Here is a 50,280-nt window from a genome sequence, read left to right on the forward strand (position 1 = left end):
GGTGGCTACGACGGGATTCGAACCTGTGACCCCATCATTATGAGTGATGTGCTCTAACCAGCTGAGCTACGTAGCCAAAACCATATTTTTTGTTCTCAACGCTTTGTTGCCTTGTCGTTGGGAACGGCGCGCATTATGCGAAGTTGAGTGAGATCCGTCAACAGTTTTTTTTAATAAATTTCGGAAAAAACCTCGTTCGCTTCCTTTTTAAACAAAGAGGCGTGTTTATGATCTAAAACTGGAAATAAATTAGCTTGCAGTTGCGTAATTTATTTTTGTTCATTTACTTAAGGTATTAAAAAAGCCAGCTTAACAGCTGGCTTTTAGTGTAAATGAAGTGTTTAGAATTCATTCATTTAATTAAACATTGAAGCGGAAGTGTACAACATCGCCATCTTTTACGATGTAGTCTTTACCTTCTAGACGCCATTTACCTGCGTCTTTTGCGCCATTTTCACCATTGAATTGGATGAAATCGTCGTAACCGACTACTTCTGCACGAATAAAGCCTTTCTCGAAGTCAGTGTGGATCTTACCTGCCGCCTGAGGCGCAGTTGCACCAACAGGGATTGTCCAAGCACGTACTTCTTTAACACCTGCTGTGAAGTAGGTGTGTAGAGTCAGTAGTTCGTAACCAGAGCGAATTACACGGTTCAGGCCCGGCTCTTCGATCCCCATATCTGCTAGGAATTCTTCGCGATCTTCATCTTCTAGTTCAGATAGTTCAGATTCGATAGCTGCACATACAGGTACAACGACATTGTTTTCTTTTTCTGCGAACTCACGAACCGCATCTAGATATGGGTTATTTTCGAAGCCATCTTCGTTTACGTTTGCAATGTACATAGTTGGCTTCAGTGTTAGGAAGTTTAGGTAGCCGATTGCTGCTAACTCTTCTTTAGATAGCTCAACTGTGCGTGCCATGCCGCCTTCAGTTAGTACTGGTAACAGTTTTTCTAGTACGGTTAGTTCAAATTTTGCGTCTTTATCGCCGCCTTTTGCCTTCTTCGCGTTACGTTGAATCGCTCGCTCACAAGAATCAAGGTCAGCCATTGCAAGTTCAAGGTTGATCACTTCGATATCTTCGATAGGTGAAACTTTACCTGAAACATGAACAATGTTTTCGTTTTCAAAACAACGTACAACGTGGCCAATCGCGTCTGTTTCACGGATGTTAGCTAGGAATTTGTTACCTAAACCTTCACCACGTGATGCACCAGCAACAAGACCAGCGATGTCCACGAACTCCATCGTCGTTGGAAGAACTCTCTGTGGGTTAACGATCTTAGCTAGTGCGTCTAGACGTAGATCTGGCACAGGAACCACACCAGTGTTTGGTTCAATGGTACAGAACGGGAAGTTTGCTGCTTCGATACCCGCTTTAGTTAGTGCGTTGAACAGAGTTGATTTACCTACGTTAGGTAGACCAACGATGCCACATTTAAAACCCATGATAGTAACCTTATTCAGCTTTGAACGTGTGGAGGCGATTTTGTGCTTTAGATAGGCCATCCTTAATCAGGATATCTAGACAACGAACAGCCTCATCAGCTGCTGCATCTAAAAGCTCTTGCTCTTTAGCTGGCGCTTTACCTAATACAAAACCCGCCACTTTATCTTTGTGTCCCGGATGACCAATGCCAATACGAAGACGATAAAAATCTTTGTTATTGCCCAGTTTGCTAATGGTGTCACGCAGACCGTTGTGTCCACCGTGCCCCCCACCTTTTTTAAACTTAGCGACACCTGGCGGTAAGTCTAGCTCGTCATGAGCGACCATGATCTCTTCAGGTTTAATTTGATAAAATTTCGCAAGCGCTGCGATCGATTTACCTGATAGATTCATGAAGGTGGTTGGGATAAGCAAACGGAGATCCTGGCCATTGACCATAATGCGTCCTGTTAGACCAAAAAACTTTGGTTCGTTCTTCAGTGTAACGTTGTGAACGCGTGCTAATTCTTCTACAACCCAAGCGCCCGCATTGTGACGAGTTCTGGCGTATTCTGGTCCTGGGTTAGCAAGACCAACAAGAAGTTTGATTTGTTGACTCAAGGTTAGGATCTCTCTGGAATCTCAAAAAGCGCAGTATGATAGCACAGAAAACTCGCGGTGGGCGACCAAGGGATTTTCTAGTTATCAGTACAAATAAAAAAACACCCCAAAGAGGGGTGCTTTTTAAATCAGTGTAACTGAAATGTTCGTATTAGTTGAACATTGCAGAGATTGACTCTTCATTGCTGATACGACGAATCGCTTCAGCCAGCATGCGAGATAGGCTTAGTGTTGTCACTTTACCTGTTGCAGCCATCTCTTTAGACAGAGAGATAGAGTCAGTTACTATAACTTGGTCAAGAACTGAGTTCTTGATGTTATCCGCAGCGTTGCCTGAGAATACTGCGTGAGTAGCGTAAGCGAATACACGCTTAGCACCGCGCTCTTTTAGTGCTTCAGCTGCTTTACATAGTGTGCCACCTGTGTCGATCATGTCATCAACGATCACACAGTCACGACCTTCAACATCACCGATTAGGTTCATTACTTCAGAAACGTTTGCACGTGGACGACGCTTATCTACGATTGCGATGTCGATGTCGCCTAGTGCTTTTGCTGTTGCACGAGCACGAACAACGCCACCTAGGTCAGGAGATACCACTACAGGGTTATCTAGACCGCGAGCCTGCATATCTTCAAGTAGCACTGGCGTGCCGAAGATGTTGTCTACAGGTACATCGAAGAAGCCTTGAATTTGCTCTGCGTGTAGGTCGATAGTTAGAACGCGGTCAACACCAACGTTAGATAGGAAATCAGCAACAACTTTTGCAGTAATTGGCACACGCGCAGAACGTACACGACGGTCTTGGCGAGCGTAGCCGAAGTAAGGGATAACTGCAGTGATACGGCCTGCTGAAGCACGGCGCATTGCATCAATCATAACAACCAATTCCATTAGGTTGTCGTTAGTCGGTGCACAAGTGGATTGAATGATGAAAACATCGCTACCACGAACATTCTCATTGATTTGAACTGCAACTTCGCCATCAGAAAAGCGAGAAACAGATGCATCACCAAGAGAGATGTAAAGACGATCAGCAATACGTTGGGCTAGTTCAGGTGTTGCGTTACCAGCAAATAGCTTCATATCAGGCACGGTGGAAACCTCGGGTTTGCGTCCAGTTTAAATAGGTCGGTGTGAGGCTGATTGGTATTCAGCCAAAGTCTCTTTTAATGGCGAAATATTGCGCCCTTGAGCGACAAATGCCGAGACTTTATCAGAGAGTTGTGCAAGGATAGTTTCTGCTTCAGATTTGCTCGAAAATTCAGCAAAAACGCAAGATCCTGTCCCCGTCAATCTTGACGGCGCGTATTGTAGCAGCCAAGAAAGTTGCTTATCAACCTCTGGGTAGAGCATTCGTACAATTTTTTCGCAATCGTTTACGCTTGGCGTATTTAAAAGTGTTTCTAGATCTCGTTTTGGGGTGTTTCGCGTTAGATCTGGATGACAAAAAACGTCGACGGTTGCGATAGATACATTCGGTCTGACGACTAAATACCACTTTTCTTCGGGATAAGCAGGAGAGAGTTTTTCACCAACACCTTCAGCAAAAGCTGCAAATCCGCGCACAAATACGGGCACGTCTGCGCCTAGTTTTAAACCTATTTCAGCCAGTTCGTCGTCAGTTAGATTCAGTTGCCATAAGTAATTCAGTGCCACTAATGCTGTAGCTGCATTCGATGAGCCCCCACCAATGCCTCCACCCATAGGCAGCACTTTCTGTAGCTCAATATGCGCGCCAAAAGGGCAGTTTGAGTAAGCTTGAAGCGCGGTTGCTGCTTTCCAAATTAAATTGTCTTGAAGAGGCACACCTTCTATCTCTGGAGAAATCGTAATATCACCAGAATGGTTCGCTTGAATGGTGAGCTCATCGCCGTGATCGACGAATTGGAATAAGGTTTGTAACTCGTGGTAGCCATTCTCTGTACGGCCGTTGATATATAGAAAGAGATTCAATTTCGCTGGTGATGGCCAGCGTGTTGAAAGTTCAATCATTGGGTGATGTTCCATTTTGTGATCACTAGATTTATTTTGACATCAGCTGTGGTGAGTTTCAGCTTATTTGGCAGAGGGAGAGACTGTTCATGCCATTGAACGTCGCCATATCGTTGATAAGCGATACTCCAATCATTTAAACCAATTTGTTTGTTTAACGCTTGCAGTGTATTGGTTGGAGACAGTTGGAATTTGTCGGCATCGGTCGGTAGACCTAATAGCCAGTCAGGCATGTGATCGACGGGCATCATCAACCCTGTAAGACGGTAAATCAGCTGGTTAGCACTGCGAGAAGAAAGGACCTGATCATCGTAAGTTTCTACTGTGGCGCCTTGTGGGGTGATGGTGAGCTTTAATGCCGTTTGTCCGAGAATCGTTGTTAAACGCAACTGGCTTAGTGCTGAAGAATGTTTCCAGTAGAAGTTTAAATTTTGTCTTTGGTCTGGGCCAATATAACCAAGTTTCCCCGTTGCTTGAAAATCTTGGATGGTTTCGAGTCGCTGCTCATGAGCTTGCCATTCAACGCTGGTAACACTTTCAGGAACGGACGAACAACCAGCGAGCAGTAAGCTCGACAAGAAAAAAAGAATAAAGGAGCGTAACGTCATGTTTGATGGCTTATTAATCAGTTTCATCGGGAATCGCTCACAACTATAGCATTGAAAAGTCGCACTTAGGAAAACAAATCCGGCTTACCCTTTCAATAAATGCGTGCTTACAGTAAAATTCTGGACCTATTTTATAACCTATCCCAGAGATACCACGTTAGATGTCCTTGCTTGCTATTGGAATTAATCACAATACAGCGTCTGTCGACTTGCGAGAGAAGGTGGCGTTTGGTCCGGATAAACTCGGCCCTGCACTCGAGCAACTTAGAGAGCACGAAGCGGTTAACGGCAGTGTGATTGTTTCAACCTGTAACCGAACTGAGTTGTACTGCGATGTTAAGCAAGGAGCGCGAAACAAGTTGATCGATTGGCTTGCTCAATTTCATCAAGTGAGCCGCGAAGATTTAATGCCGAGTTTGTATGTTCATGAAGAACAAGCTGCAATAAAGCATTTGATGCGCGTATCGTGCGGTCTTGACTCTCTGGTGTTGGGTGAGCCTCAAATTTTAGGGCAGGTAAAGCAAGCATTTTCTGACTCGCGAGATCATCAAGCCGTCGATGCCTCGATTGATAAACTGTTTCAAAAGACGTTCTCAGTCGCCAAACGGGTGAGAACAGAGACAGATATTGGTGGTAATGCCGTGTCCGTGGCTTATGCGGCATGTACACTGGCAAAACATATTTTTGAGTCGTTATCAGATTCAACCGTGCTTTTAGTTGGTGCGGGTGAGACGATTGAATTGGTCGCGAAGCATTTAGCGTCCAACGGTTGCACAAAAATGATTGTCGCGAACCGCACTAAAGAGCGCGCGCAAGGCTTAGCGGACCAATTTGGCGCAGAAGTGATCAGTTTGAACGAAATTCCTGAACATTTGGCGAAAGCGGATATTGTGATTAGCTCAACGGCGAGCCCATTGCCTATTATTGGCAAAGGTATGGTCGAAACGGCTCTAAAGCAGCGCCGACATCAACCTATCTTGTTAGTCGATATTGCGGTGCCGCGAGATGTAGAGTCGGAAGTCGGTGAACTGAACGACGCATATCTGTATTCTGTTGATGACTTGCAATCTATCATCGACAGCAACATTGAGCAGCGTAAAGTCGAAGCGATTCAAGCTGAAGCGATTGTTAGTGAAGAAAGCGCTGCGTTTATGACATGGTTGCGTTCACTGCAAGCCGTCGATAGTATTCGCGACTATCGCAAATCAGCCAACGAAATTCGTGAAGAGTTACTGAGCAAAAGTTTGCAATCTTTAGCGGCAGGCGCAGATCCGGAGAAAGTGCTGCGCGAGCTGAGTAATAAACTCACCAACAAACTGATTCACGCTCCAACTCGCGCATTGCAAAGTGCAGCAGAGCAAGGCGAACCAGCAAAATTAACGATTATCCGCCAAACACTTGGCTTGGATGATCTATAACTCACGCTTTTTATTAAGAAAACGACACTATGAAAGCCTCTATTCTGACTAAGCTAGAAACGCTAGTAGAACGTTACGAAGAAGTTCAACATCTTCTTGGTGATCCTGATGTAATTGGAAATCAGGACAAATTCCGTGCTCTATCAAGAGAGTACTCTCAGCTAGAAGAAGTAACCAAGTGCTTCCAAGCTTATCAACAAGCACAAGAAGATCTTGTCGCCGCTGAAGAGATGGCAAACGAAGACGATGAAGAAATGCGTGAAATGGCGCAAGAAGAAATCAAAGAAGCGAAAGCGACGATTGAGCGTCTTACTGATGAGTTACAGATTCTTCTTCTGCCAAAAGATCCGAACGATGATCGTAACTGTTTCCTAGAAATTCGTGCAGGTGCGGGTGGCGACGAAGCGGGTATCTTCGCGGGTGATCTATTCCGTATGTACAGCAAGTACGCAGAAAAGCGTGGCTGGCGCATCGAAGTCATGTCTTCAAACGAGGCAGAGCACGGTGGTTACAAAGAGATGATCGCGAAAGTAAGCGGCGACGGTGCGTACGGCGTGTTGAAATTTGAGTCAGGCGGTCACCGTGTACAGCGTGTTCCAGCAACAGAGTCTCAAGGTCGTGTGCATACTTCTGCTTGTACAGTAGCAGTAATGGCGGAAATCCCTGAAGCGGATCTGCCAGAAATCAAAGCAGCAGACCTGAAAATCGATACGTTCCGTGCATCTGGCGCGGGTGGTCAGCACGTTAACACCACGGATTCTGCAATCCGTATTACCCACTTACCAACGGGTACGGTAGTAGAGTGTCAGGATGAGCGTTCACAGCACAAGAACAAAGCGAAAGCAATGGCGGTTCTTGCTGCTCGTATCGTTCAAGCGGAAGAAGAGCGTCGTGCCGCAGAAGTGTCTGATACACGTCGTAACCTTCTAGGTTCTGGTGACCGTAGTGACCGTATTCGTACATACAACTACCCACAAGGTCGTGTGTCTGATCACCGTATCAACCTGACCATCTATCGTTTGAACGAAGTGATGGAAGGTGACCTGCAGAGCTTGATTGATCCTGTGATTCAAGAGCACCAAGCAGACCAACTTGCGGCGCTCGCAGAGAACGGCTAATCGATGAGCCAAGTTCAATCGATTGAGCAAGCACTGAAAAGTGCGACGGCGAAACTGGCAGAAGGCGGCAAAGAGTCGCCTTCTCTCGATGCAGCTGTACTCCTTTGCCATGTCCTTGGCAAACCACGAACTTACCTGCTGACCTGGCCAGAAAAAGCGTTAGAAGCAGAGCAAAAATCTCAGTTTGATGCTCTACTTGAACGACGTTTAACTGGTGAACCCGTCGCTTATATTATTGGTGAGCGAGAGTTTTGGTCTTTACCGTTTAAAGTTTCTCCTTCTACCCTGATACCTAGACCGGATACAGAACGTTTGGTCGAGGTTGCACTCGATAAGACCTACGAGCAAACTGGGCCTATTTTAGATCTTGGAACGGGGACGGGGGCAATTGCTATCGCACTCGCATCTGAAATGCCAAAACGTCAAGTGATGGGCGTAGACCTTAAGCAAGAAGCGAAAGCACTTGCAGAGTACAATGCTGAGCAGCTAAACATCAAAAATGTGACCTTTGCTCAAGGCAGTTGGTTTGAGCCTATTACAGAAGGTACGAAGTTTGCTTTAATTGTCTCCAACCCGCCATATATTGATGAAAAAGATCCACATTTATCCCAAGGTGATGTGCGCTTTGAGCCAAAATCTGCATTAGTTGCTAAAGAGAATGGCTTAGCTGATATTCGTCATATCTCGGATCTTGCTCGTCAGCATCTTGAAGTGGGCGGTTGGCTGGCATTTGAACATGGTTATGATCAAGGTGAGGCGGTGCGTGAGATAATGCGTGGCTTTGGTTACCAACAGGTCGCTACGGAAAAAGATTATGGCGGTAACGATCGAGTAACGCTTGGTTGTCTGGCCAGTTAATCATGGAAGTCAGCAAACACTAACTAAAAAGAGAAGAAAAATGTACGTAGCTCTAAAACACATACACTTAGTGACGATCGCTCTCAGTGCGACGCTACTATCGATCCGATTCGTGTTAATGATGATGAACTCACCGAAGCGAAATAATCGCTTTTTGAAAGTGTTTCCCCACATCGTTGATACTGCATTGCTAGTGTCAGGTATCGCGCTTATTTTCATTACGGGTTTCATCCCGTTTACCGATGCCGCACCGTGGTTAACAAACAAAATCACCTGCGTACTGGCGTACATTGCGCTTGGATTCTTCTCATTGAAACTTGCGAAAAACAACCTACTGAAGATATTTGGCTTTTTCGGCGCATTAGGTTGGTTGGTCATGGCTGCAAACATTGCTGTGTCTAAGAGCCCTACGTTATTTGGATAGACGTCATGTTAGAGTTTTTTGACGAAGATTTTGACAATATACCGTTGGTGGAAGGTGCGCTTGAGCTAAACAAAGCGATTAACCCAGAAACCAAAGTACATTGGGCGAAACAAGAGTTAGAGCGTCTTTACAAAGATGCAGAAGCCACGCTTGTTCATGAAACCGATGAAGAGCAACGATTTGATGCATTCCTACGACTGTTTTTCCACGAGTGGGGATTCAAAGGCGACGAGCAGGAATACTTTATTTCGGACAACAGCTTCATCGATAAAGTGTTGGAGCGCAGAAAAGGTATTCCTGTGAGCTTAGGTTCGATTTTGTTATACCTAGGCAAAAAGCTGGGGTTCCCGTTGAAGGGAGTTACTTTCCCTACTCAGTTCCTGTTAAAAGTCGACTGGATGCATAAGAAGCCAGACTACATCAACCCATTTAATGGTGAGTATGTAGGTGAAAGGATTCTTCAAGCTTGGCTTATTGGCCAGGAAGGACCGCTAGCTCAGCTAAAGCCTGAACATTTTGAGGAAGCTGACAACCCAACAATTATTGGTCGCTGGTTGGCATTGATTAAAAGTGCGATGTTGCGTGAAGAGCATTATACGCTGGCATTACGTTGTACAAATCTTGCTCTAACGTTTGTGCCAGATGACCCATACGAAATTCGTGACCGTGGTTTTATTTTCCAACAGCTAGAGTGCCCTCAAGTAGCGGTATCAGATTTTCAGTACTTTATTGACCAATGCCCTGACGATCCGGCTTCCGAGCTACTAAAATCACAAGTTAATGTGATGAGTGAAACGCACGTCACACTTCACTAATTTTATCGATGTGCCGAACGGTGGCGTATCGTGGACAGAAAAAGAGAATCAAAATGGAACAGAAAATCGTTAATATCGGCGACATTCAGGTTGCTAACGACAAGCCATTCACCCTATTTGCAGGTATGAACGTTCTTGAGTCTCGTGATCTTGCGATGCAGATCTGTGAGCACTACGTAAAAGTAACGGAAAAACTTGGTATTCCTTACGTATTTAAGGCGTCGTTTGACAAAGCAAACCGCAGTTCTGTTCATTCATACCGTGGTCCAGGTCTGGAAGAAGGTATGAAAATCTTTCAGGAGCTGAAAGACACTTTTGGTGTAAAGATCATCACGGACGTTCACACTGAAGCGCAAGCTCAACCTGTCGCTGACGTGGTAGACGTTATTCAGCTTCCTGCATTCCTAGCTCGTCAAACTGACCTTGTTGAAGCTATGGCCAAAACAGGTGCGGTTATCAACGTGAAGAAACCTCAATTTATGAGCCCTGGTCAAGTGGGTAACATCGTTGAGAAGTTCGCAGAATGCGGTAACGACAAGATCATCCTATGTGAGCGCGGTTCTTGCCACGGTTACGATAACCTAGTTGTAGATATGCTTGGTTTTGGTGTGATGAAAAATGCTTCAAAAGGTAGCCCAATCATCTTTGACGTAACGCACTCACTACAAATGCGTGACCCATCAGGCGCAGCATCTGGCGGCCGTCGTGAGCAGACAGTTGAGCTTGCAAAAGCGGGTCTAGCGACAGGCATCGCAGGTCTATTTATCGAAGCGCACCCAAACCCAGACCAAGCGCGTTGTGATGGCCCATCTGCACTGCCTCTAGACAAGTTAGAGCCATTCTTAGCACAAATGAAATCGCTTGATGATCTGATCAAGAGCTTTGCAGATATCGATATCAAGTAAACGCCAGATGACTGGTGGTAACAAATACCATAGCCAACCGAGTGTTGGCTATTTTTTTATCTGAAAAGCCGTGAATTCTCAAACTTGTTACTGATGAATTTGTTATTGCCAAACAATGCATCATAATTATTAAATCAATGTGTTAGGGGGCACGTGGTTTTCAAATAGATCGAATGCTTAAAATGTGCTTCAGTAATCCCAATAAGAAAAAGGTAAATAAATGAATCAGCGTCTGATGATCAAAACTGTTTTGAGTGCCGCTATCTTGGCCTCGTTAGCTGGGTGTGCTACGCAACCTGCACCAGAATGGAATGCCGATACAACCTATAAATTGACCGTGTTGCACACTAACGATCATCATGGTCGCTTTTGGCAAAATCGATACGGTGAATATGGCATGGCGGCGCGTAAAACGTTAATCGATGATTTGCGCGAAGAAATACAGGCTGAGGGGGGCAGCGTGTTACTGCTTTCTGGTGGTGACATCAACACAGGAGTACCTGAGTCTGATTTACAAGATGCCGAGCCGGATTTTAAAGGCATGAGCAAAATTGGTTACGATGCGATGGCTCTAGGTAATCATGAGTTTGATAATCCATTGGACGTGCTATTCAAGCAGCAAGAGTGGGCAAACTTTCCGATGTTGTCTGCCAATATTTACGATAAAAATACTGGCAAGCGTTTATTCCAACCATACGCGATGTTTAACAAGCAGGGCATTAAAATTGCGGTCATTGGTCTTACAACCGAAGACACAGCGAAACTTGGCAACCCTGAATTCATTGAACAAATTGACTTCCGTGACCCAAAAGAAGAAGCCAAGAAGCTGATTGCAGAACTGAAAGAAACAGAGTATCCAGATCTGATTTTTGCTGTCACGCATATGGGACACTATGAAAATGGTAATAGAGGCATCAATGCTCCTGGCGATGTGGCGTTAGCTCGTTATTTGAATGACGGCGATCTCGACATGATCGTTGGAGGACACTCACAAGAACCTGTGTGCATGGAAGGTCCAAACGTTATCAAAAAGAACTTTAAACCAGGTGATGAATGTCAGCCCGATAAACAAAATGGTACCTTTATTGTTCAGGCACATGAGTGGGGGAAATATGTGGGACGCGCCGATTACGAGTTTCGTAATGGCGAACTCTCGATGGTGAGCTACGATCTAATCCCTGTAAACTTGAAAAAGAAAGTTAAAGTTGATGGTCAGTCGCAACGAGTCTTGATCCAAGAAGAGATTAAACAAGACGAAATGATGCTTGAGTTTCTTCGTCCTTATCAAGAAAAAGGTCAGGGCAAACTAAACGTGAAGATTGCAGAATCTAACGGTAAGCTTGAGGGTGACCGCAATGTGGTTCGTTACCAGCAAACAAACTTAGGCCGATTAATTGCAACGGCTCACATGGAACGTGCGAAAGCAGATTTCGCCGTAATGAATTCTGGTGGTGTTCGAGATTCGATTGCTGCGGGTGATATTACTTATAAAGACGTGCTCACTGTTCAGCCATTTGGCAATATGGTTTCTTACGTTGATATGACGGGTAAAGAGGTATTAGATTATCTAAATGTCGTTGCAACTAAGCCTGTTGACTCTGGTGCTTATGCACAGTTTGCCGGCATTGCGATGAGTATCAATAATGGTGAGGTAACCAATGTGTTTATTGGTAATAAGCAACTTCGCTTAGATGGTAATTACCGCTTTACCGTACCAAGCTATAATGCTGCTGGTGGAGATGGTTACCCTAAAATCGACGATCATCCAGGGTATGTAAATACAGGTTTTACCGATGCTGAGGTTTTGAAGGATTATTTAGAAACACATAGCCCTATTGATGTTAATGAGTATGCCCCTTCAGGTGAAATCACGTATTTAGTTGATACGGCGATTGATCAGTAACCCAACAGAGAAAAAGCGATTGACTCAAACTCGCTGATATCATTAACTAAAAGCGCAGATCCAATTCAATCTGCGCTTTTTGTTTTTATGAGGAGAATCTTGATGACTCCGGCCATTAATCTTGCGAAAAAGAAAAAAATTCCACACACGATTCATCAGTATGAGCATGACCCTAGAGCCGATAGTTATGGCTTGGAGGCTGCTGAAGTACTGGGGCAGGATCCGAAAACAGTATTTAAAACCTTGCTGTTCTGCTTGAACGGGGAGCCAAAGAACCTTGCGGTTGCGATTATCCCTGTTGACCAAAAGCTGAACCTAAAACTGGCGGCGAAAGCAGCGAAGGGCAAAAAGGCCGATATGGCTGATCCGGAAATCGCCCAAAAGACCACAGGTTATGTCGTTGGTGGAATTAGCCCACTAGGGCAGAAGAAAGCCTTACCTACTTTTTTGCACGAAAGCGCAGCAGAGCAAGACAAAATCTGTGTGAGTGCTGGTAAACGTGGTTTAGAAATTGAGTTAGCCCCGAGAGATTTGCTGAGCTTAACTCGTGGTCAGTTTGCACCTCTTTGTTTGTAAACTCATGACAAATAAAAAGGACGCTCATGAGCGTCCTTTTTTGATCTTGCCTGTCAGTGAAGCGTTACTTCTTCAGACTCAATGTACCACCAGTGCGTTTAGCTGGTTTGCTTGGTTTCGCGGCATTTGGGTTCATGTAATGCTGCTTAGGCTTACTCAGTGATTGAGGCTTGTTTGCTGAATGCGTATTGCTCGATGCATCTGGTTTACGGTGCGATTTACCATGCTCGCCTTGCGGTCTGCTGCGTTCACCTTGTGATTTCGCTTTGTAATGTTCTTTAGCTGGACGTCCGCCTTCATCATCACGCTGACGACGCTTTTGTTGACCTTTTTTCGAGTTTGGTGCATGACGGAATTCATCAGCATTGTTACCGCGGAAAGTTCGTGTCTTCTGGTTACGACGAGCAGTAGAATCTTGGTTTTCTTCACGGCTATCAAACAGCTTCGCGTCGGTCGCTTTACGAATGTTGCGACCTCTAGGGTCTGTTTTTGATGCTTCTTCTGTACCTACCGAGCCTTCACACATTGCTAGGATCTCTGCCACTTCTTCGTCACTTAGATAACGCCATTTCCCATTGGGAATACCATCAAGAGAGATATTCATGATGCGTACGCGACGCAGCTTGAAGACTTCATAGCCCAGCGCTTCACACATGCGACGGATCTGACGGTTAAGTCCTTGAGTGAGCACAATACGGAAAGAGAATTTAGTTTCTTTCGTTACCTTACAAGGTAGGGTGACTGTGTCGAGAATCTTAACGCCACTCGACATCTGTTTGAGAAACTCGCCTGTAATTGGCTTGTCCACGCGTACGACGTACTCTTTTTCGTGGCTGTTGCCTGCGCGAAGGATTTTGTTCACGATGTCGCCATCGTTGGTCAAAAAGATCAGACCATCAGAGGGTTTGTCTAAGCGGCCGATCGGAAAGATACGTTTTTGGTGGCCGATGAAATCAACGATGTTTCCAGGGACGTCTCTCTCAGTTGTACAGGTGATGCCTGTTGGTTTATTGAGAGCGATATAAATCGGCTTCTCTTTTGCTGCCACTGGCTTACCATCCACACAAACATCATCACCAGGTAGCACTTTTGTCCCCATTTCAGGTTTGTTGCCATTAATGGTGACACGGCCTTGCTCAATCAGTCTGTCTGCTTCACGGCGTGAGCAAAACCCCGTTTCACTGATGAATTTATTTAATCGTTTAGCGTTGTCTTGTGACATTTTTGTCTCCTAACGTTTCACAACGGCGAATGAAGCTCCCTTCCTTTAAGGGGAAGGAAGAATAAGGGCGGGCATTCTAGCATTAGGGTGAAATTTAGCCTAACCGTTTTTGGTGACGTTCGCGGGTTTCTAATTTCTTTTCCGCACTTTTTCTAAGTAGGACGTAAACGGCTCCAGTTCCACCGTGAAAGCGTTGCGCACTATGGACGCATTGGACTTCCTTTATTTGTCGTAGCCAACTGCTAACAAAGCTTTTCATCATTGCAGGTGGATTTGAGCGTTCTCCTCGACCATGGACGATAACGACCGTTCTAATGTCCATTGATAGGCATTGCTTTAAAAACGTCACGACTTCATCACGTGCTTCTTTCAATGTTTTACGGTGCAAATCCAAGCGAGCTTGGATTGGATACTTACCAAGGCGAAGTTTGCGGTAAACCCCGTCCTGTACACCATCACGTTTGAACTCAACAAAGTCCTCTGGCTTGAGCATTTCAGCGTGATCAAGTGATAGGTATTCTGGGTCATCTTCCGTTAACCAGATTGCTGCTTCGCGTTTTGCGAGCTGTGCTTCTGTTACTTGGTGTACTTTTTTGTGTTCGGTGGTGTCTTGAGTGATTGGCTTTACATCGCCCATCATCTGTTGAAATAGATCAAAATCGTCGTCGTGAGACATAGCAGTAATCTCATTAAGAACAGGGAAGAATAATAGGATTATATCAATGAGTGGTGCATTGAGATCAAATAAAAAACCGGAGTAGGCAAGTAACCGACTCCGGTGCAAAGCGTTTCTAGAGCTAAGCGAGATCTAGTGAGGAGATTTGTCGTTCATGATCTTGTATATGAAGAAACCGCCGTAAAATAACATCAGACCAATTGCCCCAAAAATTACTATCATTGACGATAGACCCACTGCATTACCAAATAGGAGATCAAGCCAAAAGTCCATACGTTTCCTCCAAGATGTTCCCGACAGGAATAAACTAAATGGCGGTGTCTTGTTGCACACTGATCTGGATCAATTATGTTGCTAAGGTTAATAAACTGTATTTTGTTGTGAGTTATCAGTCACATTTTACGTGCTAGTGTTCAGTTATTCATCAAACGAATTAAGACCTAAGGTTTTTTTGTAAAAAGCACTTGCGCCACAGTTCAGAATCCGTAATATATGCATTCGTTGACGGGGACAATTCCTCAGTTAAACATCTCGGTGAATAGCGCAGCTTGGTAGCGCATCTGGTTTGGGACCAGAGGGTCGGGGGTTCGAATCCCTCTTCACCGACCACTTTCAGAAAGCCTGCTCAATGAGCAGGCTTTCGTCGTTTTTAGTGCTAGTAATTTTAGACTTCAATAGTATCGAACCAAATGGGGTTCGCTTGAAGTTAGAACATGGCTCTTCACCGACACGTATTGAGAGGAAGGCTCTACAGAAATGTAGGGCCTTTTCATTTTTTAGAGCGAGTAAATTTATTACTTGATGTCACACGAGATAGTATTGATAGGAGTTTCAGAAGTAGTGAAACAGACATAAGCGGTCTTTGGGTGATTTGGCCCAATCTTGACGTAACCCGCTTTTAAATCGTCTTCATCAAACGTTACTGAGTGAGATTTGCTTGTATTTCCATCATAGTAAACCGCTTCAAAGCCTTGGTTCATCATATGTGCAACGCGATTTCGAGTGTGGGCTGTTGAAAACGTGATGTTCGCGCAACGCATCATTGGTTTTTCGGTAATAAGAAATTGACCACTCTCTTTATCTAAAACACCGCCTTTTACTTCCGGAGTTATATCAATAGCTTGAAAAGATTCTACGTTGCATGGCGGTTTAGCATAAGACAACGAAGAAGTGAGCATAATTCCAATCGTGTATAGGAATAAATATTTAAATTTCATATGAGTTGTTTTGTATCCACTTAGCTTAACGGCGTTTTATAAGAAAGTTTGAATGAATTTTAAATGGTTGTATTTAAATAATTATATTTAAATGGCATTTTTCAAACAATCACTAGATATCACAATTTGCTTGGCGCGTCTTACCCAGTGGTTTGATGTTAAATCCCCGATTTTTAAGCAGTTCAATCAGGTTATCTTTACCTACTAAATGCAAGCCACCAACAACAACGGTGTAACGACCCGATTGCTGAGGTAGAACACTGCCAGTGTCGAGTTTTTTAGCCCAATCTCGATTACGCTCGTATAAAAAGGCTTGGTTAAACTCTTCTGTTGTATGATCGGTCAAAGAGGCTTCGACCAACATGCTACCATCACCACTCTTCCAACTCTCTATCAAGCATTGAACCAACTCTTCTCCGCCATCATATTCTTCAATTGATGAGAGAAGTATCTCTTTACCGCCTTCTGATTGACCTGCGATTAAATCGATTTGGAATTGCACGGACTCTAGTGGAATGACCGGGATTTGCTTTTTATCAGCGAGTCCTATTAAGTGCATGTCGACCCCTTTATCAGAGACATACCCCAGTTTGTTGACTAAAGCGAGTTGGATGGTGAATGCGGCCATCCAAGGTGGGGAATTTAGGAGTTGAGTTTCTGGCAAACCTAAATCTTGGGCAATTTCAATTAAGTGGCGACGTTGAGCTCTGTCTAAAACATCTTTAGAAAGAATGGTTGTTTGTGGGTAAACCAAGCCTTCAGAATTCCTGACGTCTGCTTCAATAATCAACCCTGTGCTTTGGCTTAAATGCTGGATGACCGTTCTAGGGAGTGGGTACATCGTTTTATCCCCCACATGTACCGAGCCAATAATCATAAGTTCGGTTTCCCCTTTTTTTGCTAACCAATGCTGTGGCTCTGCATAAGATGAAAAAGGAGTCAAAGTAACAAGTAGAGATGATATGAGCGTCAAGAGACGAAACATAGAATGGTCCTCAGATAAGATACCTTTAAACTTTATACGCAAAATAGCGTGAGGTTAAGTGCAATTTCTCCAGTGGGGTATTCGACAAAATCGTCATTTCTAAAAATATTGACGAGTTTTGACGACGAATAAATGAGAGTCACTTCACGAAAGGTAAATAGGTAATTCGCTTACTAATGGCTCACAAAATAATTAGGCGTGATCCAAATCTTACAAAATCAGTCGTAACTCATGAATATAAGTGACCTAGATCGCAGCAAACTCGTCAAAACAAGTTGTTCGATTTTGACGTGTATTGTAACTCCATGAAAATTAGGTTTTTATTATTTTTTCTGAGTGTCATTTTTTGAACTGGATCACTTCCTATTTCTATTTATTTTACGCTTAGAAATAACAGGTTGTATGTTGAATGTAACGGTTAGGCACCTCGCATTTGAGGGGCCGAGATTTTTATCATTGTCGTTTTGAACCACTGACTTTTTTGGGGAAGTAAGATGTTTAAACCTAGTCTGATTGCTGTTTCTGTTATCACTACATTAGCAGGTTGCTCTGCGCTGCAAAGCTCTGAACAACAAGTTGTAAATTCGTTGGCTAATAATCTTGATATTCAATACCAAGTGTTGACTAACCACGGTGCAAACGAAGGTCTTGCTTGTCAGGACTTAGGGGCTGAGTGGGCGTCTTGTAACAAGGTAAACATGACGCTGGTTAACCAAGGTGAAGCGGTTGACTCAAAAGATTGGGCTATTTACTTCCATAGCATTCGTCTGATTCTGGATGTTGAAAACGAACAGTTTAAAATCTCTCGCGTAACGGGTGATCTACACAAACTAGAACCAACAGATAAGTTTGATGGTTTTGCTGCGGGTGAAGAGGTTGTGCTTCCTCTTGTTGCTGAATACTGGCAGCTATTTGAAACTGACTTCATGCCAGGCGCTTTCGTTGCTGCACCAAATGCAGAGCCTAAGATGATCGCTTCTCTTAACACAGAAGACGTTGCATCTTTCGTGACTGGCCTTGAGGGTAACAACCTAAAACGTACGCCAGATGACAACAACGTATTTGCGAGCGCTGTGTCTCGTTTCGAGAAGAACGAAGATCTAGCAAAACAAGACGTATCAACCACGTTACTACCAACGCCAATGTCTGTTGAAGCAGGTAAAGGTACGGTAGATATCGCGGCGGGTATTGCGCTGCCTAAAGACGCATTCGATGCGGCTCAATACGCAGCAATTCAAGGTCGTGCAGAAGTGGTAGATGTGGATGTTCGTGGTGATCTTCCTGTAAGCATCACTGTTGTTCCTGCAGACTTCACCGGTGAATTGGCAAAATCTGGTGCTTACGAAATGAGCATCAAAGGCGACGGTATTGCGATTAAAGCGTTTGACCAAGCAGGTGCTTTCTACGCAGTACAATCTATCTTTGGCCTGGTAGATAGCCAAAATGCTGATTCTCTACCACAACTGTCTATTAAAGATGCGCCGCGTTTTGATTACCGTGGTGTGATGGTGGACGTGGCTCGTAACTTCCACTCTAAAGACGCGATTCTTGCAACGCTTGACCAAATGGCCGCGTACAAGATGAACAAACTACACCTTCACCTAACGGATGATGAAGGCTGGCGTTTAGAAATCCCGGGTCTGCCAGAGCTGACTGAAGTGGGTGCTAACCGTTGTTTCGATTTGGAAGAGAAAAGCTGTTTACTGCCTCAGCTTGGCTCAGGTGCAACGACAGACAACTTTGGTTCTGGCTTCTTCAGCAAAGCAGACTACGTGGACATCTTGAAGTACGCGAAAGCGCGTAACATCGAAGTGATTCCTGAAATCGATATGCCAGCACACGCTCGTGCAGCAGTGGTATCAATGGAAGCACGTTACGACCGTCTAATGGAAGAAGGTAAAGAAGCAGAAGCGAACGAGTACCGCCTGATGGATCCTCAAGATACATCGAACGTAACGACGGTTCAGTTCTACAACAAGCAAAGCTTCATCAACCCATGTATGGAATCTTCAACTCGCTTTGTTGATAAAGTGATTTCAGAAGTAGCAGCAATGCACCAAGAAGCGGGCACGCCGCTAACAACATGGCACTTTGGTGGTGACGAAGCGAAGAACATCAAGCTAGGCGCTGGTCTGCAAGACATCAACGCAGAAGACAAAGTAAGCTGGAAGGGTAACATTGATTTGTCTAAGCAAGACAAGCCATTCGCACAGTCACCACAATGTCAGACGTTAATTGCAGACGGTACGGTAAGCGATTTTGCTCATCTACCAAGCCACTTTGCAGAAGAAGTGTCGAAGATGGTGGCAGAGAAAGGCATTCCAAACTTCCAAGCTTGGCAAGATGGCCTTAAGTACAGTGAAGGTGAGAAAGCGTTCGCAACAGAAAACACGCGTGTTAACTTCTGGGACGTTCTTTACTGGGGTGGCACATCATCAGTGTACGAATGGTCTAAGAAAGGTTACGACGTTATCGTTTCTAACCCAGACTACGTATACATGGACATGCCGTACGAAGTTGACCCGAAAGAGCGTGGTTACTACTGGGCGACGCGTGCAACAGATACTCGTAAGATGTTTGGTTTTGCACCAGAGAACATGCCTCAGAACGCAGAAACCTCTGTAGACCGCGATGGTAACGGCTTCACTGGTAAAAGTGAAATCAAAGCGAAACCTTTCTATGGTCTATCAGCACAGCTGTGGTCTGAGACAGTACGTAACGACGAGCAATACGAGTACATGGTATTCCCTCGCGTACTGGCAGCCGCTGAACGTGCATGGCACCGTGCTGATTGGGAAAACGACTACAAAGTGGGTGTTGAATACTCGCAAAACTCTAACCTAGTAAACAAAGCTGCGCTAAACCAAGACTACAACCGCTTTGCGAACGTACTTGGCCAACGCGAACTGGCTAAGCTAGAAAAAGCGGGTATCGACTACCGCCTACCTGTACCAGGCGCGAAAGTTGAAGAGGGTAAACTGGCAATGAACGTTCAGTTCCCGGGTGTGAAGCTTCAATACTCTCTAGACGGCAAGAACTGGCTAACTTACGCAGATAGTGCTCGTCCAAATGTGAAAGGTGAAGTGTTTATCCGTTCCGTGTCAGCAACCGGTGAGAAAGCAAGTCGAGTGACCAGCGTGAAATAACTCAATTCTTGTAAGTTAATTTTTTGGCAAAGCCTCAACATCATGTTGGGGCTTTCTTTATTTTTTGAGGAAATTAAGCGTGATCGATGTCTAATTATTTTTCATTGATAAATAAGTTTTTGGTTGCAATGGTCAAGGTTATTGTGAACTGGATCGACTTAATCTGCTAAATATCAATAAACAACCTGTTTATGATCACACTTCTATTTTTTGAATAATTTTATAAAAATACGATAAGTGCCTGTATTTCCCATGTTTTTATCAGGGTTGTTGAGCTTCGGTTTGAACAAGATCACTTTTTAAAATGTTTTATTTTCCATCGCGAATTAATTAAAACAATATTGCGAACGCCAAGGAGGCACATTCCAAAGTTTGCGATAAAAGGGAAGAGATGCCCTCTAAAACTATCGCATAACGTGAATAAATAAAGGCAGTAATTATGAAAAACATTTTTGCACTGAGTGCTCTTTCTCTCGCTTTCGCTTCTAGCGCTTTTGCTGGTTCTTCTTACGTAACAGGTAATGTTCAATTCCACGATGATGGTCGAATTCATGGTTCGGACGTTACGTCTACACTGGAAGCTGGTCATACTTTTGATAACCAATTCGGCGGCTTTACGGTTTACACCGAATTTGATGGTATTCAGTTGGGTAAACTGGAAACAGAAAACGGTGGCGCAGGTAACACAACACCAGCAATCACTGTGGGTGGTGAGCAGTCATTTAATATTACCGATCATTTATGGGTTGCCGCGGGTTACCAACACCTGTTCTCTGCTGGCGAGAATGTACAGTACCGTCCATTGGTTAAGATCGGTTACAACTTCGATAACGGCATCTCCTTAAGTAACCGTACTCGTGCGCACATTGATGCGACAGACGCAGATGCGGATACAGATTACCGCATGGACAACCGCATCGGTTACGTGATGAATGAGGATGTGACGCTAAGCTACAACAACGTCTACATGATTGAAGCGGAAACCATGGACCACGAGCTTCGTGCAACGTGGACTCGTAAAGGTGTTCAACCTTACTTTGAGTTCCGTAGTCAAGCACACGGTGCAGAAAACGCGAGTGGTGACAGCCTAGTGAATAACGCTTTTGTATTTGGTGCCTCTTACGGCTTCTAATTTTATATTTGTCTTAACTGTCCATTAAGAAAAAGCCCAGCGGTTTATCTCGCTGGGCTTTGTTTTTATTGGTCGTTGCCTTCGTGGTGGCTATATTCGAACACTTGGCCTTTTTCGTTAAAGGCGTAAACGGTGTAGCTGTCTTTTTTGTCGCCATATTCCATACCAGGGGAGCCCATTGGCATGCCCGGTACTGATAGGCCTTTTGCGTTACGTGGTGGATTTTTCAAAAACGCTTTAATGTCTTCGGCTGGAATGTGACCTTCGAACAGATAGCCGTTGATCTCTGCCGTGTGGCAAGAGTAAAGCTGTTCGTTCTTGATGCCTAGATCGCGTTTGATGGCGTTCATGTCATCGTGCAATTTTTCTTCGACCGTAAAGCCGTTCTCTTCCATGTGTTTTGTCCATTCTCCACAACAGCCACAGTATGGCGATTTATGGTTAATGACATCGGCTGCCAATACGTTGGCGGACACGGTCGCAAGCATTGCAAAGGTCAATAGTTTCAACTTCATAATACCCTCAAAAAGAAGTGGTTATTTTACTGAAAACAGTCGTAGTCGATTTGCATTACTAACGACAGTAATTGAAGACAGTGCCATTGCCGCTCCTGCGACAACAGGACTGAGCAAAAATCCAAACGCTGGATAAAGCACACCAGCGGCAACTGGAATACCCAACGAGTTGTAAACAAAGGCTCCAAATAGGTTTTGCTTCATGTTCTTAAGTGTAGCGCGAGAGAGTTCAATCGCATGTACTACCGCCATTGGTGACGTGTTCAGGATGGTCATTTGCGAACTTTCAATGGCGACATCACTGCCGCTACCCATAGCAATACCGAGGTTGGATAACGCGAGAGCAGGGGCGTCGTTAATGCCATCCCCCACCATTGCCACGACATGTCCTTGAGATTGAAGTTGCTCAATGTGCTGAGCTTTCTCATCTGGCATTACTTGGGCAATCACTTCATCAATACCAAGTTCTTGGCCGATAGCATTGGCAACGTGTTGGTTATCGCCCGTCAGCATTACCGTTTTGATGCCTTGCGATTTTAATGCAGAGAGCGCTTGTTTCGCATCTGATTTGATCGGGTCGGCAATGGCGATCAGACCGATCAGTTCGCCGTTCAATGCCACAGCTACCGGAGTCCACGCATTTTTTGCGCATTCATCGATGGCAGATTTTAGTGCGCTAGTCTCGACGTTCTCTGCTTGCATAAATTGAAGCGAACCAATGAGCAGCGGTTTATCTTGATACGTCGCCAAAATGCCGCGCCCGCGAACGTTCTCAAACTTGTCTAATGAGACATCCTTTGCGTCGTGTCGTTTGGCGTAATCACATACCGCTTTTGCCAGTGGGTGCTCAGACTGACGCTCTGCTGCATACGCTAAAGCCAATAGATCTTCTTGGCTGGTGGCGTGAGTAAACACTTGCTGAACGCTAGGTTTACCTTGGGTAAGCGTGCCAGTTTTGTCGAATACAATCGTGTCGACTTTGCTTGCCAATTGAAGGGCGTCGGCGTCTTTGATCAGAATGCCGAGCTCTGCGGCTTTACCCACTCCCACCGTGACAGAAAGTGGGGTTGCTAAGCCTAGAGCGCAAGGGCAGGCGATGATCAGGACGGTTGTGGTGACCACCAGCATATAACTCGCTTTTGGCTCTGGGCCAACGGCAAACCAAACGAGTGCGGCCAGTATTGCTATGCCAACAACGACAGGGACAAACACCGATGAAATCTGGTCTGCCAGTTTCGCGATGGCTGGCTTACTGCTTTGCGCTGTGCGCACCATGCGGATGATACGAGCCAGCATGGTATTTGCGCCAATGCCCGTTGCCTCAATGACTAATCCACCATCGGTATTTAATGTCCCAGCAGACACTTGAGCCTCTTGCGCTTTTAACACTGGTACTGGTTCACCAGTGAGCATCGACTCATCAATGTATGATTCACCTTGAATCACAACACCATCAACAGGCACTTTCTCGCCTGGTTTGATACGCAGTTTCATGCCTAGCGTGATTTGCTCAACCGCGATTTGTTGATCGCCTTGTTCCGTGATTACCGTAGCTTGCTGAGGTTGCAGGTTAATCAGAGCTTGCAATGAGCGTGTTGTGTTTGCTTTGGCTTTTGCTTCTATATAGTGACCAAGAGAAATTAAGCCGATGATCATTGCACTCGCTTCAAAGTACACGTGGCGTGAAGCAAGAGGGAACCAGTCTGGGAAAATCACCACAAGCATCGAATAGAACCACGCTGCGCCAGTACCGAGCGCGACTAACGTGTCCATGGTGGCGCGCTTGTGAGTAGCTGCTAACCAAGCGTTACTGAAGAAGTGTTTCCCCGCTGTGGCAAGAAGGAGTAAACATACGATACCGATCGCGCCCCAAGCTAATTGGTCGTTGGTGTTGCGAATCATCATATTGCCGCCAGCAACGCCCCAAATCATTAAAGGGGCACCGACGACAAGGCCAGCAATAGCATCCAGTTTGAAGCGTTTTTGCTGCTGACGTTGTTGCTGAGCTTGCTTTTCTTGCTGGGTTGCGGCGCCTTGTAGGATCTCTGCTTGGTAACCGGCTTGTTTTACCGATTCAACAATTGCGTTAAGGAGGTCATCAGAGTCTTGGCTTGCGAATATTAGTGCGCTTTGTTCTGCAAGGTTGACCTGTGCTTTCTCAACGCCTTCTACGTTAGTAAGTGCTTTCTCTACTGAAGATACGCAACTCGCACACGTCATGCCTTGAATCAGCATTTGCAATTGAATACTCGCTGGTGGCACCTGCGTATCTTTAATATTGCTTTGCTTTTCTACCTGTTCGGTCTCTGGTGAGCTTTCGTTCTCTACTTCAACAGAATCAAGGTTGGCGGTATAGCCGAGTGTTGCTATTAAGTCGATCACTTGTTGCTCGGAGAGGAGGGTACGAATCTCTAAGTGCGTTGTTGAAGCCTCAAAAGAAATAACGTCTTGATTAGATTCTAATAAAGATGAAAGTTTTTTGACGCAACCGCCACAGCTTAAGCCTGAAAGGTTTAGTTCGTAGTGATTTCCTGCTTGGTAACCAAGAGATTCAATCGACGAGACGAGCTCTTTAAGAGAAGACTCGGTTTTGACCTCTACTTGCGTCGGGGACAAATTGAGGATCTCCACATCGTGATTCGCATGTAAAGCATTCTCAACTTTTCTCGCACAGCCCATGCAGTTGAGCCCTGATAAAGGTATAACTAACTGATACATAATCTGCACCTCAATAGTAGTGATGCTATGAGCTTAAACCTTCCTGCAAGGGTAAGGTCAATACCCATTTGCTACTCACAACAATTTCGTCAAAATCTCTCGAATCCCACAAGTGCACGGTCATTTTACTTGCGAGTGATCTCAAGGTTTTTTCTCTTTGAATATAAAGTTCCGTTAAAACACCTAAAAGATGAATGAAGTCGCTCACGTTTTTTAGATGCTCTCAATGTCAGTTCAGTGTCAAAACGTACTTTTAACGTTTTTTATTTTTTATATTTGATTTTAACTAATTGTTTTTTATTGATTTATTTTATTTTTGATCTTCTCATTTTGAAGCCGCTCAGATTGCTGTAGGGAAAGTTTTTTAGTGCGAAAAAAGTTTGTCATATTTGCCCCGTCCAAACACTGTTTCAAGTTCCTGCCATGTCCTAGTTAGTGAATTTGAAAATGGAAAAAACTAAAAATATAGGGGTTTATAATGTCTTACCTAAAGAAAAGCCTACTTGCCACGGCAATTACCGGCATGATGTTCAGTGGTGTTGCATTTGCTGATGGTGCAAACAGTGACGCAGCAAAAGAGTTTCTAACCAAAGATTCATTTTCTTATGAAGTTTACGGGATCATCGCGATGCAGGCCGCGTACCGCGATTACGATTCTGGCAGCAAAGCAACGGACGATGACTTGGGTGGCATGCAGCTAAACAACGAATCTCGTATCGGTTTCCGTGGTAAGAAACAATTTGCTAACTTCGACCCTACTTTTATTTGGCAAATCGAAGGCGGTTATGTAGACCCTAGCTTTGGTGGCGAGGGCGCAGGTCTTGGTGAACGTGACACATTCGTCGGTTTTGAAAGTGCATCTTGGGGGCAAATTCGCCTGGGTCGCGTTTTGACACCTATGTACGAATTGGTTGACTGGCCAGCATCTAACCCTGGCCTGGGCGATGTATACGACTGGGGTGGTGCTATTGGTGGCGCCAAGTACCAAGACCGTCAATCAAACACTATCCGCTGGGACTCTCCAATGTTTGCTGACAAATTCTCCCTAGATATCGCAGCTGGTGCAGGTGATAAAGCAGGTCTAGGTGAAGGGGATGACTACTGGGGTGGTATCGCTGCACACTACAAAATTGGTCCTATCCAGTTAGATGCGGCATATGAAGGTAACCGTAATATCAAGATGGAAAGCCAAACGTGGGAAAACAACACGTACTTGGTAGGGGCACAAGGCTGGTTTGATAACGGAATCTCTTTCTTCGCGCAATACAAATACATGGAGGCGGACGCAAGCAATGGTGTGAGTGAAAAGCAAGATGCAATGTCTGCCGCTATCATGTACACCACGGGTGATTGGCAATACAAACTGGCTTACGCCGCTAACTTTGATCTAGAGCGTGATGGTAAGAAAATTAACGATACAGCGGACGATGTGTTATCAGCACAAGTTATGTATTTCGTAGACCCATCGGCAGTGCTGTACGTGCGTGCTCGTACTCTAGATTTTGGAGACGGTGCGTCTCAATTAGATAAACCAACAGAAGCACGTTGGAAGTCTGCTGACTACGACGAGTTCTCTGTAGGTGTTGAATACTACTTCTAATTAAAGAAGCAGCTAAAAGGGCGGAAACGCCCTTTTTATCTTGATACTTATTCAAATAAGCCTTTGAAATGACTGGCCTGTAAATTTTAGAGGCTTATCTAAATTGGTATAAAGTGAGAAACCATGATGAAAAAAACAACGACACTTCTCGGACTTTGCGCAATGCTTTCAGCGCCAGCTTTTGCTGCTCAACTCACTCTGCAATCTGAATTAGTTCCTCGCGTTCTCAACGGCGAGTTCGTCTACCCTGAGTGGATATCCAAGAACAACAGCATCGAGTTAAAGGATGGGGAAAACCAATTGGCGGTAACGGTTGGACAAATCGTATTTGAAGATGGAAAGCGCCGTAAATTCGATTCGCAGCCGCTGGTATTAGAGTTTGATGCAGAAAAAGACACCGAGCTTTCTCTGACTTATCAAACATTCCGTACTATTGAAGAGGCGAGAGCCTTCGAACTCGATCCTAAAGTGGTATTGAAAGACAAAAACGGAAAAGAAGTGGCATTCTCTATGGTTCAACTTCGTAAAGGTGGTTTGCAAGGTTTTCGTGATTACGAACGAGAAGTTGCCGACTATAATAACGCAATGAATAAAGAATCGACTAAGGCAAGCATTGCGTCTTCTCCAGCGGAAACCAAAACAATCAAAGCATCGTTTAATGAATTGAGCCGTGAAGAGCAGCAAGAATTTATGCAATGGGCAATGCGTAACCTGAAGTAATTTCGTCTCGTGCTTTAACAGTAAATAGCAGGGCTGTGCCTTTTTGGTTCTGCCCTGTTTTTATTTCTGTTGTCAAACCGATTGTAGAATTGACTTACGGTGGTAAAATGTCGCCACTTTTATCCTTGACATTACAACGAGAGATCTCTCGTTGCTCATTACCCCTAAGGAACTCAAATGACGGTTAAAACTCGTTTTGCTCCTAGCCCAACTGGCTATCTACACGTTGGTGGTGCGCGTACTGCACTTTACTCTTGGCTATACGCTAAAAACCAAGGTGGTGAATTCGTTCTACGTATCGAAGATACAGACCTTGAGCGTAACTCTCAGGAAGCGGTTGATGCAATTCTTGAAGGCATGGAATGGCTAGGCTTGGAGTGGGATGAAGGTCCTTACTACCAAACTCAACGTTTTGACCGTTACAACGAAATGGTTGATAAGCTTCTTGCTGAAGACAAAGCTTACAAATGTTACGCGTCTAAAGAGCTGCTAGATGAAATCCGTGCAGAGCAAGAAGCAAATAAAGAAATGCCTCGCTACGATGCTAACCATCCAAAAATCAAAGCAGCAAACGAAGCGGCAAAAGATGGCGATCCATGTGTTATCCGTTTCCGTAACCCGAAAGAAGGCAGCGTAGTATTTGATGATCAAATCCGTGGTCGCATTGAAATCCGCAACGATCAAATGGATGACCTAATCATTCGTCGTACAGACGGTTCACCTACTTACAACTTCTGTGTAGTAGTGGATGACTGGGACATGGGTATCACTCACGTTGTTCGTGGCGAAGACCACATCAACAACACGCCTCGTCAAATCAACATCTACGAAGCACTAGGTGCGCCAGTACCTACATTTGCACACTGTGCAATGATCCTGGGTGATGACGGCGCGAAACTGTCTAAACGTCACGGCGCTGTATCAGTCATGCAATACCGCGATATGGGCTACCTGCCTGCGGCACTAAACAACTACCTAGTGCGCCTTGGTTGGTCTCATGGGGACCAAGAAATCTTCTCTCAAGAAGAGATGATCAATCTATTTAGCCTAAACGCAGTATCTAAGTCAGCGTCTGCTTTTAACACTGACAAACTGCAATGGTTGAACAACCACTACATCAAGAACTCAGATCCTGCGTACGTTGCTGAGCATCTACAATGGCATCTAGATCAACAAAAACTAGACGTAACGAATGGTCCTGCTATCACTGACGTGATCAAGCTGGTGGGTGAGCGTTGCAACACACTAGTTGAGCTAGCTGAGCAAATCCGTTACTTCTATGAAGATTTCTCTGAGTTTGAAGCGGGCGCAGCGAAGAAACACCTACGTGGCGTGGCTAAAGAGCCTCTAGAACTTGCATTAGCGAAAGTGGAAGCACTAACTGAGTGGACGACAGCGAACATCAAAGATGGCGTTATCGCAGCAGTATGTGAAGAGTTGGAAATCGGCATGGGCAAAATCGGTATGCCATTACGTGTTGCTGTAACAGGCGGGGGTCAGTCTCCTTCTGTCGATGCAGTAATGGAGCTGGTTGGAAAAGAGCGTTGTATTGCTCGCATTAAGATGGCGCTTGAGTTCATTGCTGAGCGTGAAGCAAACGCATAATTGCTTTGAACTGAACGTTCTTTTGAATAAATAGTCACAAAGCCGCGGTGAGCAACCGCGGCTTTTTTGTATCTTCAATTTAGATAACGAGAAACTTTCTCTCATATTGGTGAATGAAGAGATGGTTTCACCTGTAATTTACCTCAATATGGATAAGATTTTTTAATCCAAATATCGTTGGCATGAATAAAAAACGAGCGATTATATATCAAATATCTGATTGATTTTTATCCATGTTCCTTAAAGTTCCATTTTGTTTGTCTCATTTTTAAGAAAAACCTTTGCTTTAGCTATTTTGTTTCAAAAAACAAAGCAAACGTTTGCGTGGTGATTGCGTGGGGATTTTTTTGCTTAAGATCACATGTTGTCGAGATTTTTGATGACAATAAATTGACAGAATTGGGATTTTTCTCGCGATTTCTTAGCGTTATAGTTCATCCCGTCAGCGATACCGAGATGGCGATATGTATCACTGAACAGGAAATATACGTAAGTTGCTTCCATAAAAAAAATGCATGTGCATAAAAAGAAGCTGACTAAGTATCTCACTCAAGGAATGAATAAAAAGAATTGAAATACAACGTCAGTCAGACGGCGCATTTCGGCATCTAACAAAAGAACTTCTTTAGAGGAATCAATAATGAAAAAATTAGCAGCGGTAATTTCAGCGTCTCTACTTATGGCTTCAGCAGCACAAGCAGAAGTATACGTTGGTGGTAAGATGGGTAAGTCATGGATGGAAGACGCGTGTGTAGCGGGCCAGGCTTGTGACAAAGACGATTCTACTCTTGGCGCTTTTGTTGGTTACGAAATGAATAAATACTTCGCAGTAGAAGCGGGTTTCGACAACATCGGTGATTTTAACCAAACTTCTTTCGGTGGCCACGTAGAAGCAATCACTCTTGCTCCTAAATTTAGCCTACCAATCACTGAAGACATCGCACTTTACGGTAAAGTGGGTGGCGCTTACGTAATGTTTGATGGCAAAGATGATTACTCTTACCTAGGCGCGGCTGGTCTTGAATTCAACCTAAGCCAAAACGTAACAGCTCGTGCGGAATACCAAACACTGACTGACATCAGCAACGATGTAACTCGTGCGACAGGTAACACTGCAACACTAGGTGTTTCTTTCAAATTCGGCGGCAACGATGAGCCAGTAATCGTAGAAGAGCCAGTTGTTGTAGAAGAAGTGGTTGTAGAAGAAGTGGTAGAAGAGCCAGTTGTAGTTACGAAAACATTCGAAACTCAAACAATTGGTACAGGTAGCTTCGATCTAAACAGCACAACTCTAAAACCAGAGAGCGCTGCAAAACTTGATAACCTAGTTGCTTTCCTAAACGAGCACCCACAAGCGAACGTTGAAGTTGTAGGTTACACAGATACGTCTGGTCCAGCAGCTTACAACCTAAAAGTTTCTGAAAAACGTGCTGAGTCTGTTGCTAACGCACTCGTTGAAAAAGGTATTGATTCATCACGTATCCAAGCTCGTGGCGAAGGTGAAAACAACCCAATCGCTTCAAACGACACTCGTGAAGGTCGTCAACAAAACCGTCGCGTAGAAGTCGTTGTTCCAGAATTTGAATACCAAGTTCAGCAATAAGCTCCTATTCGACCGTAGTATAGAAGACTGAAGCTGAAAGCCCCAAAGAGTTCGCTCTTTGGGGCTTTTTATTTCTCTTCAAAAAACTGACTGAAATGTTCAAAGTGGCCAGGTATTACTTAAGATCAATGCTGTTTAAACGCCCCATAAATGTCAGGATCTCCAAGTTATCTTTATGTGCTTCTAACAACGCTTTTTTGGTTTGCATGTAGGCGGCAAGTTTGCCGTACTTACTAATAGAGCGAACCACCGTTTTATATTTATACTCACCGTCATCATTGAACTCTCGCCACTTGGCGATGTAACACGTATCTCGGTTGTCAGGGTTTTCAAGAGTAGGGTTAGGCTTGTGAACGATTTTAGGCTCAACGCTATGTGGAAGCCTGGTCATTAAGTAAGGGTCTTTCAAAAGACGTCGCCAGAATTTGCCCCACATTTGCCGGCCTAACTCGTTTCTCAGCTTAATGGCTTTTTGTAAGCCTTTCTTTTCTCCAATACGAACAAATCCTACCGAGCGGTGTAGTACCGTATCCTCGGGGGTATGGATATGTATCTTAAAGGCTGTCTTGCCTTTAGAAATAAAGCGGTGTCCAGTGTTAGTTATTAAATTGCTCTTAGACATAGTGCTAACTAATAATTTTATTAATAGCTAAAAGGGTAAGCAAAACTCATAGATAATTAAAGTAATAAAATACAAAACTGTAAATAGGGCTTGTTGAAATGATTTCAAGGGGAAGAAGTCAGATCAGTAGAAGGGTTTATCCCGTAACCGAAACACCCGATCCGATCATATTGATTACTGGGAAGATTATCTAACACGGTGTACTAGGGGGAGCAGTGCGAGGCTTGAAATTGAAGATACAAAAAAGCCTTAGCTCAAGTGGGAGCTAAGGCTATGATATGGCGCCCCCAGTAGGATTCGAACCTACGACCTGTCCCTTAGGAGGGGACTGCGCTATCCAGCTGTGCCATGGGGGCGTAATACCAATAGTTGCAGTTCATTGCACTGTTTTACTGAGTTCAAATCTAGCAATCTACCAGATCTGTATCAGCATCACGTTGAACGATTCGCTACGGTCATTGGTATAATCAAATAAGATGCGCTGCCTATGATATTCAAAAGTGAGCATATCTCAAGACTTAATGTTTGCTTTTATAGGATCTTGTTCATTACGTCGCCAATTTGAACGCTAGACGCTAAATTTGGCTGATCAATCGTCAGTTCCGCTTCGTGTTCGTATATGCGTGATACCGTTAATGTAATTTCGCTTTGCGAGACTTTGTTTCTTGGCAATCCATTTTGGTCGATAAACGACGCGGTGTGCCAAAGCTGTAATTTGTCTCCCTCTTTTACGCCGTGCATACGGCCGAGATCCATCGTTACGGTATTACCGAAGACTGCCACAACCTCTGGCAGTGTAATTTTGCAAGATAGCTCCGACTCCAGATCCAACATAATATTGCGACTAACGCGAAGCATCATCTCGCCATAGGTCGATGCCCAAAAACGTGCACTACGAGTGTCCACTTGACTCGTCTTAGCAAATGGCCAACGCGCGACCTCACGGTAGGCTTTGTTGAAGATTTCATGGCCAGTTTTACCATCAAATACTTTCATTTCTAACGCAAACTGACGATTGATGATGTCATCTTGCAATAGTTGAGATTCGACCGTTGCAGTGAGATCGGTAATGACCCCTCCAATGATGTATTGTGCGCCATTGTCTTGCGCGATCATTTGAGTGCGAGCAGGATAGTTGCTGCTTATTGAGTAGTCCGTTGTACCAACAGACACAAAGCTGCGTGAGGTTTGATCAAGTTGACGGTTCACTACGTGGCTAAAATCGTCACCAACTTGATAAATTTGTCCCATCACTGCTTGTTGTGGTGATGCGACCTCAATATTGCCGACCAGCATTGTCTTTTTGTATTGATCGGTGTGGCAACCCGTTGCCGATGGATAAATATCAACGCGGATTTTTACCTCGACTTTACCGCGACGTTTGCGTTCAGACTCGACCAAAATGTAACGGACTTCATGATTGGTAAACTGGTATTCGTTGCGGCTTTCTTCTAATAGCGGCATCAAGTTGCTAATACTGCCAATATCTGCGCCCGAAAAATTGACGGCTTTGAACAGCGCGTCTTCCAACGCATGGAGCCTTGCCGTCTCTTCTGAAGAAACGATGGTGGCAACGCCTGTGACTTCATACCAAGATGCCATGACCTTAAAAGGCACAAGCATCACTAAAGTGATTGAAAACAGACTGTTTAATATTTTTTTCATTGGTTACAACCGTTCGGGTATAAATATTGCTTTAACAAATTCAGTGAAGTTTGGTGGGTTTTTCTTCGTTAGGCAAACAAAGAAAAGCAAAGACTGTTCCAATATTCACTTTCTTGGAAAGGAATTAATAAAGAACGGTATCACCTAAGATTATCTGGAGAATCAAACCATGAAAAAGTGGCTTGTCGCCGCATCGATGATGACGCTTCTGACATCGTGCGCGTACTCACCGATTTACAATGGTAAAGAACCGTACTCGGGAAGCCAGTTCATGCTGATGGATAGTCCGCGTCATACGATGGACTTTTTCATTGAGAGCATGACAGAAGACCTGATGGTTTCTAATGTGGCAGTATCAGCGCGGACACCGATTGCGATTACCTCGTTTGTTGATCTACAAAATATGGATGCAACAAACTGGTTAGGTAACTCGGTCTCTGAAGGTTTTATCCATCAGTTTCAGCGCCGAGGGTTTAAAGTGGTTGATTTCAAAACTACGGGCTCTATTCAAGTGACGCAGCAGGGCGATTTTGCTTTAAGTCGTGATTGGCAAGATTTAGCTCAAGAGCAGCAAATTCAGTATGTACTGACCGGAACAATGCTGCGTCAAGAGGGTGGAGTGCTTGTCAATGCACGCGTGGTTGGCATGCAAAGCCGTGTAGTTGTAGCGACAGCGCAAGGTTTCCTTCCGGCTGACCGTATTGGGCGTGACTTAGATACGTTAAATAGCATCCGCACACAAGATGGTGTGTTGATTCGTTCTGACCCTACCATTCGTCAGCCGTACACTGTGATTCTCCGTCCATAGGATAGAAGCATGAAGAAGTTATTATTTATTGTTGCCACACTGATATTGGTGGGGTGTCAGCCATTACAACAGATGCGTCAAGATGAAATCTTAGTGGCGGTGGGTTACGCCAGCGTCAGTGAGCAGACAGGCCGCACAGTAGAAGAAAAGCGTGTACGAGCAATGCGCGCATCAAAAATTGATGCTTATCGTGAGCTAGCAGAGCAAGTTTATGGCATGCGTGTAAGTGGACGAGCAGAGCTGCAAGACCAGCGTTTGGGTATTGAAAGCACCACTGGTGCCGTCGATGGTGTAATTCGTGGTGCAGAAGTTGTGCGTAGTTATCTTGTTGAAGACAGTTATGTGACTGAGCTGCGTCTGGATATCCGTAAGATGGATAAGCTACGTGATTATGGAGAAGTTCAGCAGGTGCCTGAGAAGCGTCAGCAAACCTTGTTTTAAACCATTTCACTAGACAGATAATCTTTTTGAGCGGCTGATTGGTAACAATGAGTCGCTTTTTTATATCTACGTGAGCGCGGGAATTGAGGGTAAGAGTGACGTTTAAGCTTTTATATTGGTGCCAAGCGTCGAGATGGTGTGGGTTTTTCCGCCCGCATTGTAGGTCATGCCAACTTTGCCATGAGTTCGCTGAAGCATGTTGTTGAGTTTATTGAAGCTCAGCTGTGCGCGACTAAGCGATTCGCCATTTACTTGGTTAACTTGTTGACAGTCGAGGACGATCGATTGGATCTGAGCAACAACCTGACTTAGGTGCTCATCTTCAGTAAGTTGATTGACGTGCGGGTGAGAGGCGATTCGCTGATCAGTTGTTCTGAGCTGATCAATGAGCGTCATCTTCTGTTTGGCAATGTTCTCAATCTCGGTAGAGACACGCGCCGTTATTGCTTGTGTTTCTTGGCGTAAAACAGCGGAAAGTGCCTTAGCATTTTCTAGCTGGAAATTAACGAGATCGACTAATGCTGCCATAAAATACTTACCTTCGGCCTAAGTCAGTTAGCTTTTGCCTTGCAATTCGTTTTCAAACTTAATCATGTTGTCAGCCAATTTTTCAGGATCGACTTTGTATGAACCGTTTGTGATAGCTTCTTTGATTGCTGCAACTTTGGCGCTGTCATATGCCGGAGAAGCTGCCATATCCTTCTGGAGTTTACTGACGGCTTTACTTTGCTGGCTGAGTGATACTGCGTCTTGTTGCGCTGGCGCCTTTTTTGATTCTGTCGTGCTGGTAGCATTGGAATCGTTACGTGCAGGTGCGCGACTTGTTGTCGTCATCATTTGCCCTGAACGTATATTATCTATACCTGCCATGTTTAACCTTTGCCTTGTATCGTAATACTGGTATCCAGACTATCGACCAGCGCAAAAATAACTTTAGTCATTTTTTGCATTTTTATTGATCAGTTTAAACACGCTACCAGTGGGTATTAAAAATTAACAGTGATTTCCGCAATGTCAGTCACTATGCCTTCTATTATACGTTGTGACTTATCATTTTTCACTCTTACTTGATCGCCAGCTGAACCATCCTGCAATGCTGTGCCTTGCGTTGTGATCGTCATGCCAGAATTCACCGCTTTGATAATGACCTTTTCATTTCGGCATACCACACAAACATCATTTCTCTCTACGACATCGCCTAAACGAACATTACGCTTTAGCTTTGCCCCAACCACTTGATCGTAGCTAGAAAATCCATCTTTACGAAAGCGCTGTAGCTCGATCATGGAAGTGGTAACATCCGATGCGCTGACGATTTCTCCTCTCCCTAATGTTCGTGTCGCGACGATCATTGGTACTGATACCGAGATCCTCACAGGGACATAGACTTTCCAGTCATCCGGTTGGCATTCCACTAACACATTGATGTTACTTCTCGTGCTGCTGGTGGAAGAGGCAGATGTATCTAACGGAACAGGGCAATCCGTTGCTTTTATTCTCGAGTCGATCTCTGCCGCATTAACAGATAGCTCGCCACCATCAGGCTGATCAACCGTAGCAAGAATATGTTGTTCTGCTGCTGTTTTTATTTGCTCGATCTGATTATCTGAAGCTGAATGAACAAAAAAGCTAAACATACTGAGCAAAATGCCGATAGACTTAGCGTACTTTGTAATTAGCGCTCTACATATTGTCATAGTCAATGGTGTCGAAGTGAAAGTGAAATACGCCATACTGTCTCCCTGGTATCGTGCTTGCCAGTGGTAGAGTATCATTTAAAAACAAAAAGTTTGAGATGGAGATGAGCATATGACGGGGATTCTTGACTCGGTGAATCAGCGTACGCAACTCGTCGGTCAGAACCGATTGGAATTATTGACCTTTCGACTGATGGGCCGACAGCGCTACGGCATTAACGTATTCAAAGTGAAAGAAGTACTACAGTGCCCTAAGCTGACTTCAATGCCAAATCTACACCCTCTGGTTAAAGGTATCGCTCATATCCGCGGCCATACCGTGTCCGTTATTGATTTGAGCCTGGCAATTGGTGGCCGCCCAACCACTGATTTAGATAAATGTTTTGTTGTTATTGCAGAATTTAACCGTACGATCCAAGCATTTTTGGTATCATCGGTTGAGCGTATTATCAATATGCATTGGGAAGCGATTTTGCCACCGCCAGACGGCGCAGGTAAAGCGCACTACTTGACTGCCGTGACAAACATTGACAATGAGCTGGTTGAAATCCTTGACGTTGAAAAAATCCTGGCAGAAATTGCGCCAGTTGATGAAACGATGGATTCCGCTATTGGCGAAGAAATCGCACAAGCAGAACAAGAAAAGCCTATTGTACGCCGCATACTGATTGCTGATGACTCGACGGTCGCGCGTAAACAGGTAGAGCGTGCGATTACATCCATCGGTTTTGAGGTCGTATCTGTCAAAGACGGCAAAGAAGCGTACAATAAGTTGATTGAAATGGCTCAAGAAGGCAATATCTACGATCAAATTTCGTTGGTTATTTCCGATATTGAAATGCCAGAAATGGACGGCTATACCTTAACGGCTGAAATTCGCAGACATGCCGATTTGAAAGACCTTTATGTTATCCTCCATTCTTCATTAAGTGGTGTATTCAACCAAGCTATGGTTGAGCGTGTAGGTGCCAACACCTTCATTGCGAAATTTAACCCAGATGAGTTGGGTAACGCGGTTAAATCTGCATTAACACAATAAAAGAGACATTAATGACTGCTATTACAATCAGTGATCAAGAGTATCGTGACTTTAGCCGTTTTCTAGAATCGCAATGTGGCATCGTGTTAGGTGATAGCAAGCAATACCTCGTGCGTAGCCGACTGAGTCCTTTAGTGACGAAGTTTAAGCTCGCATCGTTATCAGATTTGCTACGTGATGTTGTTACAGGGCGTAATCGAGAATTACGAGTCGCCGCTGTGGATGCGATGACGACTAACGAAACTTTGTGGTTTCGAGATACTTATCCGTTCACGGTTTTAGCTGACAAATTATTGCCAGAAGTAGCGGCAAGCAAGCGCCCAATTAAGATCTGGTCTGCTGCCAGTTCATCGGGCCAAGAACCGTATTCTATTGCAATGACGATCCTGGAAACGCAACAGCGCAAGCCGGGCTTGTTACCAAACGTGTCCATTACAGCCACAGACATTTCGGCAAGTATGCTCGAGATGTGTCGTGCAGGGGTGTACGACAACTTGGCTTTGGGTCGCGGGCTTTCACCAGAACGTCGTCGCACCTTCTTTGAAAATGCGGACGGTGGTCGCATGAAAGTCAAAGATAACGTCAAGCGTTTGGTGAACTTTCGTCCACAAAACTTGATGGACAGTTACGCACTGATGGGTAAGTTCGACATCATTTTCTGTCGTAACGTATTGATTTACTTTTCTCCAGAAATGAAATCTAAAGTGCTTAACCAAATGGCGAGCAGTTTAAACCCTGGTGGTTACTTGCTGTTAGGGGCATCAGAGTCGCTAACTGGTCTGACTGATAAATTTGAAATGGTGCGCTGTAATCCGGGCATCATTTACAAGCTTAAATAGCGGTATCTCTTCATTGATAGAAAAGCCTGACTTCGTGTCAGGCTTTTTTGTTTGTTACTGTGCCGAGCGCTTCATGTATCACTCAATTAGTTGAAGCGCGTTTTTGCCTTGTGCCCTCAACACGGTGTATCTTTATTAAGTGAGCAAAGTGATACGACATGACATTCCAGTTACTTTGGCTCACTTATTGCTATTTCAATTCACGGTAACCACTAGGTTGGTGTAATGCTTTAGGTCTTGGCATGCTAATTGCTTTTTGGTTATCAATCACGGTCAGTTCTTAATTGTAGAGGCAAACATGGCTATATCTTTTGACAATGCACTAGGCATCCACCAGCACACGGTGGGCGTACGTGAGCGCAATGCAGAGGTGATTTCCACCAATATCGCACAAGCAAACACGCCTGGTTACAAAGCAAGAGGTTTAGACTTTGCGAAGGAATTGCAAGCGGCAACATCTGGGGCAAGCATTGGTCTTAGTCGCACAGATGGTCGGCATATTCCTGCCACTACGACGTTGGTTGGGGACAAGTTATATCGTCTTCCTACGCAACCAGATACGGGAGATGGCAACACGGTAGACTTGGATTTAGAGCGTAACTTGTTTATGCAAAACCAAATCAGACACCAAGCATCACTCGACTTTCTAGGCAGCAAATTCAAGAACTTAACCAAAGCAATCAAAGGGGAATAATTTAGATGAGCTTATTTAACGTTTTCAATGTGACAGGTTCCGCAATGAGCGCTGAATCCGTTCGTCTGAATACTACCTCAAGCAACTTGGCGAATGCCGACAGTGTCAGCAGCTCTGCGAAAGACACTTACAAAGCGCGTCATGCCGTGTTTGGTGCAGAGTTAAGTAACGCCATGCGTGGCGGTGATACGGTGCCAGTGAAAGTGATGGGTATTGTAGAAAGTGATAAACCGCTGAGTGCGGAGTACAACCCAGACCATCCCCTTGCAAACGAAGAAGGCTACATTTACAAGCCTAACGTCAATGTAATGGAAGAAATGGCAAACATGATTTCAGCTTCTCGTGCATACCAAACTAATGTACAGGTCGCTGATTCTAGTAAACAAATGCTGCTGCGTACGCTGCAGATGGGTCAATAAGGATAAGGGGGTAGCGTATGGCCGGAATTAACAACGTTGGTCAAAGCGGCTTGTCCTATATCGACCAGCTTAAAAGTCTACAAGAGAGTAACAAGAAAGCGGAAGAGAGCACGGGTAAGCAGGACCTAAAACAGGAAGACTTCTTATCATTGCTCACGAAGCAACTGTCTCAGCAAGACCCTTTTAAGCCGGTAAGTAATGACCAGATGATTGCGCAAATGGCTTCATTTGCGACCGTTGATGGCATTGGCAAGATGAACACTCAGTTTGAGAGTTTGAATTCGTCAATGACATCAAATCAAGCGTTACAAGCTTCCTCTTTGGTAGGGCGTGACGTATTGGTCCCAGGAGCAGCAGGTGTGAAGCAGGACGACGCACCAATGGCGGCAATGGTTAAGCTTTCACAATCTATCGATAATCTGTTTGTTCGTGTAGAGGATGAAGCTGGCCAACTGGTTCGTACCTTTGAGGTAGGGGCGAAACCAGCCGGCGACACGCGTGTGCTTTGGGACGGTAAAGATGAAAGCGGAAATCCACTGCCAGCTGGCAAATACAAAGTGAAAGCGTCTGGCTTAGTTGAGGGGGAGTCGCAAGAGTTCCCAGTATCGACGTATGCCAACGTAAACAGCGTATTGCTTGGCAAAGGTGACGGAAACGTATTACTCAATCTGGCTGGTTTTGAATCGCCAGTTCGACTTGCAGAAGTATTGGAAGTCGGCAAAGCGTAGTCATAGCTCGCTAGATTAGGAGATTTTGGAATGTCATATGTATCTTTAAGCGGTTTGTCCGCCGCCCAACTGGATTTGAACACCACCAGTAACAACATTGCGAACGCCAACACTTACGGCTTTAAAGAGTCCCGTGCTGAGTTTGCTGATGTCTACTCTAACTCTTTATTTACTAACGCAAAAACCACACCGGGTGGTGGTGCACAAGCAAGCCAAGTGGCACAGCAGTTCCATGAAGGCTCTAGCATTTACACCAACAACCCAATGGATTTGCGTGTTTCGGGGACAGGTTTTTTCGCTGTAGCGAAAGAGCGTCTAACTCCACAACAGAATGAACTGACACGTAATGGTGCATTTCACTTAAATAAAGAAAACTACATGGTGACCGCGAACGACGAGTTCTTATTAGGTTACCAAGTGGACCCAAGCTCTGGTGAGGTTTCTTCATACGAGCCACAACCCATCAATATTCCTGCTGAATTTGGTAAGCCAAAACAAACAGCAAACATTGAAGTGGGTGTGAACTTGCCAGCGAACGGCGATTTGAAAGATCCAACGCAGTTTGATTTTTCAGACCCAGATACATACAACCGTTCAACCTCTTCGACAATTTATGACTCGATGGGTCAGTCTTACAAGCTAACGACGTATTACTTGAAAGATCAGACTCAGCCAAATACATGGAACACTTACTACACCGTGACAGATAAAGAAGGTGAAAAGCCTTTAAATGTTGCGGCTGGTGATGCGCAAACGCCAACAGGTCATGTGGGGCATACCATGAAGTTCAACAACGATGGTACGTTGGCGAGCTTGAACAATGGTCAGCCAATCACTTCTGTGGCTCTGGGCGATCCGGCGACGAACACGACACCAGTCGATATGAATGGTGCCGATCCTGCGCAGACGCTTAACTTCGGCTTAGGCTCAGCAACACAGTTTGCGGCTCCGTTCGAACTGACTAAGTTTGACGAAGACGGTGCAACAACGGGCTTCCTAACCAAAGTTGACTTCGATGAAAACGGCAGCGTATTGGGAACTTACTCAAACGGTGAAAACGTTACATTGGGTCGTGTTGCTCTCGTACGTGTTCCAAATGAGCAAGGCCTGGATAAGAAAGGCGGCACTCAATGGGATTCAACGCAGTTCTCTGGTGACAAGATCTGGGGTGAATCAAATAAAGGCTCTTTCGGCACCATCAATAACGGTATGCTGGAACAGTCAAACATTGATATGACGCAGGAGTTGGTGGACCTGATCTCTGCTCAGCGTAACTTCCAAGCAAACTCACGTTCGCTAGAAGTACACAACCAACTACAACAGAATATCTTACAGATCCGCTAGAGCACTAGCTGGGTCATTCGATACTCTGCTTGAGTAAGCAATGGCGTGTGATTGCTTCTTAGTAATTACCGCTTTGTTCACTTTCATCATGACATTCATCTGATGCTTAGCCTGAATACACCTCACTCAGGCTAAGCATGCTTTGATCTACGATTTGCCGCTGTTGCCGCCGTCTGGATCAAAACCTTGCCTCTCGTTACAGTTTTCTGCCTCTATTGACCTCTTTTAATAGTTTGTTATTAATTCAAGGTATTGATTAATAAGTCTATTTTTATTTTGGCATAACTATTGCTTTTACTCCGTGTTCAGAGAGATTTTTGGAGTAATTTATGGATCGCGCACTGTTTCTCGCAATGAGTGGCGCCAAGCAAAATATGCAGGCACTACAATTGCGCGCTAATAACTTGGCTAACGTAAGCACGACCGGATTTCGGGCTGATTTAGCACAGGCTCGCTCAATGCAGGCTTATGGTGAAGGCCATCCTTCACGTGTATTCAGCATGACAGAGCGTCCAGGGCATAACTTTGCTCAAGGTAGCGTGATTACAACAGGGCGTGATCTGGATGTGACGATTGAAGGCCGCGGTTGGATATCGGTACTCGATCACACAGGGAAAGAAGGGTTGACTCGTAACGGCAACCTAAAAGTCGATCAAAATGGCATGCTTACCAACGCAAGTGGTCATTTGGTGCTGGGTGAAAACGATGCGCCGATTACTTTGCCTATTCCTCTCTCCAAAATTGAAATCGGTCGGGATGGCACCATCTCTGTGCTTCCTCAAGGTGCCCCGGCAGAAGAATTCCAAGCGGTTGATCGCATTAAGCTTGTTAAGCCTAATGACCAAAGCTTGTTTAAAGACACCAATGGCTTATTTCGCCATAAAACTCCAAACCAACCTTACGAAGCAGACGCGACTGTTAGCCTCCAGACGGGAGCGATAGAGGGCAGTAACGTGAATGCCGTAGGTGAAATGACCGCATTGATTGACTTACAACGTCAGTTTGAAATGCAAGTCAAGATGATGAGCACAGCTGAAGAAATGGATAAATCTTCAGATTCACTGCTTCGTATGAGTTAACAGAGTTAGAGGTTCACTATGCATCCAGCACTATGGGTAAGTAAAACAGGTTTAGACGCCCAACAAACCAACATTGCCACAATTTCGAACAACTTGGCGAATGCCTCTACTGTCGGCTACAAAAAGAGCCGTGCAGTATTCGAAGATTTGTTCTATCAGAACATCAACCAGCCTGGCGGCCAGTCATCTCAGAACACGGAACTGCCAAGTGGCTTGATGTTAGGTTCGGGTTCTAAAGTGGTTGCGACGCAAAAAGTGCACACGCACGGCAATGCACAGACAACGACTAACGCACTGGACATGATGGTGGAAGGCGACGGTTTTTTCCAAGTGACATTGCCGGACGGCAACATCGGTTATACCCGTAACGGTCAGTTCACGCTCAATGGTGAAGGCACGTTAGTCACGTCGGGTTCTGGCTACCCTGTAGAGCCTGAAATTGTGATTCCAGAAGATGCGATTTCTATTACTGTTGGTACGGATGGTGAAGTGTCGGTTCGCGTCCGAGGTCAGCAAGACAACCAAGTCGTTGGTCAGCTAACCATTACAGATTTTGTTAACCCGGGTGGCCTAGAGCCAATTGGTCAGAACCTTTACTTACCAACGGGTGCCAGTGGCGATCCACAAGAGGGTGTTCCTGGTTTGGACGGTTTGGGGGAAATTCGTCAATCCATGCTGGAAGCGTCCAACGTGAATGTAACGGAAGAGTTGGTCAACATGATCGAAGCCCAGCGCGTTTACGAAATGAACTCAAAAGTGATCTCGTCAGTCGATAAAATGATGAGCTTCGTTAACCAGCAATTGTAACGATTAAGAGCAAGATTTGAGGAGCTCACGATGAAACGTATTTGCCTACTCGCTTTGATTGCTACGATGTCGGGCTGTGCCATGTTGGAACCGATTGAAACGGATGAAGTGACACAAGCAACCACTGTGGTCGACGCAGTAGAAGGCGATAAATCGAAAGAAGAGAGCAGCGGTATTGTAGATACTTTACGTGGTAGAAGTGATCCGGTTGCTGGCGACCCTGCTTGGGCTCCAATTCATCCGAAAAACAAGCCTGAGCATTACGCTGCTGCAACAGGTTCGTTGTTTAGCGCCGAGCACATTACCGATCTCTACGACGATTCTAAACCACGTGGTATTGGCGACATTATTACCGTAACACTGGATGAGACAACCAGTGCGACGAAAAGCGCAAATGCCGATTTATCGAAAACCAATGAAGCGCAAATGGACCCGCTTCAAGTGGGCGGAGAAGAGCTGCAAATTGGCGGAAAATATAATTTCTCTTATGACTTAAACAACTCCAACTCATTTGCAGGTGACTCTTCTGCAAAGCAGAGCAACAGCATCAGTGGTTACATCACTGTTGAGGTGATCGAAGTACTGGCAAACGGCAACCTCGTGATCCGCGGTGAGAAGTGGATGACGCTAAATACGGGTGATGAGTACATACGTTTAAGTGGCACTATTCGTCCGGATGATATTAATTTCGACAACACCATTGCATCAAATCGCGTTTCTAACGCAAGAATTCAGTACTCTGGCACTGGTTTGCAACAAGATATGCAAGAGCCAGGCTTCTTGGCACGATTCTTTAATGTAGCGCTATAACACGCCGTGCTGACGGCAATTTGACTGCAAGAGATAAGTAAGCATGAAAAAACTCCTTTTAGTACTGATGAGCGTTGCTCTGTTTTCTACCGTAGCCCAAGCCGCACGTATCAAAGACGTCGCGCAAGTGGCAGGTGTACGAAGCAACCAACTCGTGGGTTATGGTTTGGTTTCAGGCTTACCTGGTACGGGTGAAGCGAACCCGTTTACAGAGCAAAGTTTCGCCGCCATGCTGCAAAACTTCGGCATTCAGATGCCGCCGGGCACAAAGCCAAAAATTAAAAACGTTGCCGCAGTCATGGTTACGGCAGAATTGCCGCCTTTCTCTAAACCGGGTCAGCAAGTGGACGTGACTGTCTCTTCCATCGGAAGTGCTAAAAGTTTGCGTGGTGGTACGCTACTACAAACGTTCCTCAAAGGTCTCGACGGTCAAGTTTACGCGGTTGCTCAAGGTAACTTAGTAGTGAGCGGCTTCAGTGCTGAAGGCGCTGACGGTTCTAAAATCGTAGGTAACAATCCAACCGTTGGTCTTATCTCTAGTGGTGCGACAGTAGAGCGAGAAATTCCAAACCCATTTGGTCGTGGTGATTACATCACGTTCAACTTGCTTGAGTCAGACTTCACAACGGCTCAACGTATGGCGGATGCTGTAAACAACTTCCTTGGCCCACAAATGGCGAGCGCTGTTGACGCGACATCAGTGCGCGTGCGTGCTCCTCGTGACGTCAGTCAGCGTGTTGCGTTCTTATCGGCAATCGAAAACCTAGAATTCGACCCGGCAGATGGTGCAGCCAAAATCATCGTTAACTCACGAACGGGCACTATTGTAGTTGGTAAGCATGTACGTCTTAAACCAGCAGCAGTAACGCATGGCGGCATGACGGTTGCGATCAAAGAAAACCTGAATGTTAGCCAACCTAACGGCTTTTCTGGTGGGCAAACCGTAGTCGTACCAGACTCGGATATCGAAGTCAGCGAAGAGCAAGGAAAAATGTTTAAGTTCGAACCAGGCTTAACGTTGGATGATTTGGTCCGTGCCGTGAACCAAGTCGGGGCTGCGCCTTCGGACTTGATGGCAATTTTACAAGCATTGAAGCAAGCTGGTGCCATTGAAGGCCAGTTGATCATCATTTAATGGTTAGGAGGTAGGTATAATGAACAATCCTAACGACATTGGTTTTATCCATGACATCAGTTCTCTGGATACTCTGCGTCAAAAAGCAGTGAAAGAGGGAAAAGATGGCGAGCAAGAAGCATTGCATGCGGCTGCTCGTCAGTTCGAATCGATCTTCACCTCCATGATGTTGAAATCCATGCGTGAAGCCAATGAGGGCTTTGAGTCCAACATGATGAACAGCCAAAACGAGAAGTTCTACCGACAAATGTTGGATGAACAGATGGCGAGTGAATTGAGTTCGTCTGGTTCAATGGGACTGGCCGATATGATTGTTAAGCAATTAACGGCTGGGCAAGGGAACGACAAAAAAGAAACGGCTATGCGTGATGCGGCAAACAATGCTGCGGAATATCGTCGTGTTGACCCGAAAAAAGCGCGCGAGATTGAACAGCGCTTGATTGAATCTGGTCAACTATCTCGACCAAGCAATGAACCCACTCGATTCGATTCACCAGAATCCTTTGTTAACTCGATGAAGCCATACGCGGAGAAAGCTGCGAAAGCCCTAGGTGTCGAGCCATCTTTGCTACTTGCGCAAGCCGCTTTGGAAACGGGGTGGGGACAAAAGGTCGTGAAGAACGCGCGTGGCAGCAGCAACAACTTATTTAATATCAAAGCAGATCGAAGCTGGCAGGGTGACAAAGTGACGACTCAAACTTTAGAGTTCCACGATAACACGCCAGTGAAAGAGACGGCAGCGTTTCGCTCCTACTCAAGTTACGAAGACAGCTTTAATGACTTTGTACGATTTTTGAATGACAACCCACGTTACGATACAGCATTGCAGCAACGCGGGAATTCAGAGTCGTTTATTCGCGGTATCCACAGTGCGGGTTACGCGACCGATCCGAATTACGCAGATAAAGTCCTGCAGGTGAAGGATAAAATCGAAAGTATGTAATGTCTCTGCGACAATTTATGACGTTCTCGAAGGCTTGCCATAGTGCAAGCCTTCACTTTATCTGAACATCTACGCCTTTCTATCACTTGGCACATCTTTTGCTTTTAATGTGTCTAGGTGATCGGTTTTGCCGATTTATATTTCGTTTTCGGGGGCATGTATGGCGTCAGATCTTCTGAATGTAGGTACTCAAAGTGTGCTTACTGCTCAGAGACAATTAAACACCACTGGTCATAACATTTCTAATGTTAATACAGAGGGTTATAGCCGTCAGTCTGTTATCCAAGGTACGAATGATCCGCGCATGTTCGGTGGTTCTACCTACGGCATGGGTGTGCATGTGGAAAATGTTCGCCGCTCGTGGGATCAGTTTGCCGTGAATGAACTGAACCTGTCGTCGACCAACAATGCCAACAAAACGGATACCCAAGATAATCTTGATATGCTTTCTAGCATGTTGAGCTCTGTGGCATCGAAGAAAATTCCCGAGAACCTGAATGAGTGGTTCGATGCGGTAAAAACCATGGCAGATACCCCGAACGATTTAGGGGCACGAAAAGTGGTATTGGAAAAGGCGAAAACCTTCTCTGATACATTAAATGATTTCCACGAAACCGTGCGACTGCAATCTGATGTCACCAATAAAAAATTGGATATGGGCATTGAGCGCGTTAATCAACTTGCGTTGGAAATTCGCGATATTCATCGACTGATGATGCGCACCCCGGGCCCACATAATGACCTGATGGATCAGCATGAAAAGCTGGTTACTGAGCTGTCAGAGTACACCAAAGTTACCGTAACCCCACGCAAAAATGCGGAAGGGTTTAATGTTCATATCGGCAATGGACACACTCTTGTTTCTGGCACGGAAGCAAGCCAGCTCAAAATGATCGATGGCTATCCGGATGTTCATCAAAGACGATTAGCAATGGTGGAAGGGAATGGCATTAAAGCGATCAAGTCTGATGATATGGATGGCAAAATCGGCGCTTTACTTGAAATGCGCGACAAACACATCCCACAACTGCAAGATGAAATGGGCCGTTTAGCGACGGGCTTTTCCTACAAAATTAATCAGCTGCAATCTCAAGGTCTGGATCTCAACGGTAAGATAGGTAAAGACGTATTTACCGACGTGAACTCTGAGCTGGTGGCAAAATCTCGAGTTTTTGCTGCGCCTGACTCCCAAGCTGATGTTGCGGTTTACATCGAGGACATTTCCGCGATCAAAGGTGGTGAATATTCGCTGCGTTATGATGGCGATCAATACAGCGTGACAACACCGAAAGGTGAGCAAATGTCGTTGAACATCGACCGTTCGGATTCGTCGTTTGTTCTGGATGGTATGAAAGTGCAAATTGGTGAAGGCCTTGCCGCCGGTGAGCGCGTATTGCTACGCCCAACGAGAAGTGGTGCAGCCATCATAAAGATGGAAACCAATGACGCAAAAGCTATTGCCGCACAAAGTTATGAAGCCTCAACCACTTTTGCCCAAGGTAACGCCAAGTTTAAAATTCGTGAGGCGGGGGATGTTAAAGAGTTTGAGGTTACCGTACAACCAGCCGACGAGAAGCATGATAAGCCGTGGTTAAAGATCACGGATAACAAGGGTAATTTACTATCGGACAAATACTCATATCCGTTAGATAAAGATAACCCGATGATTGAAATCTCAGTGCCGAAAAGCCATCCGCTGTATAAAAACGGCGATGCAACCGTGTTTGAGTTGAGCGAAGGCGCACTGATGAATGATAAATTCACCGCAAACTTGGTGCCTTCTGAAGGTGGTAACGGCAACTTGAGAAAAATGCAGAAGATCCAAACAGACAAGATGATGGATGGAAAATCCAGTACCTTGATCGATGTTTATCATAACCTCAATACCGAAGTTGGACTGAAGTCTTCTACAGCAAACCGTTTAGCCTCCGTCGCTCGTTTAGAGCATGAAGCGGCGCAAGAGCGCGTTGCTTCTATTTCTGGTGTTAACCTCGATGAAGAAGCGGCCAACATGATGAAGTTTCAACAAGCGTACATGGCTTCATCACGTGTGATGCAAGCGGCGAATGATACCTTCAATACCATTTTACAACTGAGGTAAGGAGAAGAGATAAGTGCTAACCCGAATTTCTAGTTTCCATAACTATCAGTCCGTACAAAATGATCTGCGTCGTCAAGAGAATAAGGTTCACCACAACCAAGAGCAACTTGCTTCAGGGAAAAAGTTACTGAAACCTAGTGACGACCCCCTCGCTGCGCATTACATCCAAAACATTAGTCAGCAACAAGAACAGCTACAACAATATCTTAGCTCGATAGTGTTGGTGCGTAATCGTCTAGAAAACCACGAAGTTAATATCGCCAATGCGGAGAATTTTGCCGACGAGTCGAAGCGCTTAACGATGGAGATGATTAACGGTGCCTTTTCTGCTGAAGACCGACAAGCAAAGAAGCGTGAGCTAGAGGAGATTGCGAACAACTTCCTTAACTTGGTGAACTCGCAAGATGAATCTGGTAACTACGTGTTTGCTGGCACTAAGCCAAAAAGCCAACCATTTTATCGCGATAAAGATGGTAGCGTGCAATACGCTGGGGACGATTATCAGCGCAAAATGAAAGTCTCCAGCATGCTTGAGATGCCAATGAACGATCCCGGCAGCAAGCTGTTTATGGAGATACCAAACCCATTTGGCGACTATCAGCCGAATTACGATCTACAAAACGGCTCTGAGCTGTTGCTAAACAAAGCCACTAACGTTGACGCGAAGGATGATGCGGCGTATCGCGTGACATTTGTCGATATGAATAACGGCAAATTTGGTTACCAATTAGAGCGTAACGGCAAAGTAGTGGATGCCGATGAGTTTTCTCCAGAGAAAGGGATTGAATACAAAGGCCTGAAAGTGCACGTAAAAGGCCAAATTACGCCTGGTGACAGCATTGAGATCGAAAAGCGGGCAGAGTTCAGCATTTTCGATACCTTCAAGGATGCAATGGCATGGTCAGACAAATCGGTTTCGGATACGTCGGCGACTGCTAAATTGCACCAAATGACAGAAGAATTCCACGCTGCTTTTATCCATTTGAATAAAGCGCGTACAGATGCCGGTGCTCGATTGAGTACGCTGGATATCCAAGAGCAAAATCATGAAGACTTTAATTTGTCTCTCGCAAAAGCGAAGAGCAACTTTGAGGACTTGGATTACTCTAAAGCCGTGATCGAGTTCAGTGAAAACTCGCGAGCGTTACAGGCATCGCAACAAGCATTCGGTAAGACCAAAGATCTAACGTTGTTTAACTACATCTAGTATGACACTCATACACATTGTCTGATTTTGATGCCTTATGTGCAAAGCCTTAAGCGCGATAAGTCGACGTAACCTGAGAGTCTGAGATGTCATGCGGCACGATTTTACCCAAAGCGGCAATGATGCGGGAGGCAAGTCGGGCGGCAACAGGGCAGCGTTCAATACCCTTGGGCTAAGATGAGTCTGACAAACCGGAAATAGCTTAATGATAAAGCTAACTTATTGTTTATTTGATTCTTTTAAAAGTAGTTAAATAATTTACGCAAGTTGGCACACAAATTGTATTGAAAATATCAGAACAGATTTAGAGATTCTAAACCCTGCGTTTAAGGCAGATTTAGCAAGTAACTTTTACGGTCAGTGCTTATCCAAATGAGAGTAAAGCTGGCCGCTTCGCAAAAGCTTGCGAACTCAACAGGAGAGCAAAATGGCTGTAACAGTTAGTACTAACGTCTCCGCGATGACCGCGCAGCGTTACCTAAACAAAGCGACTGATGAATTAAACACGTCGATGGAGCGCTTATCTTCAGGACATAAGATTAACAGTGCAAAAGATGATGCGGCAGGTCTACAGATCTCTAACCGCTTAACTGCACAGTCTCGTGGCCTAGATGTCGCAATGCGTAACGCGAACGATGGTATCTCGATTGCACAAACCGCTGAAGGTGCGATGAATGAGGCAACCTCTGTCATGCAACGAATGCGTGACCTTGCGATTCAATCATCGAACGGTACTAACTCTCCGGCTGAGCGTCAGGCGATCAACGAAGAGTCAATGGCATTGATTGACGAGCTAAACCGTATTGCAGAAACCACTTCATTTGGTGGTCGTCGTCTATTGAATGGCTCATTCGGTGAAGCAGCATTCCAGATTGGTGCGAGCTCAGGTGAAGCCATGATCATGGGACTCACCAGCATTCGTGCGGACGATACTCGCATGGGCGGTGTGACCTTCTTATCTGAAAATGGTAAAGATAAAAACTGGAGCGTTGACCCAGCTAAATCTGACTTGAAGATCACGCTACCAGGTATGGGTGAAGACGAAGACGGCAATGTTGATGATCTAGAAATCAACATTAATGCCAAAGCGGGCGACGACATCGAAGAGCTTGCCACTTACATTAATGGTCAGTCTGATATGATTAATGCGTCTGTAAGTGAAGATGGCAAGTTGCAAGTTTTTGTCGCGCATCCAAACGTTCAGGGTGAGATTTCTATTTCTGGTGGATTAGCATCTGAGCTTGGCCTGAGTGATGAACCTATCAGAACGTCAGTACAAGATATTGATATGACCACGGTACAAGGTTCTCAAAACGCGATTTCTGTGCTGGATTCGGCACTGAAATACGTAGACTCGCAACGTGCAGACTTAGGTGCGAAGCAAAACCGTTTGAGTCACAGCATCAACAACTTGGCGAATATCCAAGAAAACGTTGACGCATCGAACAGCCGAATTAAAGATACAGATTTTGCGAAAGAAACCACGCAAATGACCAAAGCACAAATTTTGCAACAAGCAGGTACATCGATTCTTGCTCAAGCGAAACAGTTGCCAAACTCTGCAATGTCACTATTGCAGTAGTTTACTTAGCCTGTACTCAATACATTCAGACGTGGATGGGAATGCAGGCTTTTGGCAAGCAACTTTACAATAGAATGAGCGGCTCTCTCATCTCTCACCTGCCAATCATTTTCAATGTAAAGTTGCACTCGGTATGCCGGAAATGTGTTCATTTCTCTTGATCTCCACATAGGCTCTGGCGACCAACCTAGCCCCAGTTCTCTCAAAGGAAAAGGGGCTTTTTCTTTTCTAATTTTCACGTCTATCGTCTGCGAACTAACCTTTAATTGTTTCCTTTTGCTGGTTTTCTATACAATTTGGCCCTCTCGGCTCGATTTGTGGAAACTTGAGTACTCTTTCTTACTTTTCTTCAATTTTATTAGCTAAATCTCGCAATGTTATTTTTTTAAACTTTTTTCTAAAGCTTCTGAATTTGGTGTCGTTAATAGAGGTAACTTTGAGAGAACTACTTGGTTTTCCGAGACGTCGGAAACCGCTACACCGGAAAATCAATTGGAGAAATCACCA

The 50,280-nt window shown here is 44.9% G+C and carries 47 protein-coding genes and 3 tRNA genes; 31 read left to right on the top strand and 19 right to left on the bottom strand.

Features of this window, described 5'->3' with window-relative positions:
* Window positions 1-2: 2 nt before the first annotated feature.
* The 6 genes from R7035_RS22490 to lolB form a co-directional block, all read right to left on the bottom strand.
* A tRNA-Met gene (locus R7035_RS22490) sits at window positions 3-76 on the bottom strand.
* Window positions 77-360: 284 nt separating this feature from the next.
* Window positions 361-1,452, bottom strand: a complete 1,092-nt coding sequence (gene ychF / locus R7035_RS22495) for a redox-regulated ATPase YchF (RefSeq protein ID WP_005393178.1) — start codon at window positions 1,450-1,452, stop codon at window positions 361-363.
* 10 nt (window positions 1,453-1,462) lie between these two features.
* The gene (gene pth / locus R7035_RS22500) at window positions 1,463-2,053 is read right to left on the bottom strand and encodes an aminoacyl-tRNA hydrolase (protein ID WP_005384112.1); all 591 of its coding nucleotides are present in this window, start codon (window positions 2,051-2,053) and stop codon (window positions 1,463-1,465) included.
* A gap of 151 nt (window positions 2,054-2,204) precedes the next feature.
* A complete protein-coding gene (locus tag R7035_RS22505; RefSeq protein WP_005393176.1) occupies window positions 2,205-3,149 on the bottom strand; it encodes a ribose-phosphate pyrophosphokinase in 945 nt (314 codons plus the stop codon).
* A gap of 27 nt (window positions 3,150-3,176) precedes the next feature.
* Complete coding sequence (ispE, locus tag R7035_RS22510) at window positions 3,177-4,049, bottom strand: 4-(cytidine 5'-diphospho)-2-C-methyl-D-erythritol kinase (protein ID WP_005384108.1); 873 nt, start codon at window positions 4,047-4,049, stop codon at window positions 3,177-3,179.
* Window positions 4,046-4,684 carry a lipoprotein insertase outer membrane protein LolB gene (gene lolB, locus R7035_RS22515; protein WP_017634843.1) on the bottom strand — a complete coding sequence of 213 codons (639 nt, stop codon included), beginning with the start codon at window positions 4,682-4,684 and terminating at the stop codon, window positions 4,046-4,048. The genes ispE and lolB overlap by 4 nt, the downstream gene beginning before the upstream one ends.
* A 134-nt stretch (window positions 4,685-4,818) precedes the next feature.
* Here lolB and hemA point away from each other — a divergent pair, with 134 nt between their 5' ends.
* The 8 genes from hemA (at window position 4,819) to ybaK (ending at window position 12,674) form a co-directional block, all read left to right on the top strand.
* Window positions 4,819-6,075 (top strand): glutamyl-tRNA reductase, encoded by a 1,257-nt coding sequence (gene hemA, locus R7035_RS22520; protein WP_005384104.1) that lies wholly within the window; start codon window positions 4,819-4,821, stop codon window positions 6,073-6,075.
* 29 nt (window positions 6,076-6,104) lie between these two features.
* Window positions 6,105-7,193 carry a peptide chain release factor 1 gene (prfA, locus tag R7035_RS22525; RefSeq protein WP_005382222.1) on the top strand — a complete coding sequence of 363 codons (1,089 nt, stop codon included), beginning with the start codon at window positions 6,105-6,107 and terminating at the stop codon, window positions 7,191-7,193.
* A 3-nt stretch (window positions 7,194-7,196) separates the two neighbouring features.
* Window positions 7,197-8,051 (top strand): peptide chain release factor N(5)-glutamine methyltransferase, encoded by an 855-nt coding sequence (prmC, locus tag R7035_RS22530; RefSeq protein WP_169629013.1) that lies wholly within the window; start codon window positions 7,197-7,199, stop codon window positions 8,049-8,051.
* A gap of 40 nt (window positions 8,052-8,091) precedes the next feature.
* Entirely contained in the window at window positions 8,092-8,475 is a 384-nt protein-coding gene (locus tag R7035_RS22535) for a SirB2 family protein (RefSeq protein ID WP_005382225.1), read from the top strand.
* 5 nt (window positions 8,476-8,480) lie between these two features.
* Window positions 8,481-9,290 carry a SirB1 family protein gene (locus tag R7035_RS22540; RefSeq protein ID WP_005384098.1) on the top strand — a complete coding sequence of 270 codons (810 nt, stop codon included), beginning with the start codon at window positions 8,481-8,483 and terminating at the stop codon, window positions 9,288-9,290.
* Between the two features lie 53 nt (window positions 9,291-9,343).
* Window positions 9,344-10,195, top strand: coding sequence for a 3-deoxy-8-phosphooctulonate synthase (kdsA, locus tag R7035_RS22545; RefSeq protein ID WP_005384095.1), 852 nt, complete (start codon window positions 9,344-9,346; stop codon window positions 10,193-10,195).
* Between the two features lie 220 nt (window positions 10,196-10,415).
* Entirely contained in the window at window positions 10,416-12,098 is a 1,683-nt protein-coding gene (gene ushA / locus R7035_RS22550; RefSeq protein WP_132937040.1) for a bifunctional UDP-sugar hydrolase/5'-nucleotidase UshA, read from the top strand.
* 102 nt (window positions 12,099-12,200) lie between these two features.
* Window positions 12,201-12,674: a Cys-tRNA(Pro) deacylase gene (ybaK, locus tag R7035_RS22555; protein WP_005384092.1), complete on the top strand. Its 474-nt coding sequence runs from the start codon at window positions 12,201-12,203 to the stop codon at window positions 12,672-12,674.
* Between the two features lie 64 nt (window positions 12,675-12,738).
* Here the strand turns inward: ybaK and rluF are convergent, their stop codons facing one another.
* From rluF to R7035_RS22570, 3 genes are all read right to left on the bottom strand, one after another.
* Window positions 12,739-13,896: a 23S rRNA pseudouridine(2604) synthase RluF gene (gene rluF, locus R7035_RS22560; RefSeq protein WP_262652238.1), complete on the bottom strand. Its 1,158-nt coding sequence runs from the start codon at window positions 13,894-13,896 to the stop codon at window positions 12,739-12,741.
* Window positions 13,897-13,990: 94 nt separating this feature from the next.
* The gene (gene smrA / locus R7035_RS22565; protein ID WP_005382233.1) at window positions 13,991-14,572 is read right to left on the bottom strand and encodes a DNA endonuclease SmrA; all 582 of its coding nucleotides are present in this window, start codon (window positions 14,570-14,572) and stop codon (window positions 13,991-13,993) included.
* A 132-nt stretch (window positions 14,573-14,704) separates the two neighbouring features.
* Window positions 14,705-14,845 (bottom strand): DUF3149 domain-containing protein, encoded by a 141-nt coding sequence (locus R7035_RS22570; RefSeq protein ID WP_005382236.1) that lies wholly within the window; start codon window positions 14,843-14,845, stop codon window positions 14,705-14,707.
* A 259-nt stretch (window positions 14,846-15,104) separates the two neighbouring features.
* Between R7035_RS22570 and R7035_RS22575 the strand changes: the two genes are divergently transcribed.
* Window positions 15,105-15,181, top strand: a tRNA-Pro gene (locus R7035_RS22575).
* A 185-nt stretch (window positions 15,182-15,366) separates the two neighbouring features.
* On the opposite strand, the gene R7035_RS22580 is transcribed toward R7035_RS22575, so the two are convergent.
* A complete protein-coding gene (locus R7035_RS22580; RefSeq protein WP_372009610.1) occupies window positions 15,367-15,750 on the bottom strand; it encodes a hypothetical protein in 384 nt (127 codons plus the stop codon).
* A 151-nt stretch (window positions 15,751-15,901) separates the two neighbouring features.
* A complete protein-coding gene (locus R7035_RS22585; protein WP_054576682.1) occupies window positions 15,902-16,774 on the bottom strand; it encodes a TraB/GumN family protein in 873 nt (290 codons plus the stop codon).
* Between the two features lie 494 nt (window positions 16,775-17,268).
* Between R7035_RS22585 and R7035_RS22590 the strand changes: the two genes are divergently transcribed.
* Both R7035_RS22590 and R7035_RS22595 read left to right on the top strand, forming a co-directional pair.
* Window positions 17,269-19,920: a beta-N-acetylhexosaminidase gene (locus R7035_RS22590; RefSeq protein ID WP_318146270.1), complete on the top strand. Its 2,652-nt coding sequence runs from the start codon at window positions 17,269-17,271 to the stop codon at window positions 19,918-19,920.
* Between the two features lie 439 nt (window positions 19,921-20,359).
* On the top strand, window positions 20,360-21,052 hold the full coding sequence (locus R7035_RS22595; protein WP_005382004.1) for an oligogalacturonate-specific porin KdgM family protein: 693 nt from the start codon (window positions 20,360-20,362) through the stop codon (window positions 21,050-21,052).
* A gap of 65 nt (window positions 21,053-21,117) precedes the next feature.
* Here the strand turns inward: R7035_RS22595 and R7035_RS22600 are convergent, their stop codons facing one another.
* On the bottom strand, window positions 21,118-21,567 hold the full coding sequence (locus R7035_RS22600) for a DUF411 domain-containing protein (protein ID WP_005382005.1): 450 nt from the start codon (window positions 21,565-21,567) through the stop codon (window positions 21,118-21,120).
* Window positions 21,568-21,588: 21 nt separating this feature from the next.
* Window positions 21,589-24,285, bottom strand: coding sequence for a heavy metal translocating P-type ATPase (locus R7035_RS22605; RefSeq protein WP_186584435.1), 2,697 nt, complete (start codon window positions 24,283-24,285; stop codon window positions 21,589-21,591).
* 478 nt (window positions 24,286-24,763) lie between these two features.
* On the opposite strand from R7035_RS22605, the gene chiP reads away from it, so the two are divergent.
* From chiP to R7035_RS22625, 4 genes are all read left to right on the top strand, one after another.
* Window positions 24,764-25,885: a chitoporin gene (chiP, locus tag R7035_RS22610; protein WP_017819978.1), complete on the top strand. Its 1,122-nt coding sequence runs from the start codon at window positions 24,764-24,766 to the stop codon at window positions 25,883-25,885.
* 123 nt (window positions 25,886-26,008) lie between these two features.
* Complete coding sequence (locus R7035_RS22615) at window positions 26,009-26,605, top strand: DUF2057 domain-containing protein (protein WP_005382008.1); 597 nt, start codon at window positions 26,009-26,011, stop codon at window positions 26,603-26,605.
* A gap of 177 nt (window positions 26,606-26,782) precedes the next feature.
* Window positions 26,783-28,210 carry a glutamate--tRNA ligase gene (gene gltX, locus R7035_RS22620; protein ID WP_005384075.1) on the top strand — a complete coding sequence of 476 codons (1,428 nt, stop codon included), beginning with the start codon at window positions 26,783-26,785 and terminating at the stop codon, window positions 28,208-28,210.
* 640 nt (window positions 28,211-28,850) lie between these two features.
* Entirely contained in the window at window positions 28,851-29,813 is a 963-nt protein-coding gene (locus R7035_RS22625; RefSeq protein ID WP_005382010.1) for an OmpA family protein, read from the top strand.
* Between the two features lie 115 nt (window positions 29,814-29,928).
* Here the strand turns inward: R7035_RS22625 and R7035_RS22630 are convergent, their stop codons facing one another.
* The 3 genes from R7035_RS22630 to R7035_RS22640 all read right to left on the bottom strand — a co-directional run bounded on the left by R7035_RS22630 (window position 29,929) and on the right by R7035_RS22640 (window position 32,100).
* Entirely contained in the window at window positions 29,929-30,435 is a 507-nt protein-coding gene (locus R7035_RS22630; RefSeq protein WP_005382011.1) for a hypothetical protein, read from the bottom strand.
* Window positions 30,436-30,714: 279 nt separating this feature from the next.
* Window positions 30,715-30,791 (bottom strand) — tRNA-Arg (locus tag R7035_RS22635).
* Window positions 30,792-30,966: 175 nt separating this feature from the next.
* Window positions 30,967-32,100 (bottom strand): flagellar assembly protein FlgT, encoded by a 1,134-nt coding sequence (locus R7035_RS22640; RefSeq protein ID WP_005382012.1) that lies wholly within the window; start codon window positions 32,098-32,100, stop codon window positions 30,967-30,969.
* Window positions 32,101-32,269: 169 nt separating this feature from the next.
* On the opposite strand from R7035_RS22640, the gene R7035_RS22645 reads away from it, so the two are divergent.
* Window positions 32,270-32,908 carry a FlgO family outer membrane protein gene (locus R7035_RS22645; RefSeq protein WP_005382013.1) on the top strand — a complete coding sequence of 213 codons (639 nt, stop codon included), beginning with the start codon at window positions 32,270-32,272 and terminating at the stop codon, window positions 32,906-32,908.
* Between the two features lie 9 nt (window positions 32,909-32,917).
* A complete protein-coding gene (gene flgP / locus R7035_RS22650; RefSeq protein ID WP_005382014.1) occupies window positions 32,918-33,349 on the top strand; it encodes a flagellar assembly lipoprotein FlgP in 432 nt (143 codons plus the stop codon).
* A 102-nt stretch (window positions 33,350-33,451) separates the two neighbouring features.
* Here flgP and R7035_RS22655 read toward each other — a convergent pair whose 3' ends face one another.
* The 3 genes from R7035_RS22655 to flgA all read right to left on the bottom strand — a co-directional run bounded on the left by R7035_RS22655 (window position 33,452) and on the right by flgA (window position 35,082).
* Complete coding sequence (locus tag R7035_RS22655) at window positions 33,452-33,877, bottom strand: flagella synthesis protein FlgN (protein ID WP_005382015.1); 426 nt, start codon at window positions 33,875-33,877, stop codon at window positions 33,452-33,454.
* A 27-nt stretch (window positions 33,878-33,904) separates the two neighbouring features.
* Window positions 33,905-34,219 (bottom strand): flagellar biosynthesis anti-sigma factor FlgM, encoded by a 315-nt coding sequence (gene flgM, locus R7035_RS22660; RefSeq protein WP_005382018.1) that lies wholly within the window; start codon window positions 34,217-34,219, stop codon window positions 33,905-33,907.
* Window positions 34,220-34,335: 116 nt separating this feature from the next.
* Window positions 34,336-35,082, bottom strand: coding sequence for a flagellar basal body P-ring formation chaperone FlgA (flgA, locus tag R7035_RS22665; RefSeq protein WP_005382020.1), 747 nt, complete (start codon window positions 35,080-35,082; stop codon window positions 34,336-34,338).
* A 76-nt stretch (window positions 35,083-35,158) separates the two neighbouring features.
* Here flgA and R7035_RS22670 point away from each other — a divergent pair, with 76 nt between their 5' ends.
* The 14 genes from R7035_RS22670 to R7035_RS22735 all read left to right on the top strand — a co-directional run bounded on the left by R7035_RS22670 (window position 35,159) and on the right by R7035_RS22735 (window position 49,773).
* Window positions 35,159-36,085: a chemotaxis protein CheV gene (locus tag R7035_RS22670; protein WP_005382022.1), complete on the top strand. Its 927-nt coding sequence runs from the start codon at window positions 35,159-35,161 to the stop codon at window positions 36,083-36,085.
* An 11-nt stretch (window positions 36,086-36,096) separates the two neighbouring features.
* The gene (locus R7035_RS22675) at window positions 36,097-36,924 is read left to right on the top strand and encodes a CheR family methyltransferase (protein ID WP_005382024.1); all 828 of its coding nucleotides are present in this window, start codon (window positions 36,097-36,099) and stop codon (window positions 36,922-36,924) included.
* 298 nt (window positions 36,925-37,222) lie between these two features.
* Window positions 37,223-37,618, top strand: coding sequence for a flagellar basal body rod protein FlgB (flgB, locus tag R7035_RS22680; protein WP_005382026.1), 396 nt, complete (start codon window positions 37,223-37,225; stop codon window positions 37,616-37,618).
* Window positions 37,619-37,623: 5 nt separating this feature from the next.
* Window positions 37,624-38,037: a flagellar basal body rod protein FlgC gene (gene flgC, locus R7035_RS22685; RefSeq protein WP_005393132.1), complete on the top strand. Its 414-nt coding sequence runs from the start codon at window positions 37,624-37,626 to the stop codon at window positions 38,035-38,037.
* 17 nt (window positions 38,038-38,054) lie between these two features.
* The gene (flgD, locus tag R7035_RS22690; RefSeq protein ID WP_005382029.1) at window positions 38,055-38,765 is read left to right on the top strand and encodes a flagellar hook assembly protein FlgD; all 711 of its coding nucleotides are present in this window, start codon (window positions 38,055-38,057) and stop codon (window positions 38,763-38,765) included.
* Window positions 38,766-38,795: 30 nt separating this feature from the next.
* Window positions 38,796-40,109, top strand: coding sequence for a flagellar hook protein FlgE (flgE, locus tag R7035_RS22695; protein ID WP_005382030.1), 1,314 nt, complete (start codon window positions 38,796-38,798; stop codon window positions 40,107-40,109).
* A 329-nt stretch (window positions 40,110-40,438) separates the two neighbouring features.
* Window positions 40,439-41,188: a flagellar basal-body rod protein FlgF gene (gene flgF / locus R7035_RS22700; RefSeq protein ID WP_258489529.1), complete on the top strand. Its 750-nt coding sequence runs from the start codon at window positions 40,439-40,441 to the stop codon at window positions 41,186-41,188.
* Window positions 41,189-41,206: 18 nt separating this feature from the next.
* Window positions 41,207-41,995: a flagellar basal-body rod protein FlgG gene (gene flgG / locus R7035_RS22705; protein WP_213903853.1), complete on the top strand. Its 789-nt coding sequence runs from the start codon at window positions 41,207-41,209 to the stop codon at window positions 41,993-41,995.
* Window positions 41,996-42,025: 30 nt separating this feature from the next.
* Complete coding sequence (flgH, locus tag R7035_RS22710) at window positions 42,026-42,805, top strand: flagellar basal body L-ring protein FlgH (protein WP_005382033.1); 780 nt, start codon at window positions 42,026-42,028, stop codon at window positions 42,803-42,805.
* 43 nt (window positions 42,806-42,848) lie between these two features.
* Entirely contained in the window at window positions 42,849-43,940 is a 1,092-nt protein-coding gene (locus R7035_RS22715; protein ID WP_005393118.1) for a flagellar basal body P-ring protein FlgI, read from the top strand.
* Between the two features lie 16 nt (window positions 43,941-43,956).
* Window positions 43,957-44,883 (top strand): flagellar assembly peptidoglycan hydrolase FlgJ, encoded by a 927-nt coding sequence (gene flgJ, locus R7035_RS22720; RefSeq protein ID WP_053807678.1) that lies wholly within the window; start codon window positions 43,957-43,959, stop codon window positions 44,881-44,883.
* Between the two features lie 160 nt (window positions 44,884-45,043).
* Window positions 45,044-46,984, top strand: coding sequence for a flagellar hook-associated protein FlgK (gene flgK, locus R7035_RS22725; protein WP_267922825.1), 1,941 nt, complete (start codon window positions 45,044-45,046; stop codon window positions 46,982-46,984).
* A 13-nt stretch (window positions 46,985-46,997) separates the two neighbouring features.
* A complete protein-coding gene (flgL, locus tag R7035_RS22730; RefSeq protein ID WP_005382037.1) occupies window positions 46,998-48,191 on the top strand; it encodes a flagellar hook-associated protein FlgL in 1,194 nt (397 codons plus the stop codon).
* 427 nt (window positions 48,192-48,618) lie between these two features.
* Window positions 48,619-49,773, top strand: a complete 1,155-nt coding sequence (locus R7035_RS22735) for a flagellin (RefSeq protein ID WP_005382038.1) — start codon at window positions 48,619-48,621, stop codon at window positions 49,771-49,773.
* Window positions 49,774-50,280: the final 507 nt, after the last annotated feature.

The organism is Vibrio sp. 1731 (assembly GCF_033339955.1).
In the GTDB taxonomy this organism is placed as follows: domain Bacteria; phylum Pseudomonadota; class Gammaproteobacteria; order Enterobacterales; family Vibrionaceae; genus Vibrio; species Vibrio alginolyticus.

What these genes read in the sequence shown, in the direction of transcription:
- ispE (WP_005384108.1), bottom strand. Translation starts at nt 4,049, where the DNA reads ATGATTGAACTTTCAACACGCTGGCCATCACCAGCGAAATTGAATCTC.
- ybaK (WP_005384092.1), top strand. Translation starts at nt 12,201, where the DNA reads ATGACTCCGGCCATTAATCTTGCGAAAAAGAAAAAAATTCCACACACG.
- flgK (WP_267922825.1), top strand. Translation starts at nt 45,044, where the DNA reads ATGGCGTCAGATCTTCTGAATGTAGGTACTCAAAGTGTGCTTACTGCT.
- R7035_RS22535 (WP_005382225.1), top strand. Translation starts at nt 8,092, where the DNA reads ATGTACGTAGCTCTAAAACACATACACTTAGTGACGATCGCTCTCAGT.
- R7035_RS22735 (WP_005382038.1), top strand. Translation starts at nt 48,619, where the DNA reads ATGGCTGTAACAGTTAGTACTAACGTCTCCGCGATGACCGCGCAGCGT.
- R7035_RS22615 (WP_005382008.1), top strand. Translation starts at nt 26,009, where the DNA reads ATGATGAAAAAAACAACGACACTTCTCGGACTTTGCGCAATGCTTTCA.
- chiP (WP_017819978.1), top strand. Translation starts at nt 24,764, where the DNA reads ATGTCTTACCTAAAGAAAAGCCTACTTGCCACGGCAATTACCGGCATG.
- R7035_RS22570 (WP_005382236.1), bottom strand. Translation starts at nt 14,845, where the DNA reads ATGGACTTTTGGCTTGATCTCCTATTTGGTAATGCAGTGGGTCTATCG.
- flgM (WP_005382018.1), bottom strand. Translation starts at nt 34,219, where the DNA reads ATGGCAGGTATAGATAATATACGTTCAGGGCAAATGATGACGACAACA.
- flgG (WP_213903853.1), top strand. Translation starts at nt 41,207, where the DNA reads ATGCATCCAGCACTATGGGTAAGTAAAACAGGTTTAGACGCCCAACAA.
- R7035_RS22640 (WP_005382012.1), bottom strand. Translation starts at nt 32,100, where the DNA reads ATGAAAAAAATATTAAACAGTCTGTTTTCAATCACTTTAGTGATGCTT.
- flgE (WP_005382030.1), top strand. Translation starts at nt 38,796, where the DNA reads ATGTCATATGTATCTTTAAGCGGTTTGTCCGCCGCCCAACTGGATTTG.
- ushA (WP_132937040.1), top strand. Translation starts at nt 10,416, where the DNA reads ATGAATCAGCGTCTGATGATCAAAACTGTTTTGAGTGCCGCTATCTTG.
- R7035_RS22625 (WP_005382010.1), top strand. Translation starts at nt 28,851, where the DNA reads ATGAAAAAATTAGCAGCGGTAATTTCAGCGTCTCTACTTATGGCTTCA.
- flgD (WP_005382029.1), top strand. Translation starts at nt 38,055, where the DNA reads ATGGCCGGAATTAACAACGTTGGTCAAAGCGGCTTGTCCTATATCGAC.
- rluF (WP_262652238.1), bottom strand. Translation starts at nt 13,896, where the DNA reads ATGTCACAAGACAACGCTAAACGATTAAATAAATTCATCAGTGAAACG.
- flgH (WP_005382033.1), top strand. Translation starts at nt 42,026, where the DNA reads ATGAAACGTATTTGCCTACTCGCTTTGATTGCTACGATGTCGGGCTGT.
- R7035_RS22590 (WP_318146270.1), top strand. Translation starts at nt 17,269, where the DNA reads ATGTTTAAACCTAGTCTGATTGCTGTTTCTGTTATCACTACATTAGCA.
- lolB (WP_017634843.1), bottom strand. Translation starts at nt 4,684, where the DNA reads ATGAAACTGATTAATAAGCCATCAAACATGACGTTACGCTCCTTTATT.
- hemA (WP_005384104.1), top strand. Translation starts at nt 4,819, where the DNA reads ATGTCCTTGCTTGCTATTGGAATTAATCACAATACAGCGTCTGTCGAC.
- R7035_RS22645 (WP_005382013.1), top strand. Translation starts at nt 32,270, where the DNA reads ATGAAAAAGTGGCTTGTCGCCGCATCGATGATGACGCTTCTGACATCG.
- R7035_RS22540 (WP_005384098.1), top strand. Translation starts at nt 8,481, where the DNA reads ATGTTAGAGTTTTTTGACGAAGATTTTGACAATATACCGTTGGTGGAA.
- kdsA (WP_005384095.1), top strand. Translation starts at nt 9,344, where the DNA reads ATGGAACAGAAAATCGTTAATATCGGCGACATTCAGGTTGCTAACGAC.
- gltX (WP_005384075.1), top strand. Translation starts at nt 26,783, where the DNA reads ATGACGGTTAAAACTCGTTTTGCTCCTAGCCCAACTGGCTATCTACAC.
- flgA (WP_005382020.1), bottom strand. Translation starts at nt 35,082, where the DNA reads ATGGCGTATTTCACTTTCACTTCGACACCATTGACTATGACAATATGT.
- flgC (WP_005393132.1), top strand. Translation starts at nt 37,624, where the DNA reads ATGAGCTTATTTAACGTTTTCAATGTGACAGGTTCCGCAATGAGCGCT.
- R7035_RS22675 (WP_005382024.1), top strand. Translation starts at nt 36,097, where the DNA reads ATGACTGCTATTACAATCAGTGATCAAGAGTATCGTGACTTTAGCCGT.
- R7035_RS22655 (WP_005382015.1), bottom strand. Translation starts at nt 33,877, where the DNA reads ATGGCAGCATTAGTCGATCTCGTTAATTTCCAGCTAGAAAATGCTAAG.
- R7035_RS22605 (WP_186584435.1), bottom strand. Translation starts at nt 24,285, where the DNA reads ATGTATCAGTTAGTTATACCTTTATCAGGGCTCAACTGCATGGGCTGT.
- flgB (WP_005382026.1), top strand. Translation starts at nt 37,223, where the DNA reads ATGGCTATATCTTTTGACAATGCACTAGGCATCCACCAGCACACGGTG.
- R7035_RS22585 (WP_054576682.1), bottom strand. Translation starts at nt 16,774, where the DNA reads ATGTTTCGTCTCTTGACGCTCATATCATCTCTACTTGTTACTTTGACT.
- smrA (WP_005382233.1), bottom strand. Translation starts at nt 14,572, where the DNA reads ATGTCTCACGACGACGATTTTGATCTATTTCAACAGATGATGGGCGAT.
- R7035_RS22630 (WP_005382011.1), bottom strand. Translation starts at nt 30,435, where the DNA reads ATGTCTAAGAGCAATTTAATAACTAACACTGGACACCGCTTTATTTCT.
- prmC (WP_169629013.1), top strand. Translation starts at nt 7,197, where the DNA reads ATGAGCCAAGTTCAATCGATTGAGCAAGCACTGAAAAGTGCGACGGCG.
- R7035_RS22600 (WP_005382005.1), bottom strand. Translation starts at nt 21,567, where the DNA reads ATGAAGTTGAAACTATTGACCTTTGCAATGCTTGCGACCGTGTCCGCC.
- R7035_RS22670 (WP_005382022.1), top strand. Translation starts at nt 35,159, where the DNA reads ATGACGGGGATTCTTGACTCGGTGAATCAGCGTACGCAACTCGTCGGT.
- R7035_RS22580 (WP_372009610.1), bottom strand. Translation starts at nt 15,750, where the DNA reads ATGCTCACTTCTTCGTTGTCTTATGCTAAACCGCCATGCAACGTAGAA.
- R7035_RS22715 (WP_005393118.1), top strand. Translation starts at nt 42,849, where the DNA reads ATGAAAAAACTCCTTTTAGTACTGATGAGCGTTGCTCTGTTTTCTACC.
- prfA (WP_005382222.1), top strand. Translation starts at nt 6,105, where the DNA reads ATGAAAGCCTCTATTCTGACTAAGCTAGAAACGCTAGTAGAACGTTAC.
- R7035_RS22595 (WP_005382004.1), top strand. Translation starts at nt 20,360, where the DNA reads ATGAAAAACATTTTTGCACTGAGTGCTCTTTCTCTCGCTTTCGCTTCT.
- flgP (WP_005382014.1), top strand. Translation starts at nt 32,918, where the DNA reads ATGAAGAAGTTATTATTTATTGTTGCCACACTGATATTGGTGGGGTGT.
- ychF (WP_005393178.1), bottom strand. Translation starts at nt 1,452, where the DNA reads ATGGGTTTTAAATGTGGCATCGTTGGTCTACCTAACGTAGGTAAATCA.
- flgF (WP_258489529.1), top strand. Translation starts at nt 40,439, where the DNA reads ATGGATCGCGCACTGTTTCTCGCAATGAGTGGCGCCAAGCAAAATATG.